General features: G+C 73.3%; 56 protein-coding genes (1 of these 56 running past the window's edge). 18 read left to right on the top strand and 38 right to left on the bottom strand.

Going from position 1 to position 54,131, the window contains the following annotated elements; all coding sequences use genetic code 11:
- The 3 genes in view from ABZ215_RS13115 to ABZ215_RS13105 are tightly spaced (at most 40 nt apart) and all read right to left on the bottom strand, a layout consistent with a single transcriptional unit that may run on beyond the window.
- Positions 1-688 carry the 5' portion of an RNA polymerase subunit sigma-70 gene (locus ABZ215_RS13115; RefSeq protein ID WP_354949632.1) on the bottom strand. Its footprint begins 278 nt before the window's first position, so 688 of the gene's 966 nt are visible here — the first part of the coding sequence; the start codon lies at positions 686-688; the stop codon falls past the left edge of the window.
- A 1-nt stretch (position 689) separates the two neighbouring features.
- Entirely contained in the window at positions 690-1,100 is a 411-nt protein-coding gene (locus ABZ215_RS13110) for a PPOX class F420-dependent oxidoreductase (protein WP_354949631.1), read from the bottom strand.
- Positions 1,101-1,140: 40 nt separating this feature from the next.
- On the bottom strand, positions 1,141-2,307 hold the full coding sequence (locus tag ABZ215_RS13105) for a transcriptional regulator (protein WP_354712865.1): 1,167 nt from the start codon (positions 2,305-2,307) through the stop codon (positions 1,141-1,143).
- 148 nt (positions 2,308-2,455) lie between these two features.
- On the opposite strand from ABZ215_RS13105, the gene ABZ215_RS13100 reads away from it, so the two are divergent.
- Positions 2,456-4,273 (top strand): NAD(P)/FAD-dependent oxidoreductase, encoded by a 1,818-nt coding sequence (locus ABZ215_RS13100; protein ID WP_354949630.1) that lies wholly within the window; start codon positions 2,456-2,458, stop codon positions 4,271-4,273.
- A 49-nt stretch (positions 4,274-4,322) separates the two neighbouring features.
- Here ABZ215_RS13100 and ABZ215_RS13095 read toward each other — a convergent pair whose 3' ends face one another.
- Positions 4,323-5,297: an SDR family NAD(P)-dependent oxidoreductase gene (locus ABZ215_RS13095; protein WP_354712866.1), complete on the bottom strand. Its 975-nt coding sequence runs from the start codon at positions 5,295-5,297 to the stop codon at positions 4,323-4,325.
- 132 nt (positions 5,298-5,429) lie between these two features.
- Between ABZ215_RS13095 and ABZ215_RS13090 the strand changes: the two genes are divergently transcribed.
- Entirely contained in the window at positions 5,430-5,654 is a 225-nt protein-coding gene (locus tag ABZ215_RS13090) for a hypothetical protein (RefSeq protein WP_354949629.1), read from the top strand.
- A 96-nt stretch (positions 5,655-5,750) separates the two neighbouring features.
- Here the strand turns inward: ABZ215_RS13090 and ABZ215_RS13085 are convergent, their stop codons facing one another.
- From ABZ215_RS13085 to ABZ215_RS13065, 5 genes are read right to left on the bottom strand one after another with little or no spacing between them, the layout of a single operon-like run.
- Positions 5,751-7,118: a tripartite tricarboxylate transporter permease gene (locus ABZ215_RS13085; protein WP_020422635.1), complete on the bottom strand. Its 1,368-nt coding sequence runs from the start codon at positions 7,116-7,118 to the stop codon at positions 5,751-5,753.
- Positions 7,115-7,519 carry a hypothetical protein gene (locus ABZ215_RS13080; protein ID WP_020422636.1) on the bottom strand — a complete coding sequence of 135 codons (405 nt, stop codon included), beginning with the start codon at positions 7,517-7,519 and terminating at the stop codon, positions 7,115-7,117. Before ABZ215_RS13080 ends, ABZ215_RS13085 begins: the two co-directional genes overlap by 4 nt.
- Positions 7,520-7,535: 16 nt before the next feature.
- The gene (locus ABZ215_RS13075; protein ID WP_020422637.1) at positions 7,536-8,456 is read right to left on the bottom strand and encodes a hydroxymethylglutaryl-CoA lyase; all 921 of its coding nucleotides are present in this window, start codon (positions 8,454-8,456) and stop codon (positions 7,536-7,538) included.
- On the bottom strand, positions 8,453-9,874 hold the full coding sequence (locus ABZ215_RS13070) for a hydroxymethylglutaryl-CoA reductase, degradative (RefSeq protein ID WP_354949628.1): 1,422 nt from the start codon (positions 9,872-9,874) through the stop codon (positions 8,453-8,455). Before ABZ215_RS13070 ends, ABZ215_RS13075 begins: the two co-directional genes overlap by 4 nt.
- Positions 9,834-11,642 carry a helix-turn-helix domain-containing protein gene (locus tag ABZ215_RS13065; RefSeq protein WP_354949627.1) on the bottom strand — a complete coding sequence of 603 codons (1,809 nt, stop codon included), beginning with the start codon at positions 11,640-11,642 and terminating at the stop codon, positions 9,834-9,836. The genes ABZ215_RS13070 and ABZ215_RS13065 overlap by 41 nt, the downstream gene beginning before the upstream one ends.
- Before the next feature lie 325 nt (positions 11,643-11,967).
- Here ABZ215_RS13065 and ABZ215_RS13060 point away from each other — a divergent pair, with 325 nt between their 5' ends.
- Positions 11,968-12,345 (top strand): STAS domain-containing protein, encoded by a 378-nt coding sequence (locus tag ABZ215_RS13060; RefSeq protein WP_354949626.1) that lies wholly within the window; start codon positions 11,968-11,970, stop codon positions 12,343-12,345.
- Here the strand turns inward: ABZ215_RS13060 and ABZ215_RS13055 are convergent.
- The 3 genes from ABZ215_RS13055 to ABZ215_RS13045 form a co-directional block, all read right to left on the bottom strand.
- Positions 12,329-12,622, bottom strand: coding sequence for a hypothetical protein (locus tag ABZ215_RS13055; protein WP_020423414.1), 294 nt, complete (start codon positions 12,620-12,622; stop codon positions 12,329-12,331). The genes ABZ215_RS13060 and ABZ215_RS13055 overlap by 17 nt on opposite strands.
- Before the next feature lie 152 nt (positions 12,623-12,774).
- A complete protein-coding gene (locus ABZ215_RS13050; protein WP_354949625.1) occupies positions 12,775-13,188 on the bottom strand; it encodes a hypothetical protein in 414 nt (137 codons plus the stop codon).
- Between the two features lie 2 nt (positions 13,189-13,190).
- Positions 13,191-13,484, bottom strand: coding sequence for a MerR family transcriptional regulator (locus ABZ215_RS13045; protein WP_354949660.1), 294 nt, complete (start codon positions 13,482-13,484; stop codon positions 13,191-13,193).
- Between the two features lie 122 nt (positions 13,485-13,606).
- Between ABZ215_RS13045 and ABZ215_RS13040 the strand changes: the two genes are divergently transcribed.
- The gene (locus ABZ215_RS13040; RefSeq protein WP_354949624.1) at positions 13,607-14,041 is read left to right on the top strand and encodes a DUF6292 family protein; all 435 of its coding nucleotides are present in this window, start codon (positions 13,607-13,609) and stop codon (positions 14,039-14,041) included.
- 205 nt (positions 14,042-14,246) lie between these two features.
- Complete coding sequence (locus ABZ215_RS13035; protein WP_354949623.1) at positions 14,247-15,251, top strand: LLM class flavin-dependent oxidoreductase; 1,005 nt, start codon at positions 14,247-14,249, stop codon at positions 15,249-15,251.
- Between the two features lie 7 nt (positions 15,252-15,258).
- On the opposite strand, the gene ABZ215_RS13030 is transcribed toward ABZ215_RS13035, so the two are convergent.
- Positions 15,259-16,143 (bottom strand): LysR family transcriptional regulator, encoded by an 885-nt coding sequence (locus tag ABZ215_RS13030; RefSeq protein WP_354949622.1) that lies wholly within the window; start codon positions 16,141-16,143, stop codon positions 15,259-15,261.
- Between the two features lie 124 nt (positions 16,144-16,267).
- Between ABZ215_RS13030 and ABZ215_RS13025 the strand changes: the two genes are divergently transcribed.
- On the top strand, positions 16,268-17,110 hold the full coding sequence (locus tag ABZ215_RS13025; protein WP_354949621.1) for an LLM class flavin-dependent oxidoreductase: 843 nt from the start codon (positions 16,268-16,270) through the stop codon (positions 17,108-17,110).
- Here ABZ215_RS13025 and ABZ215_RS13020 read toward each other — a convergent pair.
- A complete protein-coding gene (locus ABZ215_RS13020; RefSeq protein WP_354712875.1) occupies positions 17,098-17,271 on the bottom strand; it encodes a hypothetical protein in 174 nt (57 codons plus the stop codon). The two genes, ABZ215_RS13025 and ABZ215_RS13020, sit on opposite strands and share 13 nt — an antisense overlap.
- A gap of 109 nt (positions 17,272-17,380) precedes the next feature.
- Between ABZ215_RS13020 and ABZ215_RS13015 the strand changes: the two genes are divergently transcribed.
- Together ABZ215_RS13015 and ABZ215_RS13010 are read left to right on the top strand one after the other, a co-directional pair.
- Positions 17,381-18,346, top strand: a complete 966-nt coding sequence (locus ABZ215_RS13015; RefSeq protein WP_354949620.1) for an AraC family transcriptional regulator — start codon at positions 17,381-17,383, stop codon at positions 18,344-18,346.
- Between the two features lie 194 nt (positions 18,347-18,540).
- Positions 18,541-20,004 carry an MFS transporter gene (locus ABZ215_RS13010; RefSeq protein WP_354949619.1) on the top strand — a complete coding sequence of 488 codons (1,464 nt, stop codon included), beginning with the start codon at positions 18,541-18,543 and terminating at the stop codon, positions 20,002-20,004.
- On the opposite strand, the gene ABZ215_RS13005 is transcribed toward ABZ215_RS13010, so the two are convergent.
- The 3 genes from ABZ215_RS13005 to ABZ215_RS12995 are packed head-to-tail and all read right to left on the bottom strand — an operon-like array spanning position 19,991 to position 23,830.
- The gene (locus ABZ215_RS13005; protein ID WP_020423425.1) at positions 19,991-20,605 is read right to left on the bottom strand and encodes an ABC transporter ATP-binding protein; all 615 of its coding nucleotides are present in this window, start codon (positions 20,603-20,605) and stop codon (positions 19,991-19,993) included. The genes ABZ215_RS13010 and ABZ215_RS13005 overlap by 14 nt on opposite strands.
- Positions 20,599-21,276 (bottom strand): ABC transporter ATP-binding protein, encoded by a 678-nt coding sequence (locus ABZ215_RS13000; protein WP_354949618.1) that lies wholly within the window; start codon positions 21,274-21,276, stop codon positions 20,599-20,601. The genes ABZ215_RS13005 and ABZ215_RS13000 overlap by 7 nt, the downstream gene beginning before the upstream one ends.
- Positions 21,263-23,830, bottom strand: coding sequence for an ABC transporter permease (locus tag ABZ215_RS12995; RefSeq protein WP_354949617.1), 2,568 nt, complete (start codon positions 23,828-23,830; stop codon positions 21,263-21,265). The genes ABZ215_RS13000 and ABZ215_RS12995 overlap by 14 nt, the downstream gene beginning before the upstream one ends.
- A gap of 53 nt (positions 23,831-23,883) precedes the next feature.
- Here ABZ215_RS12995 and ABZ215_RS12990 point away from each other — a divergent pair, with 53 nt between their 5' ends.
- Positions 23,884-24,408 (top strand): molybdenum cofactor biosysynthesis protein, encoded by a 525-nt coding sequence (locus ABZ215_RS12990; RefSeq protein ID WP_354949616.1) that lies wholly within the window; start codon positions 23,884-23,886, stop codon positions 24,406-24,408.
- Positions 24,409-25,294: 886 nt separating this feature from the next.
- Here ABZ215_RS12990 and ABZ215_RS12985 read toward each other — a convergent pair.
- Complete coding sequence (locus tag ABZ215_RS12985; RefSeq protein ID WP_354949615.1) at positions 25,295-25,816, bottom strand: MarR family winged helix-turn-helix transcriptional regulator; 522 nt, start codon at positions 25,814-25,816, stop codon at positions 25,295-25,297.
- A gap of 5 nt (positions 25,817-25,821) precedes the next feature.
- Between ABZ215_RS12985 and ABZ215_RS12980 the strand changes: the two genes are divergently transcribed.
- Entirely contained in the window at positions 25,822-26,955 is a 1,134-nt protein-coding gene (locus ABZ215_RS12980) for an MFS transporter (protein WP_354949614.1), read from the top strand.
- Positions 26,956-27,457: 502 nt separating this feature from the next.
- Here ABZ215_RS12980 and ABZ215_RS12975 read toward each other — a convergent pair.
- On the bottom strand, positions 27,458-28,321 hold the full coding sequence (locus ABZ215_RS12975; protein WP_354949613.1) for an SAM-dependent methyltransferase: 864 nt from the start codon (positions 28,319-28,321) through the stop codon (positions 27,458-27,460).
- Positions 28,322-28,708: 387 nt separating this feature from the next.
- A complete protein-coding gene (locus tag ABZ215_RS12970; protein WP_354949612.1) occupies positions 28,709-29,911 on the bottom strand; it encodes an alpha/beta fold hydrolase in 1,203 nt (400 codons plus the stop codon).
- A 74-nt stretch (positions 29,912-29,985) separates the two neighbouring features.
- Here ABZ215_RS12970 and ABZ215_RS12965 point away from each other — a divergent pair, with 74 nt between their 5' ends.
- Together ABZ215_RS12965 and ABZ215_RS12960 are read left to right on the top strand one after the other, a co-directional pair.
- Positions 29,986-30,813 (top strand): class I SAM-dependent methyltransferase, encoded by an 828-nt coding sequence (locus ABZ215_RS12965; RefSeq protein WP_354949611.1) that lies wholly within the window; start codon positions 29,986-29,988, stop codon positions 30,811-30,813.
- Between the two features lie 139 nt (positions 30,814-30,952).
- Positions 30,953-31,228, top strand: a complete 276-nt coding sequence (locus tag ABZ215_RS12960) for a DUF1905 domain-containing protein (protein ID WP_017983372.1) — start codon at positions 30,953-30,955, stop codon at positions 31,226-31,228.
- On the opposite strand, the gene arsM is transcribed toward ABZ215_RS12960, so the two are convergent.
- Positions 31,209-31,931, bottom strand: a complete 723-nt coding sequence (arsM, locus tag ABZ215_RS12955) for an arsenite methyltransferase (protein ID WP_354949610.1) — start codon at positions 31,929-31,931, stop codon at positions 31,209-31,211. The genes ABZ215_RS12960 and arsM overlap by 20 nt on opposite strands.
- 125 nt (positions 31,932-32,056) lie before the next feature.
- On the opposite strand from arsM, the gene ABZ215_RS12950 reads away from it, so the two are divergent.
- On the top strand, positions 32,057-32,452 hold the full coding sequence (locus tag ABZ215_RS12950; protein WP_354949609.1) for a DUF6010 family protein: 396 nt from the start codon (positions 32,057-32,059) through the stop codon (positions 32,450-32,452).
- Here the strand turns inward: ABZ215_RS12950 and ABZ215_RS12945 are convergent.
- The 3 genes from ABZ215_RS12945 to ABZ215_RS12935 form a co-directional block, all read right to left on the bottom strand.
- Positions 32,418-32,852 (bottom strand): hypothetical protein, encoded by a 435-nt coding sequence (locus ABZ215_RS12945; RefSeq protein WP_020423504.1) that lies wholly within the window; start codon positions 32,850-32,852, stop codon positions 32,418-32,420. The two genes, ABZ215_RS12950 and ABZ215_RS12945, sit on opposite strands and share 35 nt — an antisense overlap.
- A 991-nt stretch (positions 32,853-33,843) precedes the next feature.
- Positions 33,844-35,319, bottom strand: coding sequence for an FAD-dependent oxidoreductase (locus ABZ215_RS12940; protein ID WP_354949608.1), 1,476 nt, complete (start codon positions 35,317-35,319; stop codon positions 33,844-33,846).
- A 2-nt stretch (positions 35,320-35,321) separates the two neighbouring features.
- Entirely contained in the window at positions 35,322-36,239 is a 918-nt protein-coding gene (locus ABZ215_RS12935) for a diiron oxygenase (protein WP_354949607.1), read from the bottom strand.
- Between the two features lie 187 nt (positions 36,240-36,426).
- Here ABZ215_RS12935 and ABZ215_RS12930 point away from each other — a divergent pair, with 187 nt between their 5' ends.
- Complete coding sequence (locus tag ABZ215_RS12930) at positions 36,427-37,245, top strand: MBL fold metallo-hydrolase (protein WP_354949606.1); 819 nt, start codon at positions 36,427-36,429, stop codon at positions 37,243-37,245.
- Here the strand turns inward: ABZ215_RS12930 and ABZ215_RS12925 are convergent.
- Genes ABZ215_RS12925 through ABZ215_RS12905 form a run of 5 tightly spaced genes read right to left on the bottom strand, consistent with a single transcriptional unit; the run spans position 37,242 to position 42,686 of the window.
- Entirely contained in the window at positions 37,242-38,264 is a 1,023-nt protein-coding gene (locus ABZ215_RS12925; RefSeq protein WP_354949605.1) for an acyl-CoA dehydrogenase family protein, read from the bottom strand. The genes ABZ215_RS12930 and ABZ215_RS12925 overlap by 4 nt on opposite strands.
- The gene (locus ABZ215_RS12920) at positions 38,261-39,199 is read right to left on the bottom strand and encodes an acyl-CoA dehydrogenase family protein (RefSeq protein ID WP_354949604.1); all 939 of its coding nucleotides are present in this window, start codon (positions 39,197-39,199) and stop codon (positions 38,261-38,263) included. The genes ABZ215_RS12925 and ABZ215_RS12920 overlap by 4 nt, the downstream gene beginning before the upstream one ends.
- Positions 39,196-40,326 carry an acyl-CoA dehydrogenase family protein gene (locus ABZ215_RS12915; protein ID WP_354949603.1) on the bottom strand — a complete coding sequence of 377 codons (1,131 nt, stop codon included), beginning with the start codon at positions 40,324-40,326 and terminating at the stop codon, positions 39,196-39,198. Before ABZ215_RS12915 ends, ABZ215_RS12920 begins: the two co-directional genes overlap by 4 nt.
- Positions 40,326-41,168, bottom strand: a complete 843-nt coding sequence (locus ABZ215_RS12910; protein ID WP_354712762.1) for an enoyl-CoA hydratase — start codon at positions 41,166-41,168, stop codon at positions 40,326-40,328. Before ABZ215_RS12910 ends, ABZ215_RS12915 begins: the two co-directional genes overlap by 1 nt.
- A 9-nt stretch (positions 41,169-41,177) precedes the next feature.
- Positions 41,178-42,686 carry a FadD3 family acyl-CoA ligase gene (locus ABZ215_RS12905; protein ID WP_354949602.1) on the bottom strand — a complete coding sequence of 503 codons (1,509 nt, stop codon included), beginning with the start codon at positions 42,684-42,686 and terminating at the stop codon, positions 41,178-41,180.
- Positions 42,687-42,769: 83 nt separating this feature from the next.
- Between ABZ215_RS12905 and ABZ215_RS12900 the strand changes: the two genes are divergently transcribed.
- The 3 genes from ABZ215_RS12900 to ABZ215_RS12890 are packed head-to-tail and all read left to right on the top strand — an operon-like array spanning position 42,770 to position 45,837.
- The gene (locus ABZ215_RS12900) at positions 42,770-43,909 is read left to right on the top strand and encodes an acyl-CoA dehydrogenase family protein (RefSeq protein ID WP_354949601.1); all 1,140 of its coding nucleotides are present in this window, start codon (positions 42,770-42,772) and stop codon (positions 43,907-43,909) included.
- Complete coding sequence (locus tag ABZ215_RS12895; RefSeq protein WP_354949600.1) at positions 43,906-44,676, top strand: SDR family oxidoreductase; 771 nt, start codon at positions 43,906-43,908, stop codon at positions 44,674-44,676. The genes ABZ215_RS12900 and ABZ215_RS12895 overlap by 4 nt, the downstream gene beginning before the upstream one ends.
- Before the next feature lie 9 nt (positions 44,677-44,685).
- Positions 44,686-45,837, top strand: a complete 1,152-nt coding sequence (locus ABZ215_RS12890; RefSeq protein WP_354949599.1) for an acetyl-CoA C-acetyltransferase — start codon at positions 44,686-44,688, stop codon at positions 45,835-45,837.
- Positions 45,838-45,865: 28 nt separating this feature from the next.
- Here ABZ215_RS12890 and ABZ215_RS12885 read toward each other — a convergent pair whose 3' ends face one another.
- The 7 genes from ABZ215_RS12885 to ABZ215_RS12855 are packed head-to-tail and all read right to left on the bottom strand — an operon-like array spanning position 45,866 to position 52,155.
- Complete coding sequence (locus ABZ215_RS12885) at positions 45,866-46,909, bottom strand: nitronate monooxygenase (protein ID WP_354949659.1); 1,044 nt, start codon at positions 46,907-46,909, stop codon at positions 45,866-45,868.
- 2 nt (positions 46,910-46,911) lie between these two features.
- A complete protein-coding gene (locus ABZ215_RS12880; RefSeq protein WP_354949598.1) occupies positions 46,912-47,634 on the bottom strand; it encodes a CoA-transferase in 723 nt (240 codons plus the stop codon).
- On the bottom strand, positions 47,631-48,485 hold the full coding sequence (locus tag ABZ215_RS12875; protein ID WP_354949597.1) for a CoA-transferase: 855 nt from the start codon (positions 48,483-48,485) through the stop codon (positions 47,631-47,633). Before ABZ215_RS12875 ends, ABZ215_RS12880 begins: the two co-directional genes overlap by 4 nt.
- Positions 48,475-49,215: an enoyl-CoA hydratase family protein gene (locus ABZ215_RS12870; protein ID WP_354949596.1), complete on the bottom strand. Its 741-nt coding sequence runs from the start codon at positions 49,213-49,215 to the stop codon at positions 48,475-48,477. The genes ABZ215_RS12875 and ABZ215_RS12870 overlap by 11 nt, the downstream gene beginning before the upstream one ends.
- Complete coding sequence (locus tag ABZ215_RS12865; protein ID WP_354949595.1) at positions 49,215-50,120, bottom strand: SDR family oxidoreductase; 906 nt, start codon at positions 50,118-50,120, stop codon at positions 49,215-49,217. Before ABZ215_RS12865 ends, ABZ215_RS12870 begins: the two co-directional genes overlap by 1 nt.
- Positions 50,117-50,875, bottom strand: coding sequence for an SDR family oxidoreductase (locus tag ABZ215_RS12860; protein ID WP_354949594.1), 759 nt, complete (start codon positions 50,873-50,875; stop codon positions 50,117-50,119). The genes ABZ215_RS12865 and ABZ215_RS12860 overlap by 4 nt, the downstream gene beginning before the upstream one ends.
- A gap of 56 nt (positions 50,876-50,931) precedes the next feature.
- A complete protein-coding gene (locus ABZ215_RS12855) occupies positions 50,932-52,155 on the bottom strand; it encodes an MFS transporter (RefSeq protein WP_354949593.1) in 1,224 nt (407 codons plus the stop codon).
- A 56-nt stretch (positions 52,156-52,211) separates the two neighbouring features.
- On the opposite strand from ABZ215_RS12855, the gene ABZ215_RS12850 reads away from it, so the two are divergent.
- A complete protein-coding gene (locus tag ABZ215_RS12850; protein WP_237336953.1) occupies positions 52,212-52,925 on the top strand; it encodes a metalloregulator ArsR/SmtB family transcription factor in 714 nt (237 codons plus the stop codon).
- Between the two features lie 155 nt (positions 52,926-53,080).
- Here the strand turns inward: ABZ215_RS12850 and ABZ215_RS12845 are convergent, their stop codons facing one another.
- Together ABZ215_RS12845 and ABZ215_RS12840 are read right to left on the bottom strand one after the other, a co-directional pair.
- Entirely contained in the window at positions 53,081-53,386 is a 306-nt protein-coding gene (locus ABZ215_RS12845) for a nuclear transport factor 2 family protein (protein ID WP_354949592.1), read from the bottom strand.
- A 9-nt stretch (positions 53,387-53,395) separates the two neighbouring features.
- Positions 53,396-54,130, bottom strand: a complete 735-nt coding sequence (locus ABZ215_RS12840; RefSeq protein WP_354949591.1) for an SDR family oxidoreductase — start codon at positions 54,128-54,130, stop codon at positions 53,396-53,398.
- Between the last annotated feature and the right edge of the window lies 1 nt (position 54,131).

The raw sequence follows: 54,131 nt of genomic DNA, 5'->3' as shown, positions 1-54,131 counted from the left end.
ACGTCGGCGAGCCGACCACCTCCAGCTCGGCGTCCTGGCGCAGCGCGCGTTCCAGCAGCGCGACATCGGACTTCTCGAACGCCGCCATGTACTGCTCCAGCAACGCGCGTGCCTCGGGCGCGGACGGCTCCGCCAGCTCCTCCGGCGCGGCCACCTCCGCCAGGCTCGCCCGGGCCCGTTGCAACGCGCTCTTCACCGCCGCGACGGTCAGCCCGAGCATCCCGGCGACCTCGGCGGCCGGGAACGCCAGCACGTCCCGCAGGATCAGCACCGCCCGCTGCCGCGGTGGCAGCACCTGCAGGCTCGCGATCAGCGCCAGCCGCACGCCCTCCCGCGACTCGGCCGCCGCCGCGGGGTCCACCGGGATCGGCTGCAGCCACGCCACTCCCGGCGCCTCGCCGGGCGGCGCGGCCGGGTCGTCCGACGGCGGCGCCAGGCCGGACGGCAGCACCCGCCGCCCCCGGCCGCGCAACGCCGTCAGGCATGCGTTCGTCGCGATCCGGTACAGCCAGGTGCGCACCGACGCCCGCCCCTCGAACGCGCCGAACGACCGCCACGCGCGCAGGTAGGTCTCCTGCACCAGGTCCTCGGCGTCGTCGAGCGACCCGAGCATCCGGTAGCAGTGCGCCAGCAACTCGGCGCGGAACGGCTCCGCCACGCGAGCGAAGCCGTCCTCGGTGGTTCCCACGTCAAGCACTCTGCCTCACCTCGGCCGGCGGGAAGAGGTTCACCTTCTCGGGGAAGATCCGCACCACCACGCGCTCGGCGTCCGGCTCCGGCGGCGGCTCCTGCCCGCCCATGTACAGCCGGTACATGACCACCGGCAGTTCCTTCCCCGGATCGGCGGTGATCTCCACCCGGCCGCGCACCTCCGCGTAGTGGCCGGTCACCCTGGACACCACGAGCACGCTGAGCCGCGGATCGCGCTCCAGGTTGCGGGTCTTGCGGCGGCCGCGAAGCGTGCTGAACACGATCGTGCCGTCGTCCTCGCACTTGACGAAGACGACCGACGACTGGGGACGGCCGTCGGGGTTGCTGGTCGAGACGATCGCGAAGTGGGGTCCGCCGACGAGGCGGCGGACGGTTTCGGGCAGTGTCATACCGGTACCGACTCGCGGGCGGCCGGAAAGGAATCGGTCTTCAGCGCACCGTCATGCGCACACCCTCGGCCAGCCGGTACGGGCGCGTGTCCACCAGCGCGCCCAGCAGCCGCCGCAGGCGCGAGACCTCCGCGCGCACCGTGACGACGTGCTCGGCGTCGCCGTACAGCGCGCGGCTCAGCGCCTCCGCCGACAGCCCGGCCGGCCCGGCGCGGTGCAGCAGCACGAGGATCTCCGCGTGGCGGCGGGTCACCTTGCGCCGCCAGCCGGTGTCGCCGCCCTGCAGCGTCAGCAGCGGGGTGTGCGTGAGGTCGAGGTCGAGCGTCACCCGCCGGTCGGGTCCGGCCGGGCGGATCAGCCAGCCCTCGGCCAGCCGTTCGGGCAGGCACGCGCCGAGCCCGGGCACCGCGATCGGCTCGCCCGCGGACGGCGCGGCGATGCGGTCGCCCACCGACACCCCGGCGCCCGCCGCGACCCAGCCGTGGTCGTCGACCAGCAGGGCGGGCCCGGTGGCCAGCAGTGGCTCGCCCACCTGGCGCAACCGGTCGAGCCGCCGCTGGTGCCAGCGCCAGATCTGCGCCTCGGTGAGCCTCCGGCCGGTCTCCACCAGCGCCCCGATGGCCGGGTGCAGCGTCAGCGCGGGGCCGCTCACGTCGATCACCCCGAGCAGTTCGCCGGTGCGGGGGTCGTGCACCGGCGACGCCGTGCAGTACCACGGGTGCTGGTTCTGCTCGAAGTGCTCGCCCGCGAGCAGTTCGACCGGGGCGGCCTCGGCCAGCGCGGTGCCGATCGCGTTGGTGCCGACGCGCTCCTCGGTCCACTCCGCGCCCTCGAAGAACCCGAGGTCGTCGGCGCGGCGGCGGACGCGGGACGTGCCCTCGCGCCACAGGATGACGCCGTCGGCGTCGGTGACGACCAGCAGCACGTGCGGCATCCCGCCGAGCACCTGCTTGAGGTCGCCGACCGCGTCCCGCAGCGGCGAGTTCTCCCGCCGCCTGGCCAGCTCGTCCTCGCTCAGCCAGTCGCGGGTGTTGAGCCCGTCGGCCTTCAGCCCGAGCCCGATGACCCGTTCCCAGGACCGGGACACGACGTCGCGCGGGCGCAGCGGCGGACGGCCGCCCGCGATCACGGCGTCGTGCATGCGGACCAGGTCGCGGGCGTAGGCGGGCAGGCTGCAGCCAGGCGGGACTGCGCCGGGCACGCTCACGGTCCACCTCCGCACCACTGCGTCGACGATCGAGCATAGGTGCCGCTCACGCGCTCGCCAAGGCGTGCAATTCGCTGCAACCGTTGCCGGTCACCCGACCGGCGGGCTGTGATCGGAGTTACATCCCCAATGGCGAGGAGGAGTGGCGATGACACAGACGATCGACCGGGAGGCGCCGGCGCGGTCGCCGCAGGCGCGCGTCGACGCCTGGCTGGAGCGGTTCGAAGCCGCGCTGGCCGCCCGCGACGTCGAGGCGGCGGCGGGCATGTTCGCGGTCGACAGCTTCTGGCGCGACCTGGTGGCGTTCACCTGGAACATCAAGACCGTCGAAGGCCGCGAAGGCGTCGCCGACATGCTGTCCGCCTGCCTGGACGGCACGGATCCGTCCGGTTTCCGCACCACCGAGACCCCGACCGAGGCCGACGGGGTCGTCGAGGCGTGGCTGGAGTTCGAGACCGCCACCGGCCGCGGCAAGGGCCACCTCCGGCTCACCGACGAGGGCGCCTGGACGTTCCTGACCAGCCTGCGCGAGCTGAAGGGCTTCGAGGAACCGCAACGCGAACGCCGCCCGAAGGGTGTGCGGCACGGCGTCATCCGGGGACGCCGGGTGTGGGCCGAGGAACGCGAGCTGGAGAAGAAGGAGCTCGGGTACGAGCGCCAGCCCTACGTGGTGGTGATCGGCGGCGGGCAGGGCGGCATCGCCCTCGGCGCGCGGCTGCGGCAGCTCGGGGTGCCGGCGCTGGTCGTGGACCGCCACGAACGTCCCGGCGACCAGTGGCGCAAGCGCTACAAGAGCCTGTGCCTGCACGACCCGGTCTGGTACGACCACCTGCCCTACCTGCCGTTCCCGGAGAACTGGCCGGTGTTCGCGCCGAAGGACAAGATCGCGGACTGGCTGGAGATGTACACCCGCGTGATGGACGTGTCGTACTGGACGCGGTCGGAGGTGAAGTCCGCGTCCTACGACGAGGACACGGCACAGTGGACGGTCACCGTCGACCGTGCGGGTGAAACCGTGGTGCTGACGCCGAAACAGCTCGTGTTCGCCACCGGCATGTCGGGCAAGCCGAACATCCCCTCGTTCCCCGGGATGGACGTCTTCGAGGGCGACCAGCACCACTCTTCGCAGCACCCGGGCCCGGACGCCTACGCCGGCAAGAAGGCCGTGGTGGTCGGCTCGAACAACTCCGCGCACGACATCTGCGCGGCGCTGTGGGAGCACGGCGCGGACGTCACGATGGTGCAGCGGTCCTCCACGCACGTGGTGAAGTCGGACTCGCTGATGGAGATCGGCCTCGGCGACCTGTACTCCGAGCGCGCGGTGGCCGGCGGCATGACCACCGACAAGGCCGACATGGTGTTCGCGTCGCTGCCCTACCGGATCATGCACCAGTTCCAGATCCCGGTGTACCAGCAGATCAAGCAGCGCGACGCGGACTTCTACGACCGCCTGGAGAAGGCCGGTTTCCTGCACGACTGGGGCGACGACGGCTCCGGCCTGTTCATGAAGTACCTGCGGCGCGGCTCCGGCTACTACATCGACGTCGGCGCCTCCGAGCTCGTCGCGAACGGCGACATCAAACTGGTGCGCGGCCAGGTCGACCACCTGACGCGCAACGCCGTGGTGCTCGCCGACGGCACCGAACTGGAGGCCGACCTGGTGGTGTACGCGACCGGGTACGGGTCGATGAACGGGTGGGTCGCCGACATCGCCGGGCAGGAGATGGCCGACCGGGTCGGCAAGTGCTGGGGCCTCGGCTCGGGGACGACGAAGGACCCCGGCCCGTGGGAGGGCGAGCAGCGGAACATGTGGAAGCCGACCCAGCAGCCGGGGTTGTGGTTCCACGGCGGGAACCTGCACCAGTCGCGGCACTACTCGCTGTACCTGGCGCTGCAGCTGAAGGCCCGGTACGAGGGCATCCCGACGCCGGTGTACGGGCTGCAGGAGGTGCACCACCTGTCGTGACGCTTCCGGGGCCCGGCCGTCGACGGGGCGGCCGGGCCCCGGGTTCCACCTACGCGAAGGCGTTCACCCCGGTCAGCTCCGCGGACAGCGCCCACAGGCGCGCGGCCTGCTCCGGGTCGGTGGCGTAGTCGCGGACGCCGAGGAACATCGCCGGGCGGCCAGGGCCGGACGGGAGCGGCTCACCCGAGGCGGGCCCGGCGATGTCGCAGTCCTCGCAGTACACGCCGCCCATCCCGGCCAGTGCCGGGGAGGTCGCGGCCCACACCTGCGTCGCGGCGCCCTGCTCGGGGGTCTTGAACCAGTCGGCGACCGGGGTGCCGTTCTCGTCGACCCAGCCGTTCGCGATCTGCTCCGCGAGCGGGATGTGCCGTTGCAGCGGGGTCAGGATGCTGCCCGGGTGCACCGAGAACGCCCGCACACCCGACGGCTTCCCCAGCTCGTCCAGGTGCACCGCGAACAACGCGTTCGCGGTCTTCGCCTGCCCGTAGGCCTGCCACTTGTCGTACCCGCGCTCGAACCACAGGTCGTCCCAGCGGATGCCGGAGAAGTGGTGGCCGCGCGAGGACACCGACACGATTCGCGCGCCCGGCGCGATCGCCGGCCACAGGCGGTTCACCAGCGCGAAGTGGCCGAGGTGGTTGGTGGCGAACTGCGCCTCCCAGCCGGGGCCGACGCGTGTCTCCGGGCAGGCCATGATCGCGGCGCTGTCGATCACGATGTCGATGCGCCGGCCGGAGGCCAGGAACCGCCCGGCGAAGTCCCGCACGCTGTCCAGGTCGCCCAGGTCCAGCTCGTCGACCTCGGCGAGGTCGCCCAGTGCCGCCTTGGCCGCGTCCGGCCGGCGGGCCGGGACGACGACGTGCGCGCCCGCGCCTGCCAGCGCGCGGGTGGTCTCCAGGCCGAGGCCGGAGTAGCCGCCGGTGACGATCGCGAGCCTGCCGGAGAGGTCGATCCCGCGCAGGACCTCCGAGGCGGTGGTCGACGCGCCGAAGCCGGATCCGATGGGGTGCTGTGCCGTGGTCATGGCGGCGACGCTAGGTGCTGGAGCGCGCTCCAGGTCAAACCTGGATCGGGGACTTGACTGAATCTACAGTCCGAGCTACACATATGACTGTCAGCGGTGTGGACGCAGGACCTCCCCCGGGAGTGATTCGCGATGCCGGACGTGCTGGAGCAGCTCGGGTTCGCCGACCTGGTGTGCGACGACCCGGACTGGCTGCGGGACGAGTTCGCCGCGATCATCGACGCCAACTTCGGCGAAACCTCGCGCCCGCGGCCGGAACCGCCCCGGATGCCGCTGCCCGAACCGGCCGGTCGCCCGGCCCGCGCCGCACGGACCTCCCAGCTCTGGCAGCGACAGCGCTCGCCTCCGCGCTCGTGAAAACCCGTTGGCCCGCGACGAAAGGAGGGACGACACCCGGAACATCCGCGATCTCTTCCTGAGCCCCGCCGCCCCTGCGGCGGGGCACTTCACGTCTCAGCCGAGCACGATCGGCACCAGCAGCACGGCGACGTAGTAGGCCATGAACTGCACACCGGAGGTCATGCCGAGCATCCGGTTCGCCAGGCCGCCGACCGCGCCGACCGTCAGGCTCACCGCGAGCGCGAGCGGCCCGCCCTCGTACCAGGCCACCACGGCGATCAGCGCCACGAACGCGCCGATCAGCGCCTCGTGGCTGATCCGCCGCGCGACCCAGCCGCTGGCGGCCCGCGCGTAGCGCATCGCGAACGGGTACACGACCAGCCCGGCGATGACCACGCCGATCAGGCTGAACACCAGGAACTGCCACGAGCTGAGCAGGGTGTGCAGGTTGTGCACGCCCCCGTCCGGCCCCTTGACCGTGTAGACCGGCGGCGCGTTGAACAACGCGGCCGCGGGACCCGCGGCGACCGGGCTCAGCGGCAGGCCGAACGCGACGAGCGGGATGAGCGTCTCGGCCAGGTAGGTCGACTCCGTGGTGCCGTTCTTGACCGCCATCAGGGTGGTCAGCCTGCGGTACGGGTGCTTGATCCGGGACCCGGTGATCTCGCCGGCGAGCACCGTCGCGGCGACCGGGCTGAGCATGAACGTGGTCGAGGTGACCCCGGCCGCGGCGGCCGTCGCCGCCGTCTGCCTGCCGTCCAGGATCCGCAGCGGGTTGGGGATCCACCGCCGTCCGGTGCCGCCGTCCGGCGCGAGCCAGAACGGGCGCGGCCCGGTGCGTTCCAGGGTGCGCCGCCCGCTGCGGGACGACGCGATCAGCAGGTCCACCACGAGCGGCCCGATCGCGATGCCGAGGAAGAAGCTGATCGACAGGCTCTTGTCGAGCTGGTCGGTGGCGACCGTGTTGAGCCCGGTCACCAGCAGCGCGAACGGCACGATCGCGGCGACGCTGGCCCACCGGCCCGGCGAGAAGTAGCCGACGAAGATCGCGGCCGCGCCGAACACGAACGGCGCCACCGTCTTGATCGGGCCGGCCAGCGGGGCGAGCAGGGACGCCACGCCGACCGCGACCGGCACCGCGATCAGCGCGGCGACGAGCCCGCCCGCCAGTGCTTTGCGCAGCGCGATGTGCGGGGCGCCGAGGCGGCGCAAGGCGGTCGCGTCGTCGAGCAGCGGCACCGCGGTCGTGTCGCCCGGAATGCCCAGCAGCGTGGTGGGGATCGCGTGGGTCATGTGCTTGCTGACCGCTCCGGCGATGAAGAACGTCAGCACCCCGGCCGGCGGCACGCCGAGCAGCACGACAAGCAGCGTGACCGGCGCGAGAGTGGAGGTCTCGTCGGTGCCGGAGACCAGTCCGATCGCCGCGAAGACGACGGCGCCGAGCAGGCCCATGCCCAGGGCCCACAACAGGTCCGGGGTCATGCCCGCACCTCCTGCGCGGTCTCCCGGACCAGGCCGAGCTCGGTCATTTCGGCCCGCACGCGCGGCGGCAGCCCGGCGAAGGACTCGGCGGTGCCGCCCATGCGCTCCAGCTCGGCGATGGCGGCTTCCCGGTCCGCGGCCTGCTCGGCGCCGAACGTCCGCTTCGGGCGGAACAGCCGGGCGCACACGGCCGCGCCGAGCACGCACGCGGCCAGCCCGGCCAGCAGCGCGTAACCGCCGGCCAGCGACGGCGTGTCGACCAGCGCGCCGAACAGCGCCTTCGCGCCGAGGAAGACCGGCAGGCCGGCGGCCACGCAGATCACGATGGACGCGGCCAGGTGCCGTAGGTCGACGGCGTCGTTCCAGACGACGACGTAGGGCTTCTCGTCGTTGAGTGCCAAGGCTTTCTCCGTTGGGTCAGGCGCCGGTGAGCGCGCGCAGGGTGCGGGACGGGCTGGGCCGGCCCAGGTGCCCGGCGAGCCAGGCGCTGGTTTCGGCGAGTTTGGTCAGGTCGACACCGGTGTGGATGCCGAGCCCGTCGAGCTGCCACAGCAGGTCCTCGGTGGCGAGGTTGCCGGTGGCGCTCTTGGCGAACGGGCAGCCGCCGAGGCCGCCCGCCGAGGCGTCGACAGTGGTGACGCCGCGCTGCAGGGCGGCGAGGGTGTTCGCCAGCGCCTGCCCGTAGGTGTCGTGGAAGTGCACCGCGATCCGGTCGAGCGGGACGCCCGCGGCGACGAGCCCGTCGAGCAGCGCGACGACCCGGCCGGGCGTGGCGACGCCGATCGTGTCGCCGAGGCTGAGCTCGGTGCAGCCCAGGTTGAACAGCCGGGTGGCGACCGCGATCACCTGGGGCAGCGGGACTTCGCCCTGCCACGGGTCGCCCCAGCACATCGACAGGTAGCCGCGCACGTTCAGCCCGGCCTCGCGAGCACGGGCCACGACCGGCGCGAACACCTCCAGCGACTCGCCGACGGACCGGTTGAGGTTGGCCCTGGCGAAGCCTTCCGTGGCCGAGGCGAACACCGCGATGTCGGTGACGCCGAGGTCCAGTGCCCGCGCCAGGCCGCGCTGGTTGGGCACCAGCACCGGGTAGCGCACGCCGGGACGGCGGTCCAGGCGGCGCAGGACCTCCTCGGCGTCCGCCAGCTGCGGCACCCGGTCCGGGCGGACCAGGCTGGTGGTCTCGATGACGGTGTGCCCGGCGTCGGCGAGCCGTTCCACCAGCTCGACCTTCACCGCGGCGGGCACGAGCGCGGGCTCGTTCTGCAGCCCGTCGCGCGGGCCCACTTCCCAGATCGTCACCGCGGACGGCAGCCCGGGCAGCCGGTCGACGGTCATGACCGGCTCTTCGCCCGCAGCTCGGCGAGGACCTTCTCGGCGTGGTCGGCACGGACCTTGCGGTCGGCGACCAGCCGCGCGACGACCGCGGGCACCTCCGCGGCGGTCGCGCCGACGGTCGTGGCGATGTTGCGGGCGTGCAGCGACATGTGCCCGCGCTGGATGCCCTCGGTGGCCAGCGCCCGCACCGCGGCGAAGTTCTGCGCGAGCCCGACCGCGGTGATGATCTCGGCCAGCTCGGCGGCGGTCCGCACGCCGAGCAGGGCGACCGCGGCCTGCGCGACCGGGTGCACGCGCGTGGCGCCGCCGACGAGCCCGACCGGCATCGGCAGTTCCAGCGTACCGACCACGTTGCCGTCGGCGTCCTTTTCGAAGCGGGACAACGAGGTGTACTGCCCGGACGTGGAGACGGCGTGCGAGTGGGCGCCCGCCTCGACCGCGCGGGTGTCATTGCCGGTGGCGAGCACGACCGCGCTGATGCCGTTCATGATCCCCTTGTTGTGGGTCGCGGCGCGGTAGGGATCGGCTTCGGCGAGCGCGGCGGCGTGCACGATGTCGTCCACCACCGCGGGCCCACCGAGGGTTTCGGCGTCGAACACCGCGCGGGCCCGGGACAGCCGCAGATCGGCCTTGTTGGTCAGGATCCGCAGCAGCGGACGGCCGCCGGCGATCTCCCCGGCGCGTGCGGCGACCGCCTCGGCCATGGTGTTCACGGCGTTGGCGCCCATCGCGTCGCGGACGTCGACCTGCAGGTGCGCGACGACGTAGGTGCCGGCGCGGGAGTGCACCAGCCGCACCGCGACGTCCCGGACGCCGCCGCCGAACTCGACCAGCTTCTCGTCCTGTGCGTTGGCCAGCTCGACCAGCTCGTCGCAGGCCTCCAGCAGGCGGACGCGGCCGGCCTCGGGGTCGGCGACGCCGACGATCTGCACCTGCGCCTGCATGATCGGCGCGGTCGAGGAGGTCCGGAACCCGCCGTGCACGCGGGCGATCTTGGCGGCGTTACTGGCGGCGGCGACCACCGAGGCCTCCTCGGTCGCCATCGGGACCAGCACCTCGGCGCCGTTGACCACGAAGTTCGTCGCCACCCCCAGCGGCACGCCAAGGATGCCGACGACGTTCTCGATCATGTGGTCGGCCGCGCTCGCGTCGAGCCCCCGCGCGGGGTCGAACGCCGCGATCCGCGCCGGGTCGAGCCCGGCCGCCTCGGCGACGGACTTGCGCCGGGCCTCGACGGGGAGGTCCCGGAGTCCCTGGATACGACTGGTGCGCGCCATAGCGCCCCTTCCACTTCCGTGTGGCTGCGTGACGACCCAGGACGCTAGCTCCGCGTCCGGGCAGCGGGAATGGACCGTCCGTCCACTCCGGGGGGTGCAACTATGGACGTTCAGCAAGGCGGGCGAGCCGGACGGCGACACTGAGCCGGAACAGCCGGTCGGGCTCCTGCCAGTCCTCCCCCAGCAGCTCGCCGGCGCGTTCCAGCCGCTGCAGCACGGTGTTCTTGTGCACGTGCAGGGCGCGGCCGGTGGCGACCGGGCTCATCCGGTTGTCCAGGTAGGCGGCGAGAGTGGGCAACAGGGTGCCGGCGTGCTCGGCATCCCAGTCCAGGACCGGTCCGAGGACCCGGCGCACGAACGCGGCGACGCGCTCCTCGCCGGGGCCGAACAGCGCCGTGTAGGGCAGGTACTCGTCGGTGGTGAGGGCCGCGTCGGACAGGCCGAGCGCGGGCAGGACGCGCACGCACGCGGCGGCCTGTTCGACGGGTTCACGCAGGTCGTCCCCGGCGACGGCGCCCACGGCCAGCACCGGGACGGCCAGCGACCGGGCGACGGCGGCGTGCACGGTCCGCGCCGCGGCGGCCGGGTCCTCGCCCGCGGTCAGGACGACGACGTGGTCGGCGTGCTCACCGATCAGGTCACCGGTGCCGCGCAGGGCACGGGCCGCCTGGCGGCGCAGGTCGGCGGGGACCGCGACGACCACGAGCGAGCGCAGGGCCGCCAGCCGGATGCCGCGGGCGCGGGCCCGCGCGGCGGCGCCCGCGCGGCGGTCCGCGTCGGCCGAGAGCAGGTCGGCGAGCAGGTCCCCGCGCACGCGCTGCTCCGCCTCGGCCAGGGCGTCCTGCTTGAGGCTGAGCAGGGCGGTGATCTGCGCGGCGCGCTCGGCGGTGCGGAACTCGACCGGCCCGAACTCGACGGCCCCCTGCTCCAGCAACAACGCGCCGAGCAGCGTCGGCCCCGCCACGACAGCGACCGCGAAGGTGTGATCGCCCGCCGGGACGCACCGCCCGCTGCGCCGGCTCTGCTCGACGGCCGCCCGCACGCCGCCGTCCAGGTGACCGGTGTCGAGCAGCGTGACGCGGCACCGCAGCGCCCGGCCGAGCGCCCCGGCCACCTCGGTCGCGTCACCGCCCTGGAGGACGAGCGCGGTGAGGTCGCCGTGCACCTCGCTCGCGCGTTCCATCGCCTCCACGTGGCGGGCCAGCTCACCGTAGGCGCGGCGGGTTTCCTCGGCGGCGGCGTTGGCGCGGGCCAGCAGCCGGGCGGTCTGCAGCACGACGGCCGCATGGTCGGCGAACGCGGACAGCAGCGAGATCTCCTCGGGGGAGAACGCGTGCTCGACGCGGTTGGCGGCGAACAGCACCCCGATGACCTCGTCCCCGGCCAGCAGCGGGACCCCGAGCAGCGAGACGAGTCCCTCCACGGCGACGGTCTCGTCGATGCGGTCGTCGTGCGGCGCCTGGGTCATCGCGTCGTACCGCGCGGTCCAGCACGGGCGGCGGCTCTCGACCACCTGGCTGGCCAAGCCCATCCCCGGCGGCACGCGCAGGCCGGGGAACGACGGCGCGACCGTGCCGAGCGTCGTGCGCACCCGCAGCTCCCGGCTGCCGACGTCGAACTCCGAGAGGTAGGTGACGTCGGTTCCGACGAGGTCGTGGGCCCGTTCGACCAGCCGGGCCAGCAGCTCGTCGACGTCGCGCAGCTCGGCCAGCTCCCTGGCGGAGGAGAACAGGGCGGCGAGCTCCTGCCCGCGGCGGCGGAGGCGGTCCGAGGTCGCGCGCAGGCGCCGGACGCCGGACGTGATCCGCTCGGCGTCGGCGGGGCCGAGGCCGTCCAGCAGCGGCGCGACGTCGGTGTCCTGCTCGGCGGCTTCGAGAAGGCCGACGACGGCGGCGACGGACAGGCTCATGGATCACCTCGTGGACCGGACGACCACCTTGGGACGGTGGGGGTGGACCCACCGTACATGCGCCTGAGTCCGCTTTGGACTCGGCACCGGGGCCGCTCGACCATTGCGGCAAGGGTGCGGTCATTCCCTTCCTGCACACGCATGTCGCCGGGCAAGTGCGCCCGGATTCGCCTGCCTGGCAAGGAAAACAGCGACGCCGCCCGGGCTCGCACGAATGGCGCGTGGAGTTACCCCATTGATCACGCGGCAAACGCGGTCGCGCGCCGATCGCACGGCGGTGTAAATGGCTGCTGCCGGATCGCGGATTCTTATGCATGATGGGCGAATGGCACCACCCGGCGACCGCCCGCAGACGGAACCCGCGCCCGCGCACGCCATGACGGTTTCGGCCGAGCACCGGGGACGGGACGTCGTGCTCACCGCGACGGGCGAACTGGACATCTCGACGCTGCCCAAGCTCCGCGGGCTGATCCGGCTCGCGCTCGTGGATCAGCCGCGCCTGCTGGTGCTGGATTTGTCGGAACTGCGGTTCATCAGCTCCAGTGGGCTGGGCCTGCTGGCCGGTACGCACCGGGAAGCCGCGCCGGCGGAGTTGCGGGTGGTGGCGGGAACCGAGGTGCGGCGGGTCATGGCGTTCACGGACCTGCTGGAGTTCCTGAACGTCTACAGCACGATGGAGGAGGCGCTCACGGACGCGGGTTGACGCGCACCCAGCGGCGGGCGCCGGACCGCCCGCCCGCGGCGGCCACGCAACGCCGGCAGGGCACGATCCGGTGCGCCGAGGTGTCGGCGAGCCACAGCGTGTCGATCCAGAGCACGTGGGGGAAGCGGCCCAGGCGGGCGCGGTGCAGGGAGAGGCCGCAGAGGGTCTGGTTCGTGCCGGGCAGCCAGGCGTGGGCGTCCGCGCCCGGCTGGCGCACGCCGTCCTCGTCGGTCCAGGTGCTGGAAGCCGCCGTGGCGGGCGGCGCTTTCGTCGCCATCCGCTGGAGCTACCCGCGGTGGGTGCGGATCAACCGCCGCCCGCGCGGACGCCGACGGCGGCGGCACCGGCGCACGTCCTCCGCACCGCCGCCTTGGCTTGCCGCGCGTTCTTCGCCCACCACCGGCGGATCAACCGCCCACCGCGGCCGGCTCAGACGCCGACCACCTCGGGCACCTCCGCCTGCGCCTGCGGCTCCGCGGCCGGCGCGACCTCCGCGTCGAACCGGCTGAACTCGAACCGCACGTCGCTGCGGTCGGGGCCGCACGGGACGGCCGTGATGATCCCCGCGGTGTCCACCGCCGCCAGCTGGGCCAGCAGCCGCGCCAGGCGGTCCGGCGCGCCGGCCACCTCCTGGTCCGTCTGCACCAGCGTGCGGTGCAGGTTGGTCACCCCCCAGCCGTCGGCGCTCCCGCTGCCCGTCGGCACCGGCAGCGCCACCGTCAGCAGCCAGCGGCCCGGCTTGCCGGACAGCGACGGGGTGCGGTGGTTGGAGATCCCGATGACCTGATCGGCCCGGACCAGCCCGTCGCCAGGGGTGCGGATCCAGACGTTCTCCAGCGCCATCCTCAATCCTCCCGTTCGGTCTCCGTGAACTCCATCTGCTCGCCCAGCCTGCGCCGCAGATCCGCGTTCTCGGCACGCGACGCGGCCAGCTCGTCCTCCAGCCGGACGATCCGCTCCGCGGCCGCCAGGGTCATCCCGTCGTCGAACAGCTCGCGGACCCGCGCGGCCAGGCGCAGCTGGCGGCGCGAATAGCGGCGGTGGCCGCCGGACGAGCGGTGCGCCTGGACGACCTCGGCGGCGTCGAGGCTGCGCAGGAACGCGGGCTGCACGTCCAGCGCGTCTGCCGCCTGCCCCATCGTCCAGGCGGGGTAGTCCTCGTCATCCAGCTTGTCTACAGCCACCTGCCGAGTCTATCTGCTTCGATCAATTGACTCAATCTCCAGTCTTGACTATAGATATTCGCGGGAGGTGAGAGCAGGTGTTCCCGAACCCGGGTCTCGACCCGCAGAGCAAACCGGCGCGGGGCCTGCGCCGGTACATCGGACTGGTCGAGGAGGAACTCGGCCTGAGCGGGCACGGCTCTTTCGTGCAACTGGACGCGCCGCTGAGCGCCTACCTCGCGATCGACGGGCACGTGCCCGCGTTCCCGGACCGCGACGTGGCCCTGCTGTGGGACGAGCGCTACGGCTGGTCCCTGGCGGTGGAGGCCCGCTGCGGCGAGGATCTGCTGGTGCTGGCCTACCTGGGCGACCAGGTGGCGCCCGCGCCGCGGGTGGTGGCCGCCTTCGTGCGCCGCGCGCTGGCCGGTGAGGCGGTGGGCACGCCGGAACCGGAGGCGCTCGCGGCGCCCGATCTGCACGACGAGCTGGGCGCGTACGCGCCGGTGGCCGAGGAGCTGCTCGCCGCGGGCTAGGTTCTGTTTCCCAAGCGGCGGAGCCGCTTGCGCCGACGTGGTGAATTGGCGTTCATGAGGAGGCGATCCCACAGCCAGGGGCCGCCTTGACCGAGACCGCCACGCAAGCCACTTCCGAAACACGGGCTAGCTCCGGCATGTGGGACGACCGCCGTCCGCCCGGGGTCCGGTGCCAGAATCGTGATCACGGACCCCGGGAGGACGCGTGTCACGACCGCTGCGGAAGCTGGGCTTCCTCACCATCGGCCTGTTCGAGGAGGCCGACCCGCGCGCCGGCCACGAGAGCACGCTGGACATCATCGAGCTGGGCGAGCAGCTCGGCTTCGACAGCGCCTGGGTGCGGCACCGGCACCTGCAGTTCGGCATCTCCTCGCCGGTCGCGGTCCTCGCGGCCGCCTCGCAGCGCACGCGTCGCATCGAGCTGGGCACCGCGGTCATCCCGATGGGCTGGGAGAACCCGCTCCGCCTCGCCGAGGACCTCGCCACCGTCGACATCCTCTCCGGCGGCCGCCTCAACCCCGGCCTGTCGGTCGGCCCGCCGATGCACTGGGACCAGGTCAAGGACGCGCTCTACCCGGACACCGCGGACGCCGAGGACTTCAGCCACCAGCGCGTCCGCCGCCTCCTGGACGCGGTCCGCGGCGAGCCCGTCACCGGCTTCCGCGGCACCGAGGGCTTCGAGGTCTTCTCCGACCGCGTCCAGCCGCACTCCCCCGGCCTGGGCCGCCGCCTCTGGTACGGCGCGGGCAGCCTCGGCTCGGCGCGCTGGGCGGGCGAGAACGGGATGAACCTGCTGACCAGCAGCGTCGTCAAGGCCGAGGAGTCGGAGGACTTCGCCGAGATCCAGCTCTCCCACATCCGGATCTTCCGCGCCCACCACCCGGACGGCGACCGCGCCCGCGTGTCGCAGGGCCTGGTGGTCATCCCGACCGACTCGGCCACCGCCGAACAGCGCGCGAAGTACGCCGAGTACGCGGCCAAGCGCACGCCGCGGACCACCGCTCCGCAGGGCCGGGCGCGGATGATGTTCGCCCCCGACCTGGTCGGCACGTCCGCCGAGATCGCCGAACGGCTGCACGCGCACGCCGCGTTCCGGGAGGTCGACGAGGTCGCCTTCGCGCTGCCGTTCACCTTCGAGCACGCCGACTACGTGCAGATCCTGACCGACATCGCGACCAAGCTCGGGCCGGAACTCGGCTGGTCCGCGTGACAGGCCTTCACGCGCCGGTGAGCTGAGCCTGCGCGATCCGGCGGAACTCGGCGACGAGACGGCTCCGGTCGTCCGCGCGGGTGGCCAGCACGACGTGGCTCGGTTCGACGTCCTCCAGCGGGACCGTGGTGAGGTCCGCGCGCAGGCCCGTCAGCCCGGCGCCGGCCGGCACGATGGCGATGGCCTCGCCGCCCGCGACCAGCTCGACCTTGTCCTCGACCGCGCCGATCACCGGCCCGTCCGGAGCCGGCCTGCCGCCGGGCCGCGGGTCGACCCGCCAGAACGCGTTCCACTCCGCGTCACCCGGCACGCGCGGCAGCGGTTCGTCGGCGATGTCGTCGAGCCGCACCGACTCCTTGCCCGCCAGGCGGTGGTCGCGCGGCAGCAACACCACCCGCGGCTCGTCGTGGAGGACGGTCACCCGCAGCCCGCCGGTCGGGAACGGCAGCCGCGCCACGGCCGCGTCCACCCGGTGGTCGAGCAGCGCCGCGGGCACCTCGTGGAAGCCCACGTGCCGGGTGCGCACCTCCGCGTCCGGGTGACGGCGCCGCATCTCACGCACGGCCGGCGTGACCAGGATGTTCACGGCGTGCCCGATGGTGATCCGGCCGGGCCGGGCGGCGGCGCGGGTGCGGCCGGCGGCCTGGGCGGCCGAGCGCAGCAGGTCCTTCGCCAGCGGCAGGAAGACCTCGCCTGCCTCGGTGAGCCGGGTGCCGCGCGGGCCGCGGTCCAGCAGGCGGGCGCCCAGCTGCCGTTCGAGGCCGCGGATCTGGCGGCTCAGCGAGGGCTGGGTGACGTGCAGGTCCGCCGCGGCGCGGCCGAAGTGGCCGTGCTCGGCCACGGCCACGAAGTACCGCACCAGTCGCAGGTCCAGGTCGGCGTGCTCGGCCATCGTCCCAAGCTACCTGCGGTGATGCCCGGAACGCATCGCCGGATGCGGAACAGGCGTTGGACCGGCCGGGAGCGGCGGCAGCACGGTGGGAGCAACGGTCACCTGTTCGCAAGGAGTGGTTTTCGTGGAGATCCCATCGCTGGGCCGGGTCGGGGTGTACCTGCCGGTCCCGTTCACCGATCCGCCCGCGCCGCGCGAGCTGCCCGCGGCCGCCGCCCGGCTGGCGGACGCCGGCTACGGCACGATCTGGACCAACGAGTTCCCCGGCAAGGACGCGCTGGTGCAACTGGCCGTGCTGCTGGAGGCCACCGAGCGGGTCGTGTTCGGCACCGGGGTGGCCAACATCTGGACCCGGGACGCGCGGACGGCCGCGGCCGCCGCGGAGTTCCTGCACCGGGCCCACCCCGGGCGGCTCGTGCTCGGGCTGGGCGTCGGCTACCCGCAGCAGGCGGCCGAGACCGGCCGCGAGTACGGCGACCCGCTGACCACGATGCGCGACTACGTGGACCGGATGGGCCCCGCGGAGTACCCGCGCATCCTGGGCGCCAACGGGCCGAAGATGCTGGCGCTGGCCGGGGAGGTCGCCGACGGCGCGATGCCCGCCATGCTGCCGCCCGAGGCGACCGTGCTGGCCCGGCGCGTGCTCGGGCCGGGCAAGCTGCTGGTCGCCGCGCTGGCCGTGATGCCCGGCGCGAGCCGTGCGGAAGCCGTCGCGCGGGTGACGGGCACGCTCGGGCAGCCGTGGTTCGCCCGCGCCGTCGCCCGGGCGGGCTATCCCGCGGACGCCGGCCGGCTGGTGGACGCGGTCGTGGCCTACGGCGAACCGGACGCGATCGCGGTGAAGGTGCGCGAACACCTGACCGCCGGGGCGGACCACGTCGTGCTGCTGCCCCAGTCCGGGAGCGACTTCGCCACCGACGTGGAGGTGCTGGCGCGCCTCGCGCCGGCGGCCGGTCAGCCCGTCTGATCGCGGGCGCACCCGTCGTCCGCCGGGGAGCCGTCGTCGGCGTGGACGGCTTCCCGCACCCGCAGTTTCATCCGCGACCTCGACTCGACGACGGTCTTCACCGCGACCACGTCCCGGCACCGCCGGCACGGCTCCTCCCGCCGCTCGAAGACCACCGCCACGCCGTCGATCGAAACCCGGGCCGCGTGGACACGGCTATCCGTTTCCGGCACGAATTCCATCCGCTTGCGGCAGGAGGCACACTGGTGGGTTCCGGCAAGGAGGTCTGCCGTGGGCAACGGACACGTCACCTTCACCACCACCGATCCGGACGAGGCGCGGGACACGCTCACCCGGCTGTACCTGCCCCTCGAACTGCTGCCGGAGCGGGGCGAACTGGCGATGCGGCTGGACGCGACCGCGCACACCGCGCTCACCATCGGGCTGATCAGCTTCGGGCCGCGGATCCGCGTGCGGAGCCCGCCGAACGCGCACTACCACGTCGTGCTCCCGCTGGCCGGGCGGGCGCGTTACTGCTCGGGCGGTGGGCCGGCGGTAGTCAGCGAGCCCGGCACGGCGACGGTATTCGCGCCCGAGGCGCCTGCGGAGCTGGACTGGGCACCCGCGACCGAGCAGCTGTGCGTGATGCTCGACGGGCGGGAGGTCGAGCGCGAACTGCGGCAGCTGCTCGGCCGCGACCCCGGCCCGCGGCTGACCTTCGCCGCACGGATGGACCTGAGCCGCGGCCCGGCGCGCACCTGGGTCGAGGCGCTCATGCTGCTGACCAGGGCCGCCCGGCAGGACAGCGAGCTGCTAACCCACCCGCTCGCGGCGCGCCGGCTGGAGCAGATCGTGCTCGACGCGCTGCTGACCGGGCAGCCGCACAACTACAGCGACCAGCTGACCACCGGCGCCGCGTCGCCCGGCCGGTCGGCGGTGCGCTGCGCGGTGGACCTGGTGCAGGCGTACCCGGACCGGGAGTGGACCACGGGGCGGCTCGCCGCCGCGGTGTCGGTGTCGGCGCGGGCGCTGACCAACGGGTTCCGCGCCGAGACCGGGATGACGCCGATGGCGTACCTGCAGAACGTGCGGCTGGACCGGGCGCACCAGGACCTGCTGGACACGGACCCGTCCCGGACGACCGTCACGCACGTCGCGGGACGCTGGGGATTCACCCACCTCAGCCGGTTCGCGGCCGCCTACCGCGCCCGGTACGAGGAGCCACCGTCACTCACGCTGCGGCGCCGCACGCGGTGAGTGGCCCTTCGGACGGCGGCCAGGCCGGCGGCTTCCCACTCCGAAGCCACCCGCGCCGGACCGTCGCGATCATCGGCGCCGCTGATGGCGCCCCTCAGCACAAGTGATTTCCCCTTCCGCCGGGCAGCACCGAGACTTCCACGACAGTGGTGCCGGTCAGCGGAGACCGGCACGCGAGTCCCCCGGAGAAGCCCGTGCCGGACCGTGTCCTGCCCTCCTCGCCCGGCCCCGCCGGCGGCAACGCCCCAAGCCCCACCACCGACAAGACCCCACGCCTCACCACCGACAAGGCCGCAGGCCCCACCACCGACAACGCCCCAAACCCCACCACCGACAACGCCCCAAACCCCACCGCCGACAACGCCCCAAGCCCCACCATCGGCAACGCCCCAAGCCCCACCACCGACAACGCCCCAAACCCCACCATCGGCAACGCCCCAAGCCCCACCACCGACAACGCCCCAAACCCCACCACCGACAACGCCCCAAACCCCGCCGCCGGGATCGCCCTCGACCCCGCCACCGGGCGGCCCGCCGGCCGCGCCCAAGCTCTCGTCCTGCTGTTCGCCAGCTGCCTGTCCGTCCTGGGCTCGGTGCTGCTCGCGCCCGTGCTGCCCAGCATCCAGCAGGCGTTCGCCGGCACGCCCGGCGTCGCGGCGCTCACCCCGGTCCTGCTGACCGTGCCCGCGCTCGTCATCGGTCTCACCGCGACCGTCGCCGGGCGGATCGTGGATCGCTTGGGCCGCAAGCGTCTCCTGGTCGGCGCGCTCGTCGTCTACGCGGTCGTCGGCACCGCGCCGCTGTGGCTGGACTCGCTGCACCTCATCCTGGTCAGCCGGATTCTCGTCGGCCTGACCGAGGCCGCGATCATGACCTGCTGCACCACGCTGCTCGCCGACTACTTCGCCGGCCCGCTCCGCAACCGCTACTTCGGGCTGCAGACCGTGTTCACCACCGTGGCCGCGACCGTCTTCCTCGCCGTCGGCGGCCTGCTCGGCGCGCACAGCTGGCGGACCCCGTTCTGGCTGTACGCGGTGAGCCTGCCGTTGGCGTTCCTCGCCGCGCGCCACATCTGGCAGCCCCGGCGGACCACCGCCGCCGCGCTGCCGCCGCTGCCGTGGCGTCGCCTGCTCACGCCGGTCGGGGTCACGCTCATCGGCGGCCTGGTGTTCTACGTGCTGATCGTCGAGCTGTCCTACGTGCTCGACGGGATCGGCGTGAAGTCCAGCAGCACCATCGGTTTCGTGAGCGCGATCGCCTCGCTCGCCACGGCCGTCGCGGCGTGGTCGTTCGCGAAGGTGGCGCGGTTCGGGCCGCGGGTGACCATCCCGGCCGCCTTCGTCCTTTCCGGACTCGGCGTCCTCGGGCTGGGCCTGGCCCAGTCGCTGCCCGTCGCGGTCGCCGGCGCCGTGGTGGCCGGGCTGGGCAACGGTTTGCTGCTGCCCGCGCTGCTCACTTGGGCGCTGGGATCGCTGACGTTCGAGCAGCGCGGCCGTGGCACCGGGGTGTGGACCTCGGCGATGTTCATCGGCCAGTTCGTCTGCCCGCTGGTGGTTCTGGGACTTTCGGGTGTCCTCACCGGACTGTCCTCGGCGCTGCTGGTGGTCGGCGCGGTCGCGGTGCTCGTCGCGGGCGGGACGCGGTTCATCCGCGCGTGACCGCGTCCGCGCCGAGCCGGATCTCCCGGTCCGCGCGGGACACCACGGCCGGGTCGTGGCTGGCGATCAGCACCGCCGCGCCCCGGTCCGCCGCGGCCCGCAGCAGGCCGAGCACGAGATCGGCCCGGCGGTGGTCCTGGTGCGAAGTGGGCTCGTCGGCGATCACCAGCGCCGGGGAGGCGACCAGCGCCCTGGCCACCGCCACCCGCTGCTGCTCGCCGCGGGACACCTCGCCGGGACGCCGCTCGGCGAGGTGCCCCAGCTCCAGCGCCTCCAGCAGCTCCGCGCCACCGGGACCGCCGCGGGCCAGCGCGAGGTTGTCGGCGAGCGTCAGCTCCTCGAACAGGCTGATCGACTGCGGCACGAAACCCAGGTCCTGCCAGGACATCCGCTCCACCGGCAGGTCCGGCAGCGGCGGGTGCGGCACCACCTCGCCGCCGTCCGGGGTCTCCCAGCCGCCGGCGATCATCAGCAGCGTGCTCTTGCCCGACCCGGACGGCCCGGTCAGCACGACCAGCTCCCCCGCCACGAGTTCGACGTCGACGGGCCGCAGCGCCGGCGTGCCGCCGTAGCTCTTGTGCACCCCGCGCAGGCTCAGCACGAGACCTCCCCCAGCCTGCCGTCCACCAGCTCCACCACCCGGTCCGCCACCCGGCTCACCTCCGGATCGTGCGTGGCGAGCAGGATCGCCTGCCCGCGGTCGGCCAGTAGCCGCAACGCTTCCACGACCCGCCCGGCCGAGTCGCGGTCCAGCTGCGCGGTCGGCTCGTCGGCGATCACCACCGCCGGTTCGCCTGCCGCGGCGAAGGCCAGCGCGACCCGCTGCTGCTCGCCACCGGACAGCCGCCGGGGCACGTGTCCGGTGCGGTGCCCCAAACCCAGCACCCCGACCAGCTCGGCGCTCGTGTCCCGGCCACGCAGGCGAGCCGCGAGCGCCAGGTGCTCGGCGACGGTGAGGTAGTCGAGCAGGTTGTCCGCCGGGTCCTGGAACACGTAGCCCACCCGGGTGCGGCGCACCGCCCGGCGAGCCCACGCGGACAACGCGGTGACCTCGGTGCCGTCGATCCACACGCGACCGTCCTCCGGCCGTTCCAGGCAGGCCAGGATCTTCAGCAGCGTCGACTTGCCGGAGCCGGAGGGCCCGACCACCGCCGTGATCGCCCCGCGCGGCACCGTCAGCGCCACGCCGGACAAGGCGTGCACGGTCTCGCCCCGCGTCGGGTAGTCGTACGCGACGCCTTCGCACCACAACGCCCGGTCATCGCGCGTCACGCAGCACCTCCGCCGGCCGGGCGCGGGACACCGCGCGTTGTGCCGCGCCTGCAGCGAGCGCGGTGGTGACGGCCGCCGCGGCCGCCAGCCCGGCGGCCAGCCCCCACGGCGGGCTCAGCAGCGTGCCGGGCAGGGTCGAGGGGTTGACGTCGAAGGCCCTGGCGGTGAGGCCGACCGCCACCACGGCGAGCACGAGTCCCGCGGCGAACCCGGCCAGCAGCAGCCCGCCCACCTCGAAGCACAGCGCGCGCCAGTGATCGGCCGGTGTCACCGACATCCGTCGCAAGAGGACATACGCGCTGCGCCGCGCGCGGGCCTTCGCCGTCAGGTAGAGCAGCAACCCGACCACGATGATGGCCCCGCACAGCAGCGACACCGCCGCGAGGAAGCCGAACGTGTAGGTGATCGGCGAGTACACCCCGGCCGCGGTCACGTTCGCCGCCTCCGCGTAGGTGCGCACCGGCAGCCCGGACGCCTCGGCCAGGATCTCGTCCGGGTCCCCGCGCACCCACAGTTGCGGCCGGGTCACCAGCCCGAGCCCGTCCAGGACGTCCTGGCGCACCACGAGCAGCGGGTTGCCCGACTTCTTGCCCGGCAGCTGCGGAACCGCCACCACGCTCAGCGGCACGCTCCGCCCGCCGATGTCCACTGTGGACATGCCGTGCGCGCGGTTCAGACCGGCCAGCAACGCGACCGGCTCGCCGCGCGCGAGCCGTCCGAGCAGCTCGTCCAGCGACGGGCCGGGCAGCGCGGGGTCCCAGAACGCGGCCCGGCCGAACGTCGCCGGGTCGACACCGAGCACCTCGACCGTGCTGCCTGCGACGCGGGCGTTTCCGTAGGCGGACACCAGGCTCGCCCGGTCCGCGAGCGCGGGCGGCACCGGCGCGCGGGTCTCCAGCGAGAACACCACGTCCGTGCCGACGATCAGCTGGCCCTCCGCGTGCAGGGTGCGGTCCACCGAGCCGGTCACCGACGCCCCGTACACGGCGAGCGCGACCGGCACCGCGGTCGCGCCGGTCAGCACGGCCGCCGCCACCGGCCCGGCCAGCACGCGGCGGCTGGCCAGGAACCAGCCGGGGCGTTGCGGACCACCCCGCGCCCGTGCCCGGGACAGCAGCCACCGCACGGCCCGCGCCGCCGCGATCGCGAGGGCGATCACCAGCAGGATTGGCGCCACCACCAGCCGGGGCGGCACGCGCGCCACGGTGCCGGCCGCTCCGCCCGACCCCGCCTGGACGTCGTCGCCGAGCAGGAACCAGCTCGCCACTGCCGCCGCCAGCGGCAGGAGTTCCCACGGCACCCACCGTGCGCCGCGTGCCCGCACCGGCGGCACGTCGAACAGGTGCGCCGCCCGCCGCGCGGCGACCAGCGCGACCGCGCCGAGCGTCACTCCGAACGCGCCGGCGACCGCCCAGATCGAGCCGTGCACGGCGGCCGGCGTGAACAGGCCGCTCGGCCCCGCCGAGGCGACCAGGGCCCGCGCCGCGAACCAGCCGCCGGCCACCCCGGCGGCGACGACGAGCGCGACTTCGAGCACGGCCTTCCCGGCGAGCGCGGCCGGGCCGACGCCGCGCGCGGACAACACGGTCAGCTCGGCCCGGCGCCGGTCCACCCAGAACCCGCCCGCCGCCCCGGCCACGACGAGCCCGGCGAGCGTGGCGGCCGCGGCGAGGGGCACGACCGTGCCGGTGAGCGCGCGGACGACGAGGTTCGCGCGGTCGGTCATCGCGGGCAGGTTCGAGACGAACTGGACTCGGTCCGGGTACCGGTCCACGGCCTGGTTGGTGTCGTCGCGCAGCCGTTGCAGGCCGTCCAGGACGGGCACGGCGTTCGCGGTGGTGAGGCCGTCCGCGTCGAGCGGCAGTTCGATCGTGGTGCCGATCTGGACTCCGCTGCCTCCCGCCGCGCCGAGGAAGTCCTCCCGCGACAGGAGCGCGAGCGGGTAGATCGGGGTCTCGCCGAGCGGTTTGCCGCGGTACAGCTCGGCGAGGCTGCACCAGTACGGCTGGTCGGGGTCGGACCGCAGGTCCCGGTACACCGCCGCGACGGGGAGCGTGACGGTGCGGCCGGCCGTGGTGACCGGGACGCGGTCACCGGCGCGGATCCCCTTCTCCGCGGCGAACCCGTCGGGCAGCCAGACGCCGGGGCCGCTGCCGCCGTCGAGGACGCGCACATGGTCGGCGAACCCGGTGCGGGCGACCAGGTTCACCTTGTTGCGGCCCAGCTCGCCCTGCTGCAAGAGAGTGGTCACGGGTGCGGACAGCCGTGGCACGCGGCCGCCTTCGGTGGTGAGTGCCCGCTCGCGCGCGTCGAGGAGTGCCGGATTGTCCAGGCGCAGGGCCGAACTCACGTGCGCGCCAGTGTAGGCCGGGCAGGCGTCGGCGACCTGGCTCTGCAGGGCGGCGTTGCCCGCGGCGGACAGGAACAACGCGGCGGCGGCCGCGGGCAGCGCGACGAGGAACGCCGCAGCCGCCACGGCCACCGCGACGGACGGCCGGCGCAGCAGCATCCACGGCGCGCGCGACCACGGCGACGGCAACCCCCAGTGGTTCACCAGCGCAGTCTCGCACGGCGGGCGGGCCTGGTCGATCAAGTATTCTGGCGCGGGTGCGTGTCGAGATCGTCGCGCTCGTCGTGTCGCCGGTCCACGCCTACGAGGGCCGCCCGGCCGACGGGCCCCGCCCCGAGCCGGGTGCGGTGGCGCGCGAGTCGGTGACCGTGCGCGCCGGGCTGGGGCTGGTCGGGGACAGGTACTTCAACCACCCGGCGCATCGCGAGGCGGCGGTGACCGTGTTCGCGGCCGAGGCGCTCGACGCCCTCGGCTTGACGTCGCCCGATCCGGTGCGGGCCCGGCGGAACATCGTGTTGCGTGGCTTCGAAGTCGACACGCTCGCCCGCACGCGGACGACGCCCGGAGCGATGTTCAGCCTCGACAGCGGCGCGGGTCCCGTGCGGTTCCAGGCACACCGCCCCGCGCACCCGTGTGCGTGGATGGACGTCGCGTTCGCGCCCGGCGCTTTCCGCGGTTTGCGCGGCCACGGCGGGGTCCGGTGCGTCCCCTTGGACGACGGCGTTCTTCGGGTGGGTGCGGCCGAACTGCTGATTTTGACGGAGCGACCGGAATCGGCGTGATGGGTGAGGACGGGCTGTCCGTGTAGTGCTGCACGTCGCACGTTGCACGTCGCCTGAGCCGTCGCACACCCGTTGTATACAACGTGCATGGCGCGCGCGGCACCGCCCACGGCAGCGGCGCTTCAGGCCGCTCCGCGCGCCCCGGAACCTCCGCGCCACGCGCCCGCTCGGCAGCACCCGCCCCCCGGCACCGCCCCACCGGGCCGCGATACACAGCGCCCACATGCGCGCCCTCCTTGCGGCGACTCGCAGCGGCAGTCCACGGGCCGTAGCCCTCCGGCGACACCACCCACCCGACGACGGCGCAGCACCAAGCCGCGAATCGTGGCACCCCACCTCGGACCGAGCTCTCAGCGCCCGCTCTGCGAGCCACGGAACCTCCGCACCACGGCGCCCGATCGGCGGCGCGCTCCGCGCCGCAGCCCACCGCGCCCCGATACGCAACGCCCACCCGCGCGCCCTACGCCCCGCCTTGCGACAACTCACAGCGCCCGCCCACGGGCCGTAGCACCACCCACCCGGCGGCACCACCCACCCGGCGGGCACCACCCATCCGGCGGCACCACCCACCCGGCCGCGACACGCGCCACCCACCTGCCCGTGCGATCCCGACGTCGCGGCGCCAGCCCCCGGACCGGCACCACCCACCCGGCTGCCCAGCGCCGGCCGCAGATCGTGGCACCGCCCGCCTCACACCGGCTCGCATCGCCCCGTTCCGCGCCGCGGCACCACCCACCCGGCCGCGCATGACATCAATCTGCGGGCGGCAGCTTGCAGCGCCCTGCCCGCCGGCTCTGGCCTCCCACCTGCCACCTCCGCCTGGGCGGCGGCACCTTCCCGCCCCCGCTGGTGCCACTACACACCGCAGGCAAACCCCACCCGCCGGTCATCCAGCTCCCGGGCGGCACTTGCGCCATCCCTCGTGGACCGGGCACTTCCGGCACACCGAGCGGTCACACAGGCGGCACAGCTCGGCCAGGGTCTGCTCGCTGCGGGCCTCCGGGCCGAGCAGCGCCTCGGCCACCGCGGCGAGCTGCGCGCGTTGCTCGCCGGACAGGCGCTCCACCAGGCGGTCGAGCACGGCCTGCCGCGCAGCCAGCGCATCCGCCGCCCGGCGTTCGCCCTCCGGGGTGAGCCCCAGCGGGCGCCTGCGACCTTCGCTCTCGCGCGTGATCCAGCCTTGCTCGGTCAGCCGCCGGACCAGGTGCGCCGTGCCGGGCTGGGAGATGTGCAGGACCCCCGCGAGCCAGTCCGCCGTCCGGCCCGGCTGGTCCTTGATGGCGATCAGCGCCTCCCCCAGCGCTCCACCGGCGCCGACAGCCTCGGTGACCGCGTCCCGCACCGCGCCGGCCACCAGCAGCGACATCGCGCCGAGCAGGTTTGCGCTCCGCTGTTCCGGCTCATTCATAAGTTATGAATGTACGCGCCCTGGTTCTGATCGGCTGCCTGAACCTCGCCCAGCTGCCCATCGCGATGCGGCCGCTGCTGGTGACGCTGACCGGCGTCGAGGCCACCGGCAGCTTCACCGCCGCGGGCCTGGCGGGCGCGGCGGCGGCCATCGGCACCGCGGTCGCCGCTCCCCTGTGGGCTCGCGCGCTGCCGGTCTCGGGCGACCGGCGGGTCCTCGTGCTGTCCGGCGCGTTGTTCACCGCATCCCAGCTCGCGCTCGCCGGCACCCACGGGCCGGCCCTGTTCACCGGGCTCGCCGCGGCCTCGGGACTGGCCACCCCGCCGGTGTCGGCGAGCCTGCGCGCCATGCTCCCCCGCCTCGCGAGACCGCAGCTGACCAGGGCGTACGCGGTCAACTCGGTCGCGCTGGAAACGATTTACATCGGCGGGCCGCTGTGGGTGAGCGGCTGGGCGGCACTGGCCGGGCCGACGGCGGCGCTGTCCGTCACGACGCTGGCCGGCGTCGCGGGGCTGGTCGTCGGGGTCGTGCTGGTGCCCGTGTTCGAGCGTGCCCGGCCGCGGCGCGGTGGTCTGTTGAGCGACCCCGCCGTGCACTCGCTCGGCGCGGCCTACCTCGCCTACTGGGTGTGCATGGGGTCGATGTGGGTGCTGGTGCCGGCATTCGCCGAGCACGAGGGTGCCGCCGGGCAGTCGGGGTTGCTGGTCGCGGTGTGGTCGGCGGGCAGCCTCGCGGGCGGGGTGGCGCTGGCGGCCCGGCCGCCGCGTAGTGCTCAGCGGAACACCTACACCGCGCTGCTGGGTGCTCTCGCTCTGACGTCGCTCCCGCTGGCGTTGCCGGGCAGTGTCGGGGTGATGGCCGTCGTGATCGCCGTGTTCGGGCTGGCGCTGGCGCCGTGGCTCGCGGTGCACGACCAGCTCGTGGCGGGCGTCGGCGAGGACCGCAGCGGCGAGCTGTACGGCTGGCTGACCACGCTGGGCCAGATCGGCAGCGCGGCGGGCTCCGCGCTGGCCGGGCCGGTCGGCGACCGCTACGGCGGCGGCCCGGCGTTCCTCCTGGTCAGCGGGGCGCTGGTGATCGCGCTGGCGGTGGCCGCGACGAGGCGGCGCACCCTGCCGGACGTGGGCGCCTTGCGGTGAGCGGGAGCTGACGGAGGCGCCGCGCGAAGTCGCCCGGGCCGCCGCCGAGCGGGCCCGAGCCACGGGACGGCACGCGCCCAGCACCCCCGGGCACAGCCGAAACCCTGGCTACAGGGGTGGTCCAGCCGAGCACTCGGCGCGGGCGGCGCGAGCCGGGCGGGCGGCGCGAGCGGGGCCGGCGGCGCGAGCGGCGCGGGCGGCGCAGCAGGCGCGGGCCGGGCGGCGCGGCAGGCGCGGCAGGCTCGGGCGGGCCCGGCGGCGCGAGCCGGACCGGCGGCGCGAGCGGCGCGAACGGCGCGAGCGAGGCGGGCGGCTCGGGAGGCGCCAGCCGAGCAGGCAGCGCCACCGAGCAGGCAGCGCCACCGAGCAGGCAGCGCCACCGAGCAGGCAGCGCCACCGAGCAGGCAGCGCCAGCCGGGCAGGCAGCGCCAGCCGGGCAGGCAGCGCCAGCCGGGCAGGCGGCGCGAGCCGAGCAGGCGCGGCGCGGCAGGCGCGCGGAGCGTCAGACCTTCCGGCCGACCCCGGCCCACACCACCGAGTCGTTGGGCTCGTCGAACTCGATCTGGGGCGCGTTTTCGCCGTTCTCCTCCGGGTGCCAGAGCGGCGTCCAGGTCGCGCCGGGCTCCACCATCTCCAGGTCGCCGAACAGCGCTTCGATCTCCCGGCGCGGCCGCCAGATCACCGGCGTCGCCGTGGCGTCGTACATCTTGCCGAACTCGGCCATCTCCTTGGCGCGGCTCTCCGGCACCCCGTCGGCCGTGCCGTGCGACAGCACCAGGTACGAGCCGGGCGCGAGCAGCTCCCGGTAGCGCGCCACCGCTGCCGGGCCGATGTCCGTGCCGTCCGGGCCGGGCTGGGTGACGTGCAGGACCGCGATCAGCATCAGCGCGACCGGCTGCGAGAAGTCGACGACGCCCTTGTCGGCGATCTTGTTCCACAGCAGGTCCGGGTCGCGCAGGTCGGCCTGGATCACCGCGTGCCGCTCGAGGTCGCCCTCCTTCTCCAGCAGCATCTGCGAGTGCGCGACGGCCACCGGCTCGTTGTCGATGTAGACCACGCGCGTGGTGGTGTCCAGCTCGTCGGCGACCTGGTGCGTGCTGCCCATCGTGGGCACGCCCGAACCGATGTCGATGAACTGCCGGACGCCCTGCTTGACCAGGTACCGCACGGCCCGGTGCAGGAACAGCCGGTTCGACTTCGCCGCGGGGCGCACGAACGGGAACCGCTCCAGCGCCTTCTCCGCGAACACGCGGTCGACCGCGTAGTTGGCCTTGCCACCGAGGTAGTAGTCGTACACCCGGGCCACGTTCGGGTGGTCCAGGTCGACGCCTTCCATCGGGAACTGCTCGAACCGGGACTTCGCCATTCCTGCCTGCTTTCCGCCTGCGGAGATCAACGGGGATAGCGCGAATACTAGCGGTCGCCGCGAAGGCCCGGCGGGGAACCGCCCATCCCAACCGATGCGCGCCGATTCCGCAGGTCGCGCCCGCCGCGGGACTCCCCCGTTCAGGTGGTCCCACTGCGCCGTCTCCCCGCAGGCGCTGCGCCCGGCGCACTCCACCGCGAGCAGGGCGCGGCGGGGCCGTCAGCGGCCCCCGACTGATATGGAAAGCGCTTTCCAGGAGGACCCGCGCGAGCGCGGGCCATCTGTCCAGTTTGGACAGATGGTTGCCCGTGGACCGAACTCCGCCGTACGTGCCCGGCGACCATGGACCATTCGGCGGACAGGACCCCGCTGTCCGGCACCGCGTTGTCAGCTGCCGAGGAAGGCGTCCAGTTCGTCGAGGAATTCCGGCCACGCGGGCTCGTGCTCGGTGAGGATGTGGTTGCGGCTGTCCAGGAAGCACAGCCTGCTGTCCGGGATCAGCGCGGCCAGCTCCTGCGCCTGCGCCTTCGGCACCCGCAGGTCGCCGCGCGAGTGCAGGATCAGCGTCGGGCAGCGCACGGACGGCGCGATCGCGGACACGTCGATGTGGGCGAAGACGTCCAGGAAGCGCACCACGTTGTCGTTGGAGGTGGTGGCGCGCTGCAGGTCGTTGAAGGCGTCCCACAGCTCGCGGCTCGCGTCCGGGAGGAACTGGCTCGCGAACACCTGGCGGAACGTCGGGTCGTCGTGCCGCCAGCCGATCCGGCCGAGGACGAGGTCGAGTTCGGCCTCCTCCTTCTCCTCCGGGGTGGCGGCGCGGGCGAACCGGCCGCGGCTGTAGGCGCCGGCGAGCACGAGCCGGGACACGCGCTCCGGGTGCCGCACGGCGTAGGCGATCGCGACCGCGCCGCCCTGCGAGATGCCCAGCAGCGGGAACCGGTCCAGCCCCACCCCGTCGACGACCAGCTCCAGGTCGTCGACCCAGTCGTCGAACCGGAACTCGCCGATGTCCCAGTCGGACAGGCCGCAGCCGCGCTCGTCGTAGCGCACCAGGGTGTGCCGCCGGGCGAGGCCGTCGAGCCAGTGCGCCCAGATCGGGCTCGTCCACTCCAGGTCGAGGTGGGTCAGCCAGTTGGCCGCTTTGACCAGCGGCGGCCCGCACCCGGACACGGCGTAGGCCACGCGGACGCCGTCCGGCGAGCGGCAGTAGCGGATCTGCTGCGGGGCGCGGGTGCGCGGCGGGACGCCGCCGTTCTCCCGGACGTCGGCGACGAAGCGGTAGCCGACGCCGTGCACGGTCGCGACGATGCGCTGCCGCTCGCCGCTGTCGCCGATCGCGCGGCGCAGCGCCTTGACCCGGCTGGTGAGGGCGGACTCGCTGACGTGCCGGTAGCCCCACACGGAGTCGAGCAGCTCGGTCTTGCCGACCACGCGGTCGCGGTGCCGGATCAGGTGCGTCAGCAGGGCGAACACCTGCGGCTCGACGTGGACCGGCTCCCCGCCGCGGCGCAGCTCGAACCGCTGGGGGTCGACCTCGCAGTCCTCGAACTCGTACACCACGGCCCCCTCGCCACGGAATCTCCACATCATCCCCACGATTCCGCCAAGTCACCAGACCCCCTGACGGGTCACCCTGAACCGGACACATCCGGCAGGAGGACGCCATGACCACCACCGAGACCCCGTACCTGCTCGGCAACGAGCCCGACGAGCTGCGCCGCCTGGAGGAGCAGGCCGCCGCGCTGGCGCCCGCGACCAGGGCGATCCTGGCGCTGGCCGGCATCGAGCCTGGCATGCGCGTGCTGGACCTGGGGACCGGCGCGGGGGACGTGGCCTTCGAGCTGTCCAGGGTGGTCGGGCCGTCCGGGTCCGTCGTCGGCATCGACCAGTCGTCGAAGGCGCTGCGCTGGGCGGCGAGCCGGTGCGAGGCGCAGGGGCTGCGCAACGTCTCGTTCGTGCACGACGACCTGCACGAGATGCGGCTGACCGGCCAGGTGGACGCCGTGGTCGGGCGGCTGGTGCTCCTGTACACGCCGGATCCGGCCGCGGTGCTGCGGAAGTTCGCCGGGTACGTGCGGCCGGGCGGCGTCGTGGTGTCGATGGAGTATGAGATGAGCGTCGCCGGGCTGCTGCCGGCCACGCCGCTGAGCGAGCGGGTGACGCACTGGATCATGGCGGCGTTCGCCCGGTCCGGCCTCGACCCGAGCCTCGGCGCGCGGCTGGGCGCGGTGTTCGCGGACGCGGGCCTGAGCGGCGCGACGGTGCTGGGGCTGCAGGCGTACCGGCCGCCGGGTGACCCGACCGGCAGCCGGATGGCGGCGGGCATCATCCGGACCCTGCTGCCCGTGCTGACGCGCACCGGGCTGGCCACGCCGGAGGAGGTCGGCATCGACACGCTCGGGCAGCGCTTCTTCGACGACCACGTGAACAGCGGGGCGACCTTCCGGCCGCCGACGCTGGTCGGGGCCTGGGCGCGGGTCGCGGGACGCTGACCGCCCGGGGCGACGGCCGCCGGGGGTGCCGGGTGCTGGGGGCAGCACCCGGCGCCCCTGGCGGCCGGCACATGTCGAGAAGCGGGCGAGGTGCCTCGACGTTCCGGGTGACAATGGCACCGCACCCGAGGAGGACGTCATGCCGGCACTGGACAAGGAGTTCGAGGCGACCCTGCTGAAGAGCGAGGCGAAGGGCGGCTGGACCTACGTCGTGATGCCCGGGTCCGCCGAGTACTTCGGCACGCGCGGGCTGGTGAAGATCCGCGGCACCATCGACGGCCACCCGTTCCGCAGCTCGTTCATGGCGCTGGGCGACGGCACGCACAAGCTGCCGGTGAAGGCCGACGTCCGCCGCGCGATCGGCAAGGACGCCGGCGACACCGTGCGGATCCGCCTCACCGAGCGGCTCGGCTGACCGGTTTGACGGCCCGCACGATCGCCGAGTGCATGCCGTCGGCGACCGGGTGGCTAGGCGTCACCTCGATGCCGGTGAAGCCGGCTGCGGCGAGGCCGGCCCGGTACTCGGCGAAGGTGAGCGCTCCGGCGATGCACTCCGTGTAGGAGCCGCGTTCCGCGCGCTCGGCGGGCGTCAGGTGGTCCTCGGCGACGACGTCGCTGATGCCGATCCGCCCGCCGGGGCGCAGCACGCGGAACACCTCCGCGAACACCGCGGGTTTGTCGACGGACAGGTTGACCACGCAGTTGGAGATGACGACGTCGACGCTGTCCGCGGGCAGCGGGACGGACTCGATGTGCCCCTTCCGGAACTCGACGTTGGCCGCGCCGGCGCGCTCCGCGTTGGCGGTGGCCAGCGCGAGCATCTCGTCGGTCATGTCGAGCCCGATCACCCGGCCGGACGGCCCGACCCGGCGGGCGGACAGCAGCACGTCGATCCCGCCGCCGGACCCCAGGTCCAGCACCGTCTCGCCGGCGTGGAGGTCGGCCACGGCGAGGGGGTTGCCGCAGCCGAGGCTCGCCAGGACCGCGTCCGCCGGGAGCGTGGCCCGGTCGGCGTCGTCGTACCCGCAGCCGCAGGATTCGCCGCAGCGTCCCCCGGTCACCGAAAGCGCTGCCGCGGCGTAGCGCTCCCGAACCTGTTCCCGCACGTCCTCGCGCATGCCGCCACGCTACCTCGATGGATGTCGAATTAGAAGGTTGTCGAATCAGGGCTGGCGAGAATCCGTCGGAACGTGGCACTCCAGCCACTACTGCGCGGGGGCGCGGGGACCTAGTTTCGGGTGCCATGATCGTCATCGCGCTGCTCATCGGCGCCGCCTACGTCGTGGTCAACTCCTTCATCCCGGAGGCGCACCGCCGCCCGTTCAACGCGGTGTTCGTCGCCGGCGCCGGCGCCGCCTACCTGAGCGGGGGCGGGCTCGGGATCTGGGAGTTCGCCTTCACCGCGGCCGCCACCTACGTCGCCTACCGCGGCCTGGAGTCGTGGACGTTCATCGGCATTGCCTGGCTGATGCACACCGCGTGGGACGTGGTGCACCACCTGCGCGGGGAGCCGATCGTGCCGTTCGCGGAGCACTCGTCGCTCGGGTGCGCGATCTGCGACCCGGTGATCGCGATCTGGTGCTTCGCCGGCGGCCGCCCGGTGCTCAGCGTGCTCCGGAACCGGCTGGTGCGGTCCTGACCCGGTGCTTCGTGTCCTTCCGGCGGGTCTGCACGAGCGCCATCAACGCGCAGCCGAAGAGCCAGGCCCCGTACGAGCCGAGCGGGACGCTCGCGTTGCGGGGCAAGGAATGCAGCACGAGTTCGGTGAGCACGATGACGAACGAGACGACGCAGCCCAGCGTGAGGCAGGTGATGGACGCCGGGCTGCGGGCGAGCAGCAGCCCGGCGCCGGCGAGCGACAGGGTCATGCCCGCGCCGTACAGGAGGGCCATGAGCGCCAGGGGGATCGGGTTGTCCGCCGCGGGGAGGAGCACCACCGCCGCGGCGAACCGCAGCAGGCACAGAAAGCCCGCGCCGAAGCCGAACACGACCGCGAAGACGGTCGAGACCCTGCTCGCGCCGTACGGTTTCGCCGCCACCGATACCTCCCTCTGGCCGGGGATCCGACGGTAGGTGGTGGGGTGGCGTCGTGGGTGGGCGCTGGCAGGAAGCGGTCAGGGGCGGTGGGTCGGGCGCCGCGCGGCCTTGCGGCGAGCATTCGGAGAACACAGGACGCTAGGCCCGCGGCAGCGCCGCGGCGGGGCGGGGCGGCGGCGCGGCAGCGCGGCAGCGGCCCGCGGCGGGGCGGCGGCGGGGCGGCGGCGTGGTAGCGCAGCAAATCCGGCGCAACGGCAGGCGGCGGCGCGGCAGCGGCACGGCAGCGGGGCGGCGGGCGGCAGCGCGGGCAGCGGCACGGCAGCGGCCCGCGGCGCGGTGCCGGGTTGCCGGCGGCGCCGGCGCGGCGGCACCACGGCGCGACGGCACCACGATGCGGTGAGCGCCCTCGGGCGCACCGAGTATCCGGAAACAGCACTCCCGGGCGGCCCCCACCCGGACGCGGCGCGGCAGCGCAGCAAGTCCGGCGGGGCCGCGGGCGGCGGCGGGCAGCGGCACGGCAGCGCAGCAAGTCCGGCGGGGCCGCGGGCGGCGGCGGGCAGCGGCACGGCAGCGCAGCAAAACCGGCGCAACGGCGCGCGGCAGCACGGCAACGGCACGGCAACCCAGCAAAACCGGTGCGACGGCGGGCGGCAGCGCGGGCAACGGCACGGCAGCGGCCCGCGGCGCGATGCCGGGTTGCCGGTCGGCGCCAGCGCGGCGGCACCACGGCGCGGCGGGGGCGGCACCACCGTGCGACGGCACCACCGTGCGGTGAGCCCCCTCAGGCGCACCGAGCATCCGGAAACAGCACTCCCAGGCGGCACCCACCCGGACGCGGCGCGGCGACGCAGCAAATCCGGCGGGACGGCGCGCGGCAGCACAGCAACGGCACGGCGGCACCAGCTCGGCCGCCGCGGGATGCGGGGGCAGCCGCAGCATGGGCTTGCGGCCGCCCCGCCGCGCGCTACGCACCGGGGGCGAGCCGGGAACCGCTCAGCTTCGGCGCGTCAAGCGCCCCACCAGCCCCGGCTTGCGCCGTGTTCGCAACCGTCCCGCGAGCGCGTCCTCCAGCAGGCGGCCGACCGTCTCCTCCGCGCACGCCCGGTTGGCCCCGATCCCGCCGGACGGTCCTCGCTTGATCCAGCCCACCACGTACGTCCCCGGCGCCACGCGGCCGCCGTCGTTCGGGATCGTGCCGATGTCCTCGTCGAACGGCAGTCCGGGCAGCGGCGCGCCGCGGTAGCCGACGGCGCGCACCACTCCGCCCGCGGGGATCTCGACGTCCCCCGACACCCGGATTCCCCGCACCCGCGAGGCACCGAGGATCTCCTCCGGCGCGGCGTGGAACCGCAGCACGATCCGCCGCTTGCCGGGCTGGGGCGGCGCCGTCCAGTCGACCGTCTCCTGCTTGCAGTCGCGCAGCAGGGCGGCACGCGGCGACGTGTCGATCGCCTCGGTGATGCGCGGGTCGTGCGCGTCGACGACCAGGTCGATGTCCTCGTGCTGGGTCAGCGCCAGCAGCTCGGGCGTGGTGTACGCCGCCGCCTCCGGACCGCGCCTGCCGAGCAGCACGACCTCCCGCACCCGGCTCGACTTCAGCCGCTCCAACGCGGCCGGGGCGATCGAAGTGCCCTCCAGCGAACGCGGGTCCGTCGTCAGGATCCGCGCCACGTCCAGTGCCACATTTCCCGTCCCGACCACGACGAGCCGTTCCGCCGACAGGTCGACCGCGTCCGCGGGCACGTCCGGGTGGCCGTTGTACCAGGCCACCACCGTCGTCGCCGCGACGCTGCCCGCCAGGTCCTCGCCCGCGATCCCCAGCCGCCGCGCCGAGGACGCGCCCACCGCGTAGATCACCGCGTCGTGGCGGCGCGCCAGCTCGTCCACCGTGACGTCCCGGCCCACCTCGACGCCCAGCCGCATCCGCAGCCGCGGGTGGTGGTGGTACCGCGCGAACGTCTCGCCGATCTTCTTGGTGGACGGGTGGTCCGGCGCGACCCCGTACCGCACCAGCCCGCCCGCGACCGGCAGCCGGTCGATCAGCGTGACCCGGGAACTGGTGTGCAGCAACAGGTCCTCGACCGCGTACATGCCGGCCGGCCCGGTGCCGACGACCGCGACGTCCAGCGCCGGGAAGTCGGCCGGGATGGTGCGGCTGAACACCGGCGGGCCCCACGCGTGGAAGTTCGGCGCGGGATCGGCCGCGGCCGGCTCGCGGTCGGCGTAGAAGTCCGCGTTGATCCCGGCGTAGGGCCGCATCGACTCGGCCAGCGCGTCCACCGGGAAGATCGCGTCGACCGGGCAGGCGTCGGCGCACGCGCCGCAGTCGATGCAGCTGCGCGGGTCGATGTAGAGCATCTCGGTGGTGCCGAAGTCCGGCTCGTCCGGCGTCGGGTGGATGCAGTTGACCGGGCACACCGCCACGCACGACGCGTCGTTGCAGCAGGTCTGGGTGATCGCGAAGGCCATGGTCAGAGGAGGTTCGCGCGCTTGTAGAAGACCGTGGCGGCCTTGGTCAGCAGGCCGGCCGAGTCCAGGAACTCCATCAGCCCGGCGCAGCTCGACCGCAGCATCGACTTGTGGTGCTCGTTGGCCTTCGCCTCGCGCAGCGCGCGCTTGGTGTCGAGCCCGGCGTTCGCGTAGACCTTCGGGTTCCACATGCTGCTGACGATGAAGTACGCGGCGATCGACACGACGAGCGCGTTGTACTGGCGGCCCAGCGGCCCGGTCTTCCTCAGCCGCTCACGGGTCTCCTCGCGGGCGAACTTCATGTGCCGCGACTCCTCGACCACGTGGATGTTGTTGATGGTGCGCACGAACGGCACTACGCGCTCGTCACGCATCCAGTCACGCTGCATCACGTCGAGGACCTCTTCGGCGACCAGGATCGCCGCGTAGGCGGCCTCGCCGCGGGCGGTCGTCTTGAAGAACCGGCCCAGCTCGACGGCGAGCCGGCGCGGGCGGTAGGCCGGGGCGCGCAGCTTCGCCGCGCCGCGCGCGAACATGATCGAGTGGCGGCACTCGTCGGCGATCTCGGTGAGCGCCCACTGGAACGCCGGGTCGGTCGGGTCCTTGGCGTAGAAGTCGCGCAGCACCATCTGCTGCAGGATCATCTCGAACCAGATGCCGGTGCTCGCCACCGACGCCGCCTCCTGGCGGGTCAGCTCGCGCTGCTGCTCGGGGGTCATCTCGTTCCAGTACGCGGTCCCGTACAGGGTGCTCCACTCCGGGCTCGCGCCGTGGTAGCTCGTGTCCAGCGGGGTGTCCCAGTCGACCTCCTTGACGGGGTCGTAGGACAACGTCTCGGACGAGTCGAGCAACCGCTGCGCGACCGACCGGTGGTCAGGCTGCGCAGTGTCCGAGTGCTCGTGTGCGCCGACGCTGGTCATGGCACCCTCCCGATTGCCTGTTACCTCGGTTTACTGTTACCCAAGGTAACACACATCGGCTACGGCGCAAGAGGGCGACCGCCCGTGACCGAGCACCGCGATTTCCTGAAACGGGTATTTCGGCCCCATCACATCGGCGCCTGCCGGGCCTACCGTTTCCGGCATCACCGAAGGAAGGGCGGATGCCATGGAGATCAACAGGATCGGGCGCGACGTCAGCGTCCTGAGCGACCAGCTCGAGGTGCCCGGCATCGGCTTCCTCCCGGTCAACGCGTTCGTCCTGCACGGCGCCGAACCGGTCGTCGTCGACACCGGGCTGAGCCTGCCCGGCCGCGGCTTCCTGGACGCGCTCGGGGCGGTGATCGACCCCGCCGACGTGCGGTGGATCTGGCTCACCCACCCGGATCGCGACCACACCGGCGCCCTGTTCGAGCTGCTCGAGCTGGCCCCGCGCGCCCGCCTGATCACCACCTACCTCGCGATGGGCATCATGTCGACCGAGCGCCCGCTGCCGGTCGAGCGGGTGTACCTGCTCAACCCCGGCCAGACCCTCGACGCGGGCGGCCGCACGCTGACCGCCTTCCGGCCGCCGCTGTTCGACAGCCCGGCCACGGTCGGCTTCTTCGACCACAGCAGCGGGGTGTGCGTCAGCTCGGACTGCTTCGGCGCCCCGATGCCGACCGCGGAACTCGCCACGTGCGACGACGTCGCTAACGCCCCCGCGGACGCGCTGCACGCCGGCCAGCTGCTGTGGGCCGCGGTGGACAGCCCGTGGGTGCACAACGTGGACCACGACCGCTACCTCGCCACGCTGGCGCCGCTGCGGACCTTCGACCCGGCCGTCATCCTGAGCACCCACCTGCCCCCGGCGCCCGGCCGCACCGCCGAGTTCCTGGACCGCGTCGCCACGGCCCCGGACGCGGACCCGTGGGTCGGCCCGGACCAGGCGGCGCTGGAGCAGATGCTGGCGACCTTCGAGCCGCCGGAGCCGCACCCGGTGTCCTAACCGAACAGCAGCGAGCTGCCGTGGGCGCGCTTGAAGTACAGGTGCGCGTCGTGCTCCCAGGTGATCGCGATCCCGCCGTGCAGCTGGATCATCTCGGCCGCGGCGTGCCGCAGTGCTTCCGAGCACACAGTTTTCGCGGTGGCCGCGTCGAGCGCGAGGTCGTCCCCGGTCAGTGCGCCGTACAGCGCCGAGCGGGCGGCCTCGACGTGGACGTGCACGTCGGCCATCCGGTGCTTGAGCGCCTGGAAACCGCCGATGGGCCTGCCGAACTGGCGCCGCTGCTTGGTGTACTCGACGGTCAGCTCCAGCGCCCTGGCCGCGGCGCCGGTCTGCTCGGCGGCCAGCGCCACGGCCGCGGTCCAGCGCAGCCGCTCGGTGTCGAACCCGCCGGTGTCCAGCCGCCGCGCGGGGGCGTCCGCCAGCGTGACGACCGCGAGACGGCGCGTCGGGTCCAGGGTCGTCACGGCCTCCCGGCGGCTGTCGGCCGGTTCGACCTCGAACAGGCCCGGGCCGTCCGGGGTGCGCGCCACCACCAGCAGGACGTCCGCGTGGTCGCCGTCGAGCACGTAGTGCGCCCGGCCGCCGACGCGCCCGTCCCGGAACTCGCACGCAGGCGACCAGCGTCCGTCCTCATCGGACCACGCCAGCGCGGCGAGGCTGCTGCCCGCCGCGATGCCGGGCAGCAGCCGACGGCACGCCTCGTCGTTGCCGGTCAGCAGCAGGGCCTGCCCGCACAGCACCGCCGAGCCGAGCATCGGCGCCGGGGTGAGGGTGCGGCCCAGCTCCTCCAGCACCACGCACGCCTCGGCCAGCCCGGCGCCCGCGCCCCCGTACTCCTCCGGGATCGCCAGCGCCGCGACGCCGATCTGCTCGCACAGCGTGGACCACAGCTTGTCGTCGTAACCGAGGGGTGAGTCCATCGCGGCGCGCACCGCTTCCGGCCCGGACCGCCGGGTCAGCAGGGCTCGCACGGACTCGCGCAGCGCCCGCGCCTCCTCCGTCCACATCGGATCGATCATCGCGCCAGCACCCGCCCGCGGTGGAACCCGCCGTCGCCCCATGCGCCGACCAGGGCCCGCACCTTCGTCAGCCGCAGGCCGAGGTCGTGTTCGGCGGTGTAGCCGATGGCGCCGTGGACCTGCAGTGCGGTGCGGGCGGCGAGGTGGGCGGCGTCGCCGGCTTTGACCTTGGCGGCCGAGATGTCCTGTGGGCTGCCGGTGACGGCGGCGCCGTGCACCAGGGGCCGGGTGAGTTCGAGGTGGGTAGCGACGTCGGCGAGCAGGTGCTTGATCGCCTGGTACTCGCCGATCAGCCGGCCGTACTGGCTGCGTTGCTTCGCGTAGGCGACCGAGGCGTTCAGCAGCCATTGCCCGGCGCCGAGCAGCTGCGCGGCCACCGCGAGCACCCCCAGGTCGAAGGCGCGTTCCGGGACCGGGCCCAGGGAGACCGCCGCACCGTCCACCCGGAACAGGCGGCGGGCCGGGTCGATCGAGCGCACCGGCTCCGGCCGGGCCGCCCGGATCTCGTGCGCTTCGCCGTCGCGCAGCGCGAGGACAACCTCCGCGATGTCGGCGTCCAGCGCGAGGTGCACCTGCGGCGGCGCCACCACGGTGGCCAACGCCTCCCCCGACGCCAGCGCCGGCCACCACGCCTGGGCGGCCGGGACGGCGGGCGCGACCGCGGCGGTTTCCACCAGCGGTCCGGGGACGGCGTGGTAGCCCAGGGCCTCGAACGCCACGACCAGGTCGACGGGACCGGCGCCGAGGCCGCCGTGAGCTTCGTCGATCAGCAGGGCGGGCACGCCGAGTTCGGCCAGGCCGCGCAGGAGTTTGAGGCCGGGTTCGTGCCGCCCGTGCGCCCAGGCGCGGGCGGCGGTGGGGGTGTCGGCGCCGGTGAGGTAGTCGTGCAGGCTGGTGGCGAAGTCCCGGTGTTCGGCCGACAGCGCGAATCTCATCGGCGGGCCTCCTTCGGCAGTCCCAGGAGTCGTTCGGCGATGGTGTTGCGCTGAATCTGGTCGGTGCCGCCGTAGATCGGGCCGGCGAGGGAGAACAGGTAGCCGTCCACCCAGGCCTGGTCGGTTTCGGCGTGCGGGCCGAGGATGTCGAGTGCGGTTTCGTGCAGGCCGAGGTCGAGGTGGGACCAGAACAGCTTGTTGACGCTGGATTCCGGTCCGAGCTCGCCGCCCTCGGCCAGCCGGGAGACGGTGCCGAAGGTGTAGAGCTGGTAGGCCCGCGCCCCGATCCACGCATCGGCCACCCGGTCCCGCGACGCGGCCGGTTCCCCTGCCGATCGCCAGAGGTCCACGAGCCGGTTCGCGGCGGCGAGGAAGCGGCCGGGGCTGCGCAGGGACAGGCCGCGTTCGTTGTTGGCGGTGGTCATCGCCACCCGCCACCCCTGGCCCGGTTCGCCGATCACGTCGGCATCGGGCACGAACACGTTGTCCAGGAAGATCTCGGCGAACCCCGGCTCCCCGTCCAGTTGCGGGATCGGCCGCACGGTCACGCCCTCGGCGCGCAGGTCGAACATGAAGTACGTCAGTCCGCGGTGCCGCCGCTCGCCCGGGTCGGTGCGGAACAACCCGAACGCGCGGTCGGCGAAGGCCGCGCGAGAGGACCAGGTTTTCTGCCCGGACAGCAACCACCCGCCCTCGGTGCGCACCGCGCTGCTGCGCAACGCGGCGATGTCGCTGCCGGCTTCGGGTTCGGACCAGGCCTGCGCCCACACCTGCTCACCCCGCGCCATGGCCGGCAGGATCCGCTCCCGCTGCTCGGCGGTGCCGTGGGCGAACAACGTCGGGCCCAGCATGAAGATCCCGTTCTGGCTGACGCGCCCGGGTGCGCTCGCGGCGTAGTACTCCTCCTCGAACAGCACCCACTGCAACAGCGACGCGTCCCGCCCGCCGTACTCGCGCGGCCAGGACACCACCGACAACCGCGCGTCCGCCAGCTGCGCCTCCCACTCGCGGTGCGCCGCGAAGCCCTCCGCGGTGTCCATGGACGGGAGCCTGGGCACGTGTGCCGCCAGCCATTCCCGCACCTCGTCGCGGAACGCCGCCGACTCGGCATCGATGTCGAGGTCCATCAGCGCTGCGCCCCGTCCCGCATCGACCGCGCGTCCTGCCCACCCAGCGAATCCGTGGAGGTTTCGGCGTTGTGGGCGTGCGCGAAGTGGTGCAGCCCGAACACCGAGTCCATTCCGGACCGCAAACCCATCAGGTCCTCGGCCTGGTTGACCGCCTTCTTCGCCAGCGCGAGCCCGAACTGCGGCATCCGCGCGATCGTCTCCGCCAGCTCGAAGGTCCGCGCTTCGAGCTCGGCGTGCGGCACGACCCGGTTGACCATGCCCCACTCCTTGGCCTGCTGCACGCTGAACCGCTCCCCGGTGAACAGGACTTCCTTCGCCGCCCGCGGACCCAGCACCCACGGGTGCGCGAAGTACTCCACCCCTGGAATGCCCATGCGCACCACCGGATCGGCGAAGAACGCGTCGTCGGAGGCCACGATGAGGTCACAGACCCAGGCCAGCATCAGCCCGCCCGCGATGCACGCACCCTGCACCGAAGCGATCATCGGTTTCGGGATCTCCCGCCACCGGCGGCACATCCCCAGGTACACCTCGGACTCCCGGGCGAACCGCTGATCCCCGCCCTCACGCGTCGTGTGGTCCCACCACACCACCGCCCGCCGCTCGAACGACTGGTCCACATCCCGCCCGGGCGTGCCGATGTCATGTCCCGCCGAGAAGTGCTTGCCCTCCCCCGCCAGCACGATCACCTTCACCTCGGCGTCGTCCACCGCGCGGGTGAACGCGTCGTCCAGCGCGTAGGTCATCGCCGAGTTCTGCGCGTTGCGGTACTCGGGGCGGTTCATCGTCACCAGCGCCACCGCGCCCCGGCGCTCGTACCGGACCACGTCCTCGGTCATGCGTTCTCCTCACCTCAGCTGCCGCTTCAGCACCTTGCCGGAAGCGTTGCGGGGTAGCTCGTCCACGAACTCGACGAGCCGCGGGACCTTGTAGTTGGCCAGCCGCTCCCGGCAGAACCCGATCACCTGCTCGGCCGTCAGCCCGGCGCCGACGACGAACGCCTTGCCGACCTCGCCCATGCGCTCGTCCGGCACCCCGACGACGGCGACGTCGCGCACGCCGTCCAGTTCGGTCAGGGCGTGCTCGACCTCCGCCGGGTAGACGTTGAACCCGCCGCAGATGTACATGTCCTTGAGCCGCCCGGTGAGGGTCAGGTAGCCCGCGTCGTCGAGTTCGCCGACGTCGCCGGTGTGCAGCCAGCCCTGCTCGTCGATCGCCTGCGCGGTCGCCTCCGGGTCGTCGAGGTAGCCGAGCATCACGTTGGGCCCGCGGACGACGACCTCGGAACCGCGGATCGCCACTTCGAACCCGGCGGTGGCCCGGCCGGACGTGCGCGCGACCAGCTCCGCGTCGTCGCCGGGGCGGCACATCGTCACCACGACCGCCTCGGTGAGCCCGTACGCGGTCAACACCGTGTCGAACCCCAGCTCGGCCCGCATGCGCCGGACCAGCGAGGCGGGCACGGTCGCCGCGCCGGTGACCGCCAGGCGCAGCGACGAGGTGTCCCCGCGGTCCGTTTCCTGGAGCAGCGACTGGAAGATCGTCGGCGCGCCGGGCAGCACGGAGATGCGCTCGCGGCGGATCGTCGCCAGGGTCGACCGCACGTCGAACACCGCCTGCGGCACGATCGTGGCCCCGGTCAGCAGCGCGACCACGATCCCGGCCTTGTAGCCGAAGCTGTGGAAGAACGGGTTGATCACCAGGTACCGGTCGTCGGCGGTGACCCGGCCGCACTCCGCCCACGCCGCCGCCACGTCGACCACCTGCCGGTGCGCCGACAGCACCCCCTTCGAGCGGCCGGTGGTGCCGGAGGTGAACAGGATGTCGCTGACGTCGTCGGGCCGGACGGCGTCCGCGCGCGCCTCGACCTCGGCCGCGGGCACGCGTGCGGCGAGGAACTCGTCCCAGCCGAGGGTGCCCTCGACGGGGCGATGCGGTTGTTCGAGCGGGACGCGGACGACGGTGCCCAGGTCGGGCAGCGCGGCGCCGGTCGCCTTGATCGCGGCGTGCCGGTCGGCGCCGAGGAAGTCCGCCGCGACGACGAGCGCCTTGGCGCGACTGCGGACCAGCAGGTCCACCGTCTCGGCGGCGGTGAACCGGGTGTTGACCGGCACCAGGACCGCGCCCGCGTACAGCGCGCCGAGCGCCGACAGCACCCAGTGGGACGTGTTCGGCAGGTTGATCGCAACGCGGTCGCCGGGCTGGATCCCGCGCGCCGCGAACGCCCCGGCTACGGCCTGAACACGTTCCAGGAGTTGCCGGAAATCAAGCCGGACGCCGCCGTCGACCAGCGCCTCGGACGAGCCGAACTTCGCCGCGGCGTCACGGACGACGGCCGGGATCGTGGTCTGCCCCACCGCACCCTCCCCTGGACCGACAAACTAGAACGTGTTCTCATTACCCTAGGTGCCCGGTGGGCCGGGCAGCAAGGAGGCGTGCGTTGGAGCTGACGCGGTTCCGTCGTGAGGTCGCGGACTGGCTGGCGGACAACCTGACCGGTGAGTTCGCGGCGCTGCGTGGGCTGGGCGGGCCGGGGCGGGAGCACGAGGCGTTCGACCTGCGGCTGGCGTGGGAGCGGCACCTGGCGGCGGCGGGGTGGACCTGCGTGGGCTGGCCGAGCGAGTTCGGTGGGCGTGGGTTGTCGCTGGAGGAGCAGGTCGCCTTTCACGAGGAGTACGCGGCCTCGGGGGCGCCGGCGCGGGTCAATCACATCGGGGAGCAGCTGCTGGGGCCGACGTTGATCGCGTTCGGCACGCCGGAGCAGCGGGCGCGGTTCCTGCCAAAGATCGTGGCGGTGGAGGAGCTGTGGTGCCAGGGCTACTCCGAGCCCGGGGCCGGATCGGATCTGGCGGCGGTGTCCACCTCGGCCGAGCTGCGCGAGGGCGAGTGGGTGGTCAACGGGCAGAAGATCTGGACCTCGCTGGCACACGTCGCGGACTGGTGTTTCGTGCTGGCCCGCACCGAGCGAGGGTCCCAGCGCCACCGTGGGTTGTCGTATCTGCTGGTGCCGTTGCGGCAGGCGGGGGTGACGGTGCGGCCGATCCAGCAGCTGACCGGGACCTCGGAGTTCAACGAGGTGTTCTTCGACGACGCCCGCACCCCCGCTGGCATGGTGGTCGGTGAGCCGGGTGAGGGGTGGCGGATCGCGATGGCCACCCTCGGGTTCGAGCGCGGGGTGTCGACGCTGGGCCAGCAGATCGGGTTCCGCCGCGAGCTGGACGGTATCGAGGCGGAGGCCAAGCGGCTGGGCACGTGGGAGGATCCGCTGCTGCGGGCCGATCTGGAGCGCGCCCGGATGGGCCTGCGGGTGCTGCGGGCGCACGCGTTGCGGACGCTGGGGCAGGCGGCGGGGCCGGAAGTCGCGGTCGGCAAGCTGATGTGGGCGCAGTGGCACCGCCGCCTCGGCGAACTGGCGGTGCGGGCGCGGGGGGCGCGGTCGCTGGTCGCCGAGGGCGAGCTGGACGAGTGGCAGCGGCTGTTCCTGTTCACCCGGGCCGACACCATCTACGGCGGCTCGGACGAGATCGAACGCAACATCATCGCCGAGCGGGTGCTCGGCCTGCCCAAGGAGGCCCGGTGATCCCCCACTACCCGCCCGGACACCACCTGCTGGAGGACAAGGTCGTGGTGGTGACCGCCGCCGCCGGCACCGGCATCGGCTCCGCGGTCGCGAAACGCTGCCTCGAAGAAGGCGCCAGCGTCGTCGTGAGCGACTGGCACGAACGCCGCCTGGCGGAGAAGGCAGCCGAGCTGGCGGAGCTGGGCAAGGTGCACGCGATCACCTGCGACGTCACTCTTGAAGACCAGGTCCAGGGGTTGATTGCCGGGGCGGTGGAGCAGTTCGGCCGGATCGACGTGATGATCAACAACGCCGGCCTCGGCGGGACCCGCTCGGTGCTGGAGATGACCGACGAGGAGTGGTCCCGGGTCCTCGACATCACGTTGACCGGCACGTTCCGCTGCACCCGCGCGGTGTTGCGGCAGTTCGTCGCCCAGGGCGGTGGCGGGGCGATCGTCAACAACGCGTCGGTGATCGGGTGGCGGGCGCAGGCCGGGCAGGCCCACTACGCCGCCGCGAAAGCCGGGGTGATGGCGTTGACCCGGTGTTCCGCGCTGGACGCCGCCGAGCACGGGGTGCGGATCAACGCGGTGGCGCCGAGTTTGGCGATGCACCCGTTCCTGGCGAAGGTCACCAGCGACGAGCTGCTGCAGGAGTTGCAGGGCCGGGAGGCGTTCGGCCGCGCCGCCGAACCCTGGGAGGTCGCCAACGTAATGGTGTTCCTCGCCAGCGACTACGCCAGCTACATGACCGGTGAAGTCGTGTCCGTGTCCAGCCAGCACCCCTAGGGAGCCGTTGTGCCTGAAGCCTTTCTCCTCGACGCCGTGCGCACCCCCGTCGGCCGGCGTGGCGGTGCGTTGTCCGGGTGGCACTCCGCCGACCTGGCCGCGCACACCATCCGGGCGGTGGTTTCCCGGGCCGGAGTGGACCCGGACCTGGTCGACGACGTGATCCTCGGCTGCACCGACACCCTCGGACCCCAATCCGGCAACATCGCCCGCACGGCGTGGCTCGCGGCGGGGTTCCCGGACCACGTGCCCGGTGTGACCGTGGACCGGCAGTGCGGGTCCAGCCAGCAGGCCGTGCACTTCGCCGCGCAGGCCGTGCTGTCCGGCACCCAGGACTTGGTGGTGGCCGGCGGGGTGCAGAACATGAGCCGCATCCCCATCAGCGCCGCCATGCTCGCCGGGCGGGAGTACGGGTTCGACGACCCGTACTCCGGCTCCAAGGGCTGGCAGGAGCGCTACGGCAGCGTCGAGGTGTCGCAGTTCCGCTCCGCCGACATGATCGCCGAACACTGGGACATCACCCGCGAGGCCATGGAAGCCTATGCGCTGCGCAGCCACCAGCGTGCGCTGGAGGCGATCGATGCCGGACGGTTCACCGCAGAGATCGCCCCGGTCGATGACTTCTTGGTAGATGAGGGCCCGCGCCGGGACACCAGCCTCGAACGCATGCGGGGACTCAAGCCACTCTCCGAAGGCTCCCGGCTCACCGCTGCGGTGGCGAGCCAGATCTCCGACGGCGCGAGTGCGGCGTTGATCGCCTCGGAGTCGTTCGTGCGGGACCACGGCCTGACGCCACGCGCCCGGATCCACCACATCTCGGTGCGCGCGGCGGACCCCGTGTGGATGCTCACCGGACCTATCCCGGCGACGGCGCACGCCCTGCGCAAGGCGGGGCTCACCGTGGACGACATCGACCTCTTCGAAGTGAACGAGGCCTTCGCCAGCGTGGTGCTGGCGTGGCTCGACGAAACCGGCGCCGACCCCGCGCGGGTGAACGTCAACGGCGGCGGCATCGCCCTCGGCCACCCGATCGGCGCGACCGGCACGAAGCTGCTGGCCACCCTCCTGCACGAGCTGGAACGCCGCAGCGGCCGCTACGGCCTGCAAACCATGTGCGAAGGCGGCGGAACCGCCAACGTGACGATCATCGAACGGTTGTGACCGGACGGGAGGCGCACCGCGCCTCCCCTCAACCACCCAGCCGCTGAAGTATCTCCTCGGCCTGCGTGACGGTGGTGTCGATGATGTCAGCCACCGTCGGCAGGTCGTCGATCATGCCGACGACTTGGCCGGAGGCGAGGACGCCCGCGTCGGTGCGGCCCTCTACCAGGCCGGCGCGCAGCAGCATCGGAGTGTTGGCGGCCATGATGATCTGGCTCCAGCTCATCTCGTTGCCGTGTTTCATCGCCAGGCCCTCGCGGATCATGGCAGGCAGGGAGAGGCCGGTGAGCTTGCGGAAGCGCAGGGCGTTGCGGGCCGCCTGCAGTGTGCCCCGGACCCGGCCGGTGTCTTCCAGCTTCTCGACCAGCTCGGTGCGCAACACGCGGTGCGGGAGCCCGTCGACGCGCCGTGTCACGACGGTGCCGGTGAGGTTCTGCGCGAGGTAGACCCGCTTGACCTCCTCGGGCACGGTGCTTTCCTTGCTCAGCAGGAACCGCGTGCCCATCGCGACACCCGCGGCGCCGTAGGCGAGTGCGGCGGCGAGTCCGCGGCCGTCGAAGAAGCCACCCGCCGCGACCACCGGAATGTCAACAGCGTCGAGGACCGAGGGCAGCAGCAGGGTCGTGGCCACTCCCCCGGTGTGCCCGCCACCCTCACCGCCCTGCACGATCACGGCATCCGCCCCCCAGGCGGCGACCTTCTCGGCGTGCCGGGCCGCTCCGATGGAGGGGATCACCACGATGCCGTGATCGCGGAGCTTGGCGATCATCTCCTTGCGCGGCGCCAGCGCGAAGGACGCGACTTTGACGCCCTCGCGGATCAGCAGATCGACCCGCTCCCCCGCATCGGTGGCGTCGGCACGGAGGTTCACCCCGAAAGGCCGGTCGGTGCGCTGCTTGACCTCCGCGACGGCGGCTTTCAGTTCCGGGTAGGTCATGGTGGCCGAGGCGAGGATGCCGAGTCCGCCGGCTTCGGCGGTGGCGGAGACGAGGCGGGGGCCGGCGACCCAGCCCATTCCGGTCTGCACGACCGGGTGCCGCACCCCGACCAGCCGCGTGAGGGCGGTGTCCAGGGTCATGACAGGACTTCCTTGTCCCGCAGGCCCTTCGGGTCGAGCACCTCGCGGATCAGCCGGAGCTCCTCGTCGGTGGGCTCGCGGCTCACGCGTGCCCCGGACAGGTTGATTTCGAAACCGCTCGCCGCCGCGACCTCCTCGGGTGTGACACCGGGGTGCAGTGAGACGGCGCGCATCGAGTGATCCGGAGTGGCGAAGTCGAACACACCGAGGTTGGTCACCACGCGGTGCACGTCGTGGTACTTCAGTCCGGCTTTGGCGGCGTTGTCGTAGCCCACGCCCGACACGATGTCCACGGACTCGACGAACACGCGGGGGCTGTGGCGCGGCACCCAGTAGCTCGTGCGGTGGTTCGCGGTGTTGCCCGGCGCGCCCCGCACCCCGAGAAGCTGCTTCGTCGGGCGGGCGTGGTCGCCGATGGCGGAGATGTTCTGGTTGCCGAACTTGTCGATCTGGTTGGCGCCCATCACCACGTGCCGCCGCCCGTGCGGGACGATGGTGTCGAGCATTTTGCGGAACGGCTGCCACCCCTCCACATTGCCCTCGACATCGATCAGATACGCCTCGCCGTCGGAGAGCAGCAGGTCCGGCTCGAAGGTCAGGCGGGCGAGTTTCGCGCCCAGCGACGGGATGTAACCCATCGGGCTGGCCACGATCTCCCCGTCGCCGCGGAACAGTTCGGCCACCGCCACCACGGCGATCTCGGCCCTGGTCGCGCTCATCCCGCCGCCTCGAATCGATCCACCTCGGACAAGTACCGTGCCTCGTCGCCGGACAGGAACCGGTCCACGAACCCCGGCCACGCGTCCAGGTCTTTCGCACAGGCCACGTAGTGCTTCTGGAACCGCTCGTCCCGGCCGTAGTCGGGCACCGCGGTGGTGAAGTGCGCACCCCGCGGCGCCTCCACCACCCCGTCCACGCAGCCGCGGTTGAGCAGCAACGACTGCACCGGCCCCGTCAGATCCGCGGTGTCCACCACCTTCTCCACCGAGACGAACCGCTTCTTCGCGGCCAGGCAGAACAGGTCGTCGAAATACGGATCCGGGCCGAGATACTGCGCATTCCCCCGGGCGTCGGCGCGGTTGAGGTGCACCAGCGCTACATCGAGTTCCTGCGCGGGCACGGCCACCAATTCTTCTCCATCGGCATAGGGTGAGCGCACGGTACGCAGGCCGGGATTGACCCGCATGACCTCGGAGCCCAGCCCGGCCCGCAGCGGCAGGAACGGCAACCGCTGCGCGGCGGCGGACAGGGCGGCGGCGAACATGCCCTCGTCGTATTCGGTCACCTCGATCGCCCCGGTCTCCCGGGCGCGGCCGAACCACGGGTCGAACGGGATCGAGTCCAGCGTGACGAACCCGAACACCACCCGCCGCACCTTCCCCGCCGCACACAACAACCCAACATCCGGCCCGCCATACGACACGACCGTGAGGTCACGAACGGGCGTCCGCAGCAACGCTCGCACCAACGCCATCGGCTTGCGCCGCGAGCCCCAGCCGCCGATGCCGATGGTCATGCCGTCCCGGACTTCCGCCGCGACCTCGTCGGTGGTCATGCGCTTATCGGCCATTGAGGAACTCCTCCCGAGCCTCATCCGAGGCGCCCAGCAGGTTCAGCTCGAAAGTGAACCCCTGCTCGAACCGGTAACTGCGGTGCACGTGCTGGGTGTCGATCCCGTTGAGCGCCTCCTTCGCGGCCCGGATCACCCGCGGATCCTTCGCGGCGATGTCCCGCGCCACCGCCAAAGCGCTCTCATCCAGCTGTTCACGCGGCACCACCTGATACACCGAGCCGAACGAGTGCAGCTCCCCGGCGGTGATGGTGCGCGCCGTGAAGTACAGGGTGCGCATCAGGTGCTGCGGCACCAACCGCGCCAGGTGTGTGGCCGCGCCCAGGGCACCCCGCTCCACCTCCGGCACCCCGAACGTGGCGTCCTCCGAGGCGATCACCACATCGGCGTTGCCGACCAGGCCGATCCCACCGCCCAGGCAGAACCCGTGCACCGCCGCCACCACCGGCACCGCGCAGTCATACACCGCACCAAAAGCCGCGTAACAGCCCTTGTTCGCACCCACGAGTGCCTCGTAGCCCGCGGTGCGCTGGATCTCCTTGATGTCCACCCCGGCGTTGAACCCGCGGCCCTCCGCCCGCAGCACCACCACGCGCACATCCGGATCCTCCCCCGCGGCACGCACAGCGGCAGCGAGGTCGAACCAGCCCTGCACCGGCAACGCGTTCACCGGCGGGAAATCCACCGTGACGATCTCGACGTGACCGTCGCGTTTGGTCAGAACCGGCATCAGGACGCTCCATAAACGGGTTCGGGCGCGGGCGCCTCCGCAATCAGCTTCTCCACCACCGGACCCAGCTCGGACGGCTCCCACCGGGCACCCTTGTCCACGAACGGGCCGTGCCGCCACGCCTGCGCCAGTGACACCTTCCCGCCCTCCACCTCGAACACCCGCCCCGTCACACCGGAAGACTCCCTGCTGCCGAGCCACACCACCAGCGGCGAGACGTTCTCCGGCGCCATCGCATCGAAGCCCTCGTCGGGACGGGCCATCGTGGCGGCGAACACCTCCTCGGTCATTCGGGTCCGGGCTGAGGGGGCGATCGCGTTCACCGTCACGCCATACCGCTGCAGTTCGGCCGCCGCGACCACGGTCAGACCCGCGATGCCCGCTTTCGCGGCCGAATAGTTGGACTGGCCGACACTGCCCAGCAGACCCGCCCCGGAACTGGTGTTGATCACCCGCGCACTCGGCGTCCGCCCCGCCTTCGCCTCACCGCGCCAGTACTCCGCGGCATGCCGCAACGGCGCGAAGTGACCCTTGAGGTGCACCCTGATCACCGCGTCCCACTCCTCCTCGCCGAGGTTGACCAGCATCCGGTCCCGCACGAAACCCGCGTTGTTCACCAGCACGTCCAGCCGCCCGAACCGCTCCAGCGCCGTGCGGATCAACGCCCGCGCACCGGCCCAGTCGGCGACGTCGTCGGTGTTGGCGATCGCCTTCCCGCCCAGCGCCTCGATTTCCGCCACCACCTGGGCGGCCGGACCGTCCCCGGTCGCGGAACCATCGAGCGCGACGCCGACGTCGTTGACCACCACCCGCGCGCCCTCCGCGGCGAACGCCAGCGCGTGCGCCCGCCCGATCCCGCGGCCGGCGCCGGTCACGATCACCACCCGGTCCTGGCACAGAGTCATGAACCCTCCCGATCGACATCCGCGGCCGCCTGGAACGCGGGCACCTCACCGCCGCCGTGCACCTTCAACGTCGCACCCGAGACGTAGGAAGCCAGCGGCGAAGCCAAAAACGCCGCACACCGGCCGACCTCCTCCGGCTCCGCAAGCCGCCCCAACGGCACCGTCTTCCCCACCGCTGCCACGTCGCTGCCGTAGTGCAGATGCGCCTGCTCGGTGCGCACCAACCCGACATCCAGCGCATTGACCCGCACCTTCGGCGCCCACTCCACCGCCAAACTCGCGGTCAGGTTGTCCAGCCCCGCCTTCGCCGCCCCATACGCGGCCGTCCCCGGCGACGGACGGGTCGCGGACACACTGGAGATCATCACGATCGACCCGCCCGAGCCCCGCTGCATCACCGCGTTCGCGTGTTGCGCGACCAGCAACGGCGCCAGCAGGTTCAACTGCACGATCTTGTCGTGGAATCGCGGCGACGCCTCCGCAGCCGAGGCGAACGGACTGCCACCCGCGTTGTTCACCACCACATCCAGACGACCGTGCTCGTCCACGATCCGGCCGATCAGCGCCGACACCTGCTCCGGATCACGCACATCGCATGCGATGAACTGGCCCGCCGGTTCCTCGGGCTCGCGCCGGGCGCAGGTCACGACGTGCGCGCCGCAGTCCTGGAACACCCGCGTGATGCCGCGGCCCACACCACGCACCCCACCGGTCACCAGGACCACGGCGCCGGCCAGGCCCAGATCGCTCTCCACTCCCCAAAACTAGAACATGTTCTCGTCAGGGACAAGGTCGCTGGTCTGGGCGCCGGTCACGCCGCACGAGAACTGGTTTCCACGCGGGTGCGGACCGCCCAGCGAGTCGCCGGGACCGTCCCCAGCCCGGCGGCGAGGAACACCCCGGCGAGCACGAACCAGCCGGGACGGCCCCAGGTGCCGACGAGCAGCGTCATCAGCGCCGGGCTCAGCATCTGCGCGCCGGCCTGGGCCGTGGCGGCCAGGCCCTGGTAGCGGCCGGTCGCGCCGGGCGGGGTCAGGTCGAGGGTGAGCGCCCACTTCGCGGCGATGAACCACAGCTCGCCCGCCAGGTGAGCGGCCGCGGCGAGCAGCACCAGGCCGACGGCGATGGCGCCGCTGCCGCCACCCGTCGCGGCGAACAGCAGGCATGCCAGCGCGAGAGCGGCGCCCGACCAGACCGCCCGCGCGGCGCCGCGGCGCGGACCGGTGCAGCCGCGGCTCGCGACGACCTGCAGGAGCGCGACGCCGAGCGAGTTGACGATGACGACCACCCCCGCCAGCCCGGCGGGCAGGTGCGTGTCGCGGACCAGCCACAGCGGGAGCGCGGTCGAAACCAGGCCCCAGCACAGCGAAAGCAGGCCTGTCGTCGAGACGACCGCGAGGAACGCGGGGTCGGCGAGCACGGTTCGCGGCTTGCGCGCCCGAGCGACCGGCCGCACCCTCGGCACACGGGTGAGCAGCGCGGCGTAGGCCAGCGAGGTGAGCGCGTTGACCGCGATCAGGACGTGGAACGCGGCCGGGCTGCCCAGCGTCAGGCAGGCCGCTCCCGCCGCCGCGCCGACGGTGTAGCCGAGGTGGCTGGCGACCCGCTGCCGGGCCAGGTGCGCCACGCGGGTCTCCTCGTCGGCCAGCTGAGCGACGTAAGCGGTGCGGACCCCGGCGGTGGCGCGGTCGGCGGCCGTGTTGACGACCGCGACGGCCAGGAACACCGCGACGTGGTGGGCGAACACGAACGCGGCCATCGACACGCCCTCGACCGCGATCAGGGCGATCAGCAGCTCCCGCGGCCCGAGCCGGTCGGCCAGCGCGCCGACCGGTGTGGCCGCGAGCAGGCCCGCGCCGCCCGCGAGCATCAGCCCGAGGCCGACGACCGGGGCAGGCAGCCCGGCGACGGACGTGAAGTAGACCGCCCAGGTCGTGTACCACGCGCCGCCGCCGGCCGTGGTGACCAGCACGCCGAGCGCCAGCACCCGGAACGGGCCGGGCGGCGGGATCTGCTCGTGCCAGTAGCGATGCATCGCATAGACCTATCATGTATCCGTGAAACGTGAAAGTCGATGGTAGGGTCTGGGGCGTGACCTCCCTCGGATGGACCAGCGCCGAGCAGCCGGTGGTGGCGACGGTGACCGGGCTGGCGCGCGAGCTGGCCGACCCGATCCGGCTGACCGTGCTGCAGCTGCTCGCGCACGAGGGACCGCACGGGATGACCCAGCTGGCGGACGTGCTCGGCGTGAGCCCGGCGCGCCTGGGCAACCACCTGGCGAAGCTGCGGCAGGCCGGGCTGGTGGTGACGTCGCAGAGCGGGCGGCACGTCACCTACCGGCTGAAGGACCCCGCGATCACCGCGGTGCTGGACGCGCTGGCCGACTACGCGGGCGGCGCGCTCCCGCTGCCCGGACCGGCCGCGCCCCCGGAGCGGCTGTGCTACGACCACGCGGCCGGGCGGCTCGGGGTGGCCGTGCTGGACCACCTGCTGGCCGAGGACGCGCTCCGCCGCCGGGCCGACACCGACGAGCTGGAGCTCGGCCCGCGGGCGGCGGAGGTGCTGGCGCGGCTCGGCATCGACGCGGACTCGCTGACGGCGGGCCGCCGCAAGACGGCGACGAGCTGCCTGGACCGCACGCTGCGCCGGCCGCACCTGGGCGGAGCCCTCGGACACGCGATCCTGACCCGGCTGCGCACCGAGGGCCTGGTGGAGGTCGACGCGGACGGCCGAACGCTGACCCTCCGCCCCGACGCGGGTGAGCGGCTCAGCGATCTGCTGCCGGGGCTGGTGCTCGACCACTGACCACGATCTCGCCCTACCTGGCGGCCGCGGAACGGCCACCCCACTCGCCGCGTCGTGCAGAGCGGCAGCCGCAGGCCCAGCGGCCGACGGCTGGATCCCGGCACCCGGCGTGGAGGCCGGGTGCCGGGCCTGCGATCCCCGCGGCCTCGCCAACCTCAGGGCGCGATCGTCAGCGCGGCGATCCGCTCCCCGCGCAGCCGGAACCGGTAGCGCAGATCCACCTCCCCACCAGGAAAGTTCCCGGTCACGTGTTGCGCCACCGTCCACTCCCCCGCCGAGTGGGACGCCCCCGTCAGCGTGGCCGTGTACTGGTACTCCGTGGCCGCGCGGCGCAGCCACCCGTCGATCTCTTCCGTTCCGCGGTACGTCCGGCCGTCGTCGGTGACCACGGCGTCAGGGGTGAAGCCCGCGGCGCTCGGGGCGTCCAGGTAGTCGCGGATCGCCTGTGGCAGTTCGGTCATCGTTCCTCCTCAGACGGTCGGCACCGTGCCGCCGTCGATCGTGTGTTCCGCGCCCGTGATGGCGGCCGCCCGGCCGGACACCAGGAACGCCACCAGCTCGGCGACCTCCTCCGGCAGCGTGGGCCGTCCCAGCGGGATGCCGCCGAGCGCGGCCGTCAGCCGGTCCCACGCGGTCCGCTCGTCGACGCCGTCGGCCTCGGCCAGGCGCGCGACCAGGGCATCCGCCGCGGAGGTGCGGATCGCGCCCGGCGACACCACGTTCACCCGCACCCCGCGCGGCGCCAGCTCCTTCGCCAGCCCCTTGCTGTACGTGGTGAGCGCGGCCTTCGCGGCCGCATACCCGAGCGTCGCCTCGAACAGTGGCAGCCGCCGCTGGATGGACGACACGTGCACGACCGCCCCACCCGCCGCCACGTCCGGCAGCAGCGCCCGGTCCAGGCGCACCGCGGCCAGCAGGTTGAGGTCGAGCTCGTCCTGCCAGTGCCGGTCGGTCAGCGCCGCGAACCCGCCGCCCGGCGCGGACGACCCGCCCACGGTGTGCACCAGGATGTCCAGCGCCCCGAGCCGGTCGCGCACCTCCCGCACCACCGTCTCGACCCCGCCGGGCGCCGTGACGTCGGCGGCGACGAACGGGCCGTCGGCGTGGTCCGGGCGGGTGCGGGCGGTGGCCAGGACATCGGCGCCGGCGGCACGCAACCGGGCGACGACGGCCGCGCCGGTGCCCCGCCCGCCGCCGGTCACCAGG

Source organism: Amycolatopsis sp. NPDC006131, from assembly GCF_040614175.1.
In the GTDB taxonomy this organism is placed as follows: domain Bacteria; phylum Actinomycetota; class Actinomycetes; order Mycobacteriales; family Pseudonocardiaceae; genus Amycolatopsis_E; species Amycolatopsis_E tucumanensis.
This window is presented reverse-complemented; position numbering and strand designations above follow the sequence as displayed.

What these genes read in the sequence shown, in the direction of transcription:
- ABZ215_RS12985 (WP_354949615.1), bottom strand. Translation starts at nt 25,816, where the DNA reads ATGAATGAGCCGGAACAGCGGAGCGCAAACCTGCTCGGCGCGATGTCG.
- ABZ215_RS13030 (WP_354949622.1), bottom strand. Translation starts at nt 16,143, where the DNA reads ATGGCCGAGCACGCCGACCTGGACCTGCGACTGGTGCGGTACTTCGTG.
- ABZ215_RS12910 (WP_354712762.1), bottom strand. Translation starts at nt 41,168, where the DNA reads ATGACCGAGGACGTGGTCCGGTACGAGCGCCGGGGCGCGGTGGCGCTG.
- ABZ215_RS12930 (WP_354949606.1), top strand. Translation starts at nt 36,427, where the DNA reads ATGGAGATCAACAGGATCGGGCGCGACGTCAGCGTCCTGAGCGACCAG.
- ABZ215_RS13110 (WP_354949631.1), bottom strand. Translation starts at nt 1,100, where the DNA reads ATGACACTGCCCGAAACCGTCCGCCGCCTCGTCGGCGGACCCCACTTC.
- ABZ215_RS12855 (WP_354949593.1), bottom strand. Translation starts at nt 52,155, where the DNA reads ATGCATCGCTACTGGCACGAGCAGATCCCGCCGCCCGGCCCGTTCCGG.
- ABZ215_RS12965 (WP_354949611.1), top strand. Translation starts at nt 29,986, where the DNA reads ATGACCACCACCGAGACCCCGTACCTGCTCGGCAACGAGCCCGACGAG.
- ABZ215_RS12865 (WP_354949595.1), bottom strand. Translation starts at nt 50,120, where the DNA reads ATGACTCTGTGCCAGGACCGGGTGGTGATCGTGACCGGCGCCGGCCGC.
- ABZ215_RS12935 (WP_354949607.1), bottom strand. Translation starts at nt 36,239, where the DNA reads ATGACCAGCGTCGGCGCACACGAGCACTCGGACACTGCGCAGCCTGAC.
- ABZ215_RS13075 (WP_020422637.1), bottom strand. Translation starts at nt 8,456, where the DNA reads ATGACCGTCGACCGGCTGCCCGGGCTGCCGTCCGCGGTGACGATCTGG.
- ABZ215_RS13085 (WP_020422635.1), bottom strand. Translation starts at nt 7,118, where the DNA reads ATGACCCCGGACCTGTTGTGGGCCCTGGGCATGGGCCTGCTCGGCGCC.
- ABZ215_RS13045 (WP_354949660.1), bottom strand. Translation starts at nt 13,484, where the DNA reads ATGGGGCAGGCGGCAGACGCGCTGGACGTGCAGCCCGCGTTCCTGCGC.
- ABZ215_RS12845 (WP_354949592.1), bottom strand. Translation starts at nt 53,386, where the DNA reads ATGACCGAACTGCCACAGGCGATCCGCGACTACCTGGACGCCCCGAGC.
- ABZ215_RS12870 (WP_354949596.1), bottom strand. Translation starts at nt 49,215, where the DNA reads ATGCCGGTTCTGACCAAACGCGACGGTCACGTCGAGATCGTCACGGTG.
- ABZ215_RS12940 (WP_354949608.1), bottom strand. Translation starts at nt 35,319, where the DNA reads ATGGCCTTCGCGATCACCCAGACCTGCTGCAACGACGCGTCGTGCGTG.
- ABZ215_RS12960 (WP_017983372.1), top strand. Translation starts at nt 30,953, where the DNA reads ATGCCGGCACTGGACAAGGAGTTCGAGGCGACCCTGCTGAAGAGCGAG.
- ABZ215_RS13100 (WP_354949630.1), top strand. Translation starts at nt 2,456, where the DNA reads ATGACACAGACGATCGACCGGGAGGCGCCGGCGCGGTCGCCGCAGGCG.
- ABZ215_RS13060 (WP_354949626.1), top strand. Translation starts at nt 11,968, where the DNA reads ATGGCACCACCCGGCGACCGCCCGCAGACGGAACCCGCGCCCGCGCAC.
- ABZ215_RS13050 (WP_354949625.1), bottom strand. Translation starts at nt 13,188, where the DNA reads ATGGCGCTGGAGAACGTCTGGATCCGCACCCCTGGCGACGGGCTGGTC.
- ABZ215_RS13095 (WP_354712866.1), bottom strand. Translation starts at nt 5,297, where the DNA reads ATGACCACGGCACAGCACCCCATCGGATCCGGCTTCGGCGCGTCGACC.
- ABZ215_RS12875 (WP_354949597.1), bottom strand. Translation starts at nt 48,485, where the DNA reads ATGGCCGATAAGCGCATGACCACCGACGAGGTCGCGGCGGAAGTCCGG.
- ABZ215_RS13065 (WP_354949627.1), bottom strand. Translation starts at nt 11,642, where the DNA reads ATGAGCCTGTCCGTCGCCGCCGTCGTCGGCCTTCTCGAAGCCGCCGAG.
- ABZ215_RS12915 (WP_354949603.1), bottom strand. Translation starts at nt 40,326, where the DNA reads ATGGACCTCGACATCGATGCCGAGTCGGCGGCGTTCCGCGACGAGGTG.
- ABZ215_RS12980 (WP_354949614.1), top strand. Translation starts at nt 25,822, where the DNA reads ATGAATGTACGCGCCCTGGTTCTGATCGGCTGCCTGAACCTCGCCCAG.
- ABZ215_RS12950 (WP_354949609.1), top strand. Translation starts at nt 32,057, where the DNA reads ATGATCGTCATCGCGCTGCTCATCGGCGCCGCCTACGTCGTGGTCAAC.
- ABZ215_RS13090 (WP_354949629.1), top strand. Translation starts at nt 5,430, where the DNA reads ATGCCGGACGTGCTGGAGCAGCTCGGGTTCGCCGACCTGGTGTGCGAC.
- ABZ215_RS12975 (WP_354949613.1), bottom strand. Translation starts at nt 28,321, where the DNA reads ATGGCGAAGTCCCGGTTCGAGCAGTTCCCGATGGAAGGCGTCGACCTG.
- ABZ215_RS12925 (WP_354949605.1), bottom strand. Translation starts at nt 38,264, where the DNA reads ATGATCGATCCGATGTGGACGGAGGAGGCGCGGGCGCTGCGCGAGTCC.
- ABZ215_RS12880 (WP_354949598.1), bottom strand. Translation starts at nt 47,634, where the DNA reads ATGAGCGCGACCAGGGCCGAGATCGCCGTGGTGGCGGTGGCCGAACTG.
- arsM (WP_354949610.1), bottom strand. Translation starts at nt 31,931, where the DNA reads ATGCGCGAGGACGTGCGGGAACAGGTTCGGGAGCGCTACGCCGCGGCA.
- ABZ215_RS12920 (WP_354949604.1), bottom strand. Translation starts at nt 39,199, where the DNA reads ATGAGATTCGCGCTGTCGGCCGAACACCGGGACTTCGCCACCAGCCTG.
- ABZ215_RS13055 (WP_020423414.1), bottom strand. Translation starts at nt 12,622, where the DNA reads ATGGCGACGAAAGCGCCGCCCGCCACGGCGGCTTCCAGCACCTGGACC.
- ABZ215_RS12970 (WP_354949612.1), bottom strand. Translation starts at nt 29,911, where the DNA reads ATGATGTGGAGATTCCGTGGCGAGGGGGCCGTGGTGTACGAGTTCGAG.